57 protein-coding genes, 3 tRNA genes, 1 other RNA gene and 4 pseudogenes are annotated in these 56180 nt (G+C 68.3%); 33 read left to right on the forward strand and 32 right to left on the reverse strand.

Going from position 1 to position 56180, the window contains the following annotated elements; all coding sequences use genetic code 11:
- Positions 1-111: 111 nt before the first annotated feature.
- From dtd to NVV57_06445, 11 genes are all read right to left on the reverse strand, one after another.
- Positions 112-537, reverse strand: coding sequence for a D-aminoacyl-tRNA deacylase (gene dtd / locus NVV57_06395; GenBank protein ID MCR6712336.1), 426 nt, complete (start codon positions 535-537; stop codon positions 112-114).
- A gap of 13 nt (positions 538-550) precedes the next feature.
- Positions 551-886, reverse strand: coding sequence for a DUF2516 family protein (locus NVV57_06400; GenBank protein MCR6712337.1), 336 nt, complete (start codon positions 884-886; stop codon positions 551-553).
- 17 nt (positions 887-903) lie between these two features.
- The gene (locus NVV57_06405) at positions 904-1335 is read right to left on the reverse strand and encodes a type II toxin-antitoxin system VapC family toxin (protein ID MCR6712338.1); all 432 of its coding nucleotides are present in this window, start codon (positions 1333-1335) and stop codon (positions 904-906) included.
- A 2-nt stretch (positions 1336-1337) separates the two neighbouring features.
- Positions 1338-1598, reverse strand: a complete 261-nt coding sequence (locus NVV57_06410; GenBank protein MCR6712339.1) for a type II toxin-antitoxin system prevent-host-death family antitoxin — start codon at positions 1596-1598, stop codon at positions 1338-1340.
- Between the two features lie 40 nt (positions 1599-1638).
- Positions 1639-2769 (reverse strand): folate-binding protein, encoded by a 1131-nt coding sequence (locus NVV57_06415; GenBank protein MCR6712340.1) that lies wholly within the window; start codon positions 2767-2769, stop codon positions 1639-1641.
- A gap of 33 nt (positions 2770-2802) precedes the next feature.
- On the reverse strand, positions 2803-3336 hold the full coding sequence (locus NVV57_06420; GenBank protein ID MCR6712341.1) for an FABP family protein: 534 nt from the start codon (positions 3334-3336) through the stop codon (positions 2803-2805).
- Between the two features lie 145 nt (positions 3337-3481).
- A complete protein-coding gene (locus NVV57_06425) occupies positions 3482-3838 on the reverse strand; it encodes a DsrE family protein (protein MCR6712342.1) in 357 nt (118 codons plus the stop codon).
- Positions 3839-3846: 8 nt separating this feature from the next.
- Entirely contained in the window at positions 3847-4308 is a 462-nt protein-coding gene (locus NVV57_06430; protein ID MCR6712343.1) for a DUF4395 domain-containing protein, read from the reverse strand.
- Positions 4309-4328: 20 nt separating this feature from the next.
- Positions 4329-4760: a thioredoxin family protein gene (locus tag NVV57_06435; protein MCR6712344.1), complete on the reverse strand. Its 432-nt coding sequence runs from the start codon at positions 4758-4760 to the stop codon at positions 4329-4331.
- 10 nt (positions 4761-4770) lie between these two features.
- A complete protein-coding gene (locus NVV57_06440) occupies positions 4771-5175 on the reverse strand; it encodes a hypothetical protein (GenBank protein ID MCR6712345.1) in 405 nt (134 codons plus the stop codon).
- A complete protein-coding gene (locus NVV57_06445; GenBank protein ID MCR6712346.1) occupies positions 5115-5507 on the reverse strand; it encodes a hypothetical protein in 393 nt (130 codons plus the stop codon). Before NVV57_06445 ends, NVV57_06440 begins: the two co-directional genes overlap by 61 nt.
- A 56-nt stretch (positions 5508-5563) precedes the next feature.
- Here NVV57_06445 and NVV57_06450 point away from each other — a divergent pair, with 56 nt between their 5' ends.
- Positions 5564-6271 (forward strand): response regulator transcription factor, encoded by a 708-nt coding sequence (locus tag NVV57_06450; protein MCR6712347.1) that lies wholly within the window; start codon positions 5564-5566, stop codon positions 6269-6271.
- A gap of 28 nt (positions 6272-6299) precedes the next feature.
- Positions 6300-7508 carry a Na+/H+ antiporter NhaA gene (gene nhaA, locus NVV57_06455; protein ID MCR6712348.1) on the forward strand — a complete coding sequence of 403 codons (1209 nt, stop codon included), beginning with the start codon at positions 6300-6302 and terminating at the stop codon, positions 7506-7508.
- A gap of 78 nt (positions 7509-7586) precedes the next feature.
- Here nhaA and nth read toward each other — a convergent pair whose 3' ends face one another.
- A complete protein-coding gene (nth, locus tag NVV57_06460) occupies positions 7587-8261 on the reverse strand; it encodes an endonuclease III (protein MCR6712349.1) in 675 nt (224 codons plus the stop codon).
- Between the two features lie 79 nt (positions 8262-8340).
- On the opposite strand from nth, the gene NVV57_06465 reads away from it, so the two are divergent.
- Both NVV57_06465 and NVV57_06470 read left to right on the forward strand, forming a co-directional pair.
- Positions 8341-8724 (forward strand): hypothetical protein, encoded by a 384-nt coding sequence (locus NVV57_06465; GenBank protein MCR6712350.1) that lies wholly within the window; start codon positions 8341-8343, stop codon positions 8722-8724.
- A 13-nt stretch (positions 8725-8737) separates the two neighbouring features.
- A complete protein-coding gene (locus NVV57_06470) occupies positions 8738-9454 on the forward strand; it encodes a Crp/Fnr family transcriptional regulator (GenBank protein ID MCR6712351.1) in 717 nt (238 codons plus the stop codon).
- A gap of 9 nt (positions 9455-9463) precedes the next feature.
- On the opposite strand, the gene NVV57_06475 is transcribed toward NVV57_06470, so the two are convergent.
- Both NVV57_06475 and NVV57_06480 read right to left on the reverse strand, forming a co-directional pair.
- The gene (locus NVV57_06475; protein MCR6712352.1) at positions 9464-9934 is read right to left on the reverse strand and encodes a RidA family protein; all 471 of its coding nucleotides are present in this window, start codon (positions 9932-9934) and stop codon (positions 9464-9466) included.
- Positions 9931-10092 (reverse strand): DUF4177 domain-containing protein, encoded by a 162-nt coding sequence (locus NVV57_06480; GenBank protein MCR6712353.1) that lies wholly within the window; start codon positions 10090-10092, stop codon positions 9931-9933. Before NVV57_06480 ends, NVV57_06475 begins: the two co-directional genes overlap by 4 nt.
- A gap of 92 nt (positions 10093-10184) precedes the next feature.
- Between NVV57_06480 and NVV57_06485 the strand changes: the two genes are divergently transcribed.
- The 3 genes and pseudogenes from NVV57_06485 to NVV57_06495 all read left to right on the forward strand — a co-directional run bounded on the left by NVV57_06485 (position 10185) and on the right by NVV57_06495 (position 13775).
- Entirely contained in the window at positions 10185-12776 is a 2592-nt protein-coding gene (locus tag NVV57_06485) for a transglycosylase domain-containing protein (protein MCR6712354.1), read from the forward strand.
- Positions 12776-13650, forward strand: a pseudogene (locus NVV57_06490) (metallophosphoesterase). Before NVV57_06485 ends, NVV57_06490 begins: the two are co-directional and overlap by 1 nt.
- A gap of 51 nt (positions 13651-13701) precedes the next feature.
- Positions 13702-13775 (forward strand) — tRNA-Pro (locus NVV57_06495).
- 303 nt (positions 13776-14078) lie between these two features.
- Here the strand turns inward: NVV57_06495 and NVV57_06500 are convergent.
- The 5 genes from NVV57_06500 to NVV57_06520 form a co-directional block, all read right to left on the reverse strand.
- Positions 14079-15398 carry an ABC transporter permease gene (locus NVV57_06500; protein ID MCR6712355.1) on the reverse strand — a complete coding sequence of 440 codons (1320 nt, stop codon included), beginning with the start codon at positions 15396-15398 and terminating at the stop codon, positions 14079-14081.
- On the reverse strand, positions 15395-16144 hold the full coding sequence (locus NVV57_06505; GenBank protein ID MCR6712356.1) for an ATP-binding cassette domain-containing protein: 750 nt from the start codon (positions 16142-16144) through the stop codon (positions 15395-15397). The genes NVV57_06500 and NVV57_06505 overlap by 4 nt, the downstream gene beginning before the upstream one ends.
- 102 nt (positions 16145-16246) lie before the next feature.
- Positions 16247-17341 carry a substrate-binding domain-containing protein gene (locus tag NVV57_06510; protein MCR6712357.1) on the reverse strand — a complete coding sequence of 365 codons (1095 nt, stop codon included), beginning with the start codon at positions 17339-17341 and terminating at the stop codon, positions 16247-16249.
- Positions 17342-17621: 280 nt separating this feature from the next.
- Entirely contained in the window at positions 17622-18644 is a 1023-nt protein-coding gene (locus tag NVV57_06515) for an aspartate-semialdehyde dehydrogenase (protein MCR6712358.1), read from the reverse strand.
- Complete coding sequence (locus NVV57_06520) at positions 18641-19912, reverse strand: aspartate kinase (protein ID MCR6712359.1); 1272 nt, start codon at positions 19910-19912, stop codon at positions 18641-18643. The genes NVV57_06515 and NVV57_06520 overlap by 4 nt, the downstream gene beginning before the upstream one ends.
- A 107-nt stretch (positions 19913-20019) precedes the next feature.
- Between NVV57_06520 and NVV57_06525 the strand changes: the two genes are divergently transcribed.
- The gene (locus NVV57_06525) at positions 20020-21591 is read left to right on the forward strand and encodes a carboxylesterase family protein (protein ID MCR6712360.1); all 1572 of its coding nucleotides are present in this window, start codon (positions 20020-20022) and stop codon (positions 21589-21591) included.
- Here the strand turns inward: NVV57_06525 and NVV57_06530 are convergent.
- Entirely contained in the window at positions 21476-22051 is a 576-nt protein-coding gene (locus NVV57_06530; GenBank protein MCR6712361.1) for a TetR/AcrR family transcriptional regulator, read from the reverse strand. The genes NVV57_06525 and NVV57_06530 overlap by 116 nt on opposite strands.
- Before the next feature lie 131 nt (positions 22052-22182).
- Here NVV57_06530 and NVV57_06535 point away from each other — a divergent pair, with 131 nt between their 5' ends.
- From NVV57_06535 to NVV57_06550, 4 genes are read left to right on the forward strand one after another with little or no spacing between them, the layout of a single operon-like run.
- A complete protein-coding gene (locus NVV57_06535) occupies positions 22183-23112 on the forward strand; it encodes an ABC transporter ATP-binding protein (GenBank protein MCR6712362.1) in 930 nt (309 codons plus the stop codon).
- Complete coding sequence (locus tag NVV57_06540) at positions 23109-24281, forward strand: ABC transporter permease (protein MCR6712363.1); 1173 nt, start codon at positions 23109-23111, stop codon at positions 24279-24281. Before NVV57_06535 ends, NVV57_06540 begins: the two co-directional genes overlap by 4 nt.
- 38 nt (positions 24282-24319) lie before the next feature.
- Positions 24320-25261, forward strand: coding sequence for an ABC transporter ATP-binding protein (locus tag NVV57_06545; GenBank protein ID MCR6712364.1), 942 nt, complete (start codon positions 24320-24322; stop codon positions 25259-25261).
- A complete protein-coding gene (locus NVV57_06550) occupies positions 25258-26409 on the forward strand; it encodes an ABC transporter permease (protein ID MCR6712365.1) in 1152 nt (383 codons plus the stop codon). Before NVV57_06545 ends, NVV57_06550 begins: the two co-directional genes overlap by 4 nt.
- Before the next feature lie 6 nt (positions 26410-26415).
- Here NVV57_06550 and recR read toward each other — a convergent pair whose 3' ends face one another.
- The 4 genes and pseudogenes from recR to NVV57_06570 all read right to left on the reverse strand — a co-directional run bounded on the left by recR (position 26416) and on the right by NVV57_06570 (position 29058).
- The gene (gene recR / locus NVV57_06555; protein ID MCR6712366.1) at positions 26416-27012 is read right to left on the reverse strand and encodes a recombination mediator RecR; all 597 of its coding nucleotides are present in this window, start codon (positions 27010-27012) and stop codon (positions 26416-26418) included.
- A gap of 304 nt (positions 27013-27316) precedes the next feature.
- Positions 27317-28804, reverse strand: a pseudogene (locus tag NVV57_06560) (DNA polymerase III subunit gamma and tau).
- A 57-nt stretch (positions 28805-28861) separates the two neighbouring features.
- An RNA gene (gene ffs / locus NVV57_06565) (signal recognition particle sRNA small type) lies at positions 28862-28958 on the reverse strand.
- Between the two features lie 12 nt (positions 28959-28970).
- Positions 28971-29058, reverse strand: a tRNA-Ser gene (locus NVV57_06570).
- Positions 29059-29189: 131 nt separating this feature from the next.
- On the opposite strand from NVV57_06570, the gene NVV57_06575 reads away from it, so the two are divergent.
- The gene (locus tag NVV57_06575) at positions 29190-29903 is read left to right on the forward strand and encodes a LytR C-terminal domain-containing protein (GenBank protein ID MCR6712367.1); all 714 of its coding nucleotides are present in this window, start codon (positions 29190-29192) and stop codon (positions 29901-29903) included.
- On the opposite strand, the gene NVV57_06580 is transcribed toward NVV57_06575, so the two are convergent.
- The 3 genes from NVV57_06580 to NVV57_06590 form a co-directional block, all read right to left on the reverse strand.
- Positions 29889-31028, reverse strand: a complete 1140-nt coding sequence (locus tag NVV57_06580; GenBank protein ID MCR6712368.1) for a peptidoglycan-binding protein — start codon at positions 31026-31028, stop codon at positions 29889-29891. The genes NVV57_06575 and NVV57_06580 overlap by 15 nt on opposite strands.
- 50 nt (positions 31029-31078) lie before the next feature.
- Positions 31079-31684 carry an FMN-binding negative transcriptional regulator gene (locus NVV57_06585; protein ID MCR6712369.1) on the reverse strand — a complete coding sequence of 202 codons (606 nt, stop codon included), beginning with the start codon at positions 31682-31684 and terminating at the stop codon, positions 31079-31081.
- A gap of 61 nt (positions 31685-31745) precedes the next feature.
- The gene (locus NVV57_06590; protein MCR6712370.1) at positions 31746-32558 is read right to left on the reverse strand and encodes a DeoR/GlpR family DNA-binding transcription regulator; all 813 of its coding nucleotides are present in this window, start codon (positions 32556-32558) and stop codon (positions 31746-31748) included.
- A gap of 111 nt (positions 32559-32669) precedes the next feature.
- Here NVV57_06590 and melA point away from each other — a divergent pair.
- Together melA and NVV57_06600 are read left to right on the forward strand one after the other, a co-directional pair.
- Positions 32670-33987, forward strand: a pseudogene (gene melA, locus NVV57_06595) (alpha-galactosidase).
- Complete coding sequence (locus NVV57_06600) at positions 33984-34841, forward strand: class II fructose-bisphosphate aldolase (GenBank protein ID MCR6712371.1); 858 nt, start codon at positions 33984-33986, stop codon at positions 34839-34841. The pseudogene melA and the gene NVV57_06600 overlap by 4 nt, the downstream one beginning before the upstream one ends.
- Here NVV57_06600 and NVV57_06605 read toward each other — a convergent pair.
- Complete coding sequence (locus NVV57_06605; protein ID MCR6712372.1) at positions 34838-35905, reverse strand: amidohydrolase; 1068 nt, start codon at positions 35903-35905, stop codon at positions 34838-34840. The two genes, NVV57_06600 and NVV57_06605, sit on opposite strands and share 4 nt — an antisense overlap.
- Before the next feature lie 140 nt (positions 35906-36045).
- Here NVV57_06605 and NVV57_06610 point away from each other — a divergent pair, with 140 nt between their 5' ends.
- The 8 genes from NVV57_06610 to NVV57_06645 all read left to right on the forward strand — a co-directional run bounded on the left by NVV57_06610 (position 36046) and on the right by NVV57_06645 (position 42639).
- Complete coding sequence (locus NVV57_06610) at positions 36046-36927, forward strand: SIS domain-containing protein (GenBank protein ID MCR6712373.1); 882 nt, start codon at positions 36046-36048, stop codon at positions 36925-36927.
- Positions 36928-36993: 66 nt separating this feature from the next.
- Positions 36994-38295, forward strand: coding sequence for an ABC transporter substrate-binding protein (locus NVV57_06615; GenBank protein ID MCR6712374.1), 1302 nt, complete (start codon positions 36994-36996; stop codon positions 38293-38295).
- Between the two features lie 65 nt (positions 38296-38360).
- Positions 38361-39266 (forward strand): sugar ABC transporter permease, encoded by a 906-nt coding sequence (locus NVV57_06620; protein MCR6712375.1) that lies wholly within the window; start codon positions 38361-38363, stop codon positions 39264-39266.
- 628 nt (positions 39267-39894) lie between these two features.
- The gene (locus NVV57_06625) at positions 39895-40167 is read left to right on the forward strand and encodes a hypothetical protein (GenBank protein MCR6712376.1); all 273 of its coding nucleotides are present in this window, start codon (positions 39895-39897) and stop codon (positions 40165-40167) included.
- The gene (locus NVV57_06630) at positions 40164-41108 is read left to right on the forward strand and encodes a sugar kinase (GenBank protein MCR6712377.1); all 945 of its coding nucleotides are present in this window, start codon (positions 40164-40166) and stop codon (positions 41106-41108) included. Before NVV57_06625 ends, NVV57_06630 begins: the two co-directional genes overlap by 4 nt.
- The gene (locus NVV57_06635; protein MCR6712378.1) at positions 41105-41779 is read left to right on the forward strand and encodes a PfkB family carbohydrate kinase; all 675 of its coding nucleotides are present in this window, start codon (positions 41105-41107) and stop codon (positions 41777-41779) included. The genes NVV57_06630 and NVV57_06635 overlap by 4 nt, the downstream gene beginning before the upstream one ends.
- Positions 41776-41994 (forward strand): PfkB family carbohydrate kinase, encoded by a 219-nt coding sequence (locus NVV57_06640; protein ID MCR6712379.1) that lies wholly within the window; start codon positions 41776-41778, stop codon positions 41992-41994. The genes NVV57_06635 and NVV57_06640 overlap by 4 nt, the downstream gene beginning before the upstream one ends.
- A gap of 42 nt (positions 41995-42036) precedes the next feature.
- Entirely contained in the window at positions 42037-42639 is a 603-nt protein-coding gene (locus NVV57_06645) for a YdeI/OmpD-associated family protein (GenBank protein ID MCR6712380.1), read from the forward strand.
- 257 nt (positions 42640-42896) lie between these two features.
- On the opposite strand, the gene NVV57_06650 is transcribed toward NVV57_06645, so the two are convergent.
- Positions 42897-42986: transfer RNA gene (locus tag NVV57_06650), tRNA-Ser, on the reverse strand.
- Between the two features lie 251 nt (positions 42987-43237).
- Here NVV57_06650 and NVV57_06655 point away from each other — a divergent pair.
- The 4 genes and pseudogenes from NVV57_06655 to NVV57_06670 all read left to right on the forward strand — a co-directional run bounded on the left by NVV57_06655 (position 43238) and on the right by NVV57_06670 (position 46557).
- Positions 43238-44964 (forward strand): annotated as a pseudogene (locus NVV57_06655) (glycoside hydrolase family 3 C-terminal domain-containing protein).
- 174 nt (positions 44965-45138) lie between these two features.
- The gene (locus NVV57_06660) at positions 45139-45384 is read left to right on the forward strand and encodes a fibronectin type III-like domain-contianing protein (GenBank protein ID MCR6712381.1); all 246 of its coding nucleotides are present in this window, start codon (positions 45139-45141) and stop codon (positions 45382-45384) included.
- Positions 45385-45478: 94 nt separating this feature from the next.
- Positions 45479-45733 (forward strand): hypothetical protein, encoded by a 255-nt coding sequence (locus NVV57_06665; protein ID MCR6712382.1) that lies wholly within the window; start codon positions 45479-45481, stop codon positions 45731-45733.
- Between the two features lie 119 nt (positions 45734-45852).
- Positions 45853-46557 carry a DUF433 domain-containing protein gene (locus NVV57_06670; protein ID MCR6712383.1) on the forward strand — a complete coding sequence of 235 codons (705 nt, stop codon included), beginning with the start codon at positions 45853-45855 and terminating at the stop codon, positions 46555-46557.
- Here the strand turns inward: NVV57_06670 and NVV57_06675 are convergent.
- From NVV57_06675 to tadA, 3 genes are all read right to left on the reverse strand, one after another.
- Entirely contained in the window at positions 46529-46900 is a 372-nt protein-coding gene (locus NVV57_06675) for a hypothetical protein (GenBank protein ID MCR6712384.1), read from the reverse strand. The two genes, NVV57_06670 and NVV57_06675, sit on opposite strands and share 29 nt — an antisense overlap.
- Before the next feature lie 69 nt (positions 46901-46969).
- Positions 46970-48046, reverse strand: a complete 1077-nt coding sequence (locus NVV57_06680; GenBank protein MCR6712385.1) for an FUSC family protein — start codon at positions 48044-48046, stop codon at positions 46970-46972.
- The gene (gene tadA, locus NVV57_06685) at positions 48047-48481 is read right to left on the reverse strand and encodes a tRNA adenosine(34) deaminase TadA (protein MCR6712386.1); all 435 of its coding nucleotides are present in this window, start codon (positions 48479-48481) and stop codon (positions 48047-48049) included.
- A 64-nt stretch (positions 48482-48545) separates the two neighbouring features.
- Here tadA and upp point away from each other — a divergent pair, with 64 nt between their 5' ends.
- The 6 genes from upp to NVV57_06715 all read left to right on the forward strand — a co-directional run bounded on the left by upp (position 48546) and on the right by NVV57_06715 (position 55707).
- A complete protein-coding gene (gene upp / locus NVV57_06690) occupies positions 48546-49181 on the forward strand; it encodes a uracil phosphoribosyltransferase (protein MCR6712387.1) in 636 nt (211 codons plus the stop codon).
- 40 nt (positions 49182-49221) lie between these two features.
- Complete coding sequence (locus NVV57_06695) at positions 49222-50247, forward strand: LacI family transcriptional regulator (GenBank protein ID MCR6712388.1); 1026 nt, start codon at positions 49222-49224, stop codon at positions 50245-50247.
- Between the two features lie 393 nt (positions 50248-50640).
- Positions 50641-52257 carry a glycoside hydrolase family 13 protein gene (locus tag NVV57_06700; protein MCR6712389.1) on the forward strand — a complete coding sequence of 539 codons (1617 nt, stop codon included), beginning with the start codon at positions 50641-50643 and terminating at the stop codon, positions 52255-52257.
- Positions 52258-52285: 28 nt separating this feature from the next.
- Positions 52286-53677 (forward strand): extracellular solute-binding protein, encoded by a 1392-nt coding sequence (locus tag NVV57_06705; protein MCR6712390.1) that lies wholly within the window; start codon positions 52286-52288, stop codon positions 53675-53677.
- A 66-nt stretch (positions 53678-53743) separates the two neighbouring features.
- The gene (locus tag NVV57_06710) at positions 53744-54691 is read left to right on the forward strand and encodes a sugar ABC transporter permease (protein MCR6712391.1); all 948 of its coding nucleotides are present in this window, start codon (positions 53744-53746) and stop codon (positions 54689-54691) included.
- Positions 54688-55707: a carbohydrate ABC transporter permease gene (locus NVV57_06715; GenBank protein MCR6712392.1), complete on the forward strand. Its 1020-nt coding sequence runs from the start codon at positions 54688-54690 to the stop codon at positions 55705-55707. The genes NVV57_06710 and NVV57_06715 overlap by 4 nt, the downstream gene beginning before the upstream one ends.
- Positions 55708-56180: the final 473 nt, after the last annotated feature.

The raw sequence follows: 56180 nt of genomic DNA on the forward strand, positions 1-56180 counted from the left end.
ATCGGCAGTTGGATAAGTGCGCCGCAGCCCGCTGCTGGTGGATGCTGCTCAGTTTTGCCGCGCAAAGTGAGCAGCATCCACCATTTGGGGACTGGGTGCGGCGGTCCGCGCCTACGCCTCCAGCACGATCGTCACCGGCCCGTCGTTCACGAGCTCGACCTCCATGTGTGCCCCAAACATCCCGGTCCCGACCTCGAGGCCCCGAGCCCGCAGCGACGACACCACCGCATCTACCAGCGGAGACGCGACCGGGCCCGGAGCGGCCGCGTTCCACGTGGGCCGCCGTCCCTTACGAGTGTCCGCATAGAGCGTGAACTGGGAGGCCACGATCACGGGTGCCCCCACATCAAGCACGGACTGCTCATCAGACAGGATCCGCAAGTCAGCGATCTTGCGCGCGATCAGCTCCGCCTCCGCGACCCCGTCGGAATGAGTCACCCCCACCAGCGCCACCAGCCCTTGGCGCGAGAACGACGCCACCACCTCGCCGTCCACTGTCACGGAAGCACGCGAGGCGCGCTGCAGCACCGCTCTCATGCGGAACCAGCTCCTACCAGCCGCCGCGGTTGTTGTCCCGCGACCGGGACTGGCCGGGTCGATGCACCTCGCGCAGTCGCGGCAGCACGTCGACGAAGAAGATGAGCGTGGCGGCCGCGGCCGCGGTCTCGAGCAGGAAGAACACGTTGAACCCGCTGGCCGGCGGCAGGCACAGGAACGCGAACAGCGTGGCCACGCCAGTGATCGCCAACCAGAACGTCCGGGTGCGCTTGCCCGCGGCGACATACGCGTCAGCAGGGAATCTGAACGCCTGGATGAGCGCCCACGCCGCGGCGACGAAGACGACGATGGCGATGATCACCACGATGGTGAGTTGCAACCCGAACATGGCGCTACCTTACGGAATCACGCCAGCGCGGGGGGCAGCACGGTGAGCCCCTCCGCGCGCCCGGCGGCAGTCAGCCTGCGGTCCCAGGCGCAGAACATCGGGCTCGCGCCCTTCAGCAGCAGGGCCGACGCCAGGTGCAGGGCGTCTCCGGCCCGCAAGGGGCGGCGGTCAGCGAGTTCGGCGGCGTGCACGGCGAGCGCCTCCGTCACCTCTACCTTCGCGAGGCCGGGCCAGAGTTCCTTCCACCGGTCGCGCGCGGCGGCGGCGGGTGCGGCGTCGATGCGGCCGATGCGCTCGGCGGCGGCCAGAACCGACTTCACCTCAACGTCGGCGATGCGGGAGGTGACCACAGCGTCGGCCCTCTCCCAGAGGGCGACGGCGAGGGGAGAGCCGGTCTCCAGGACCAGCAGCTTCACCAGCGCCGACGTGTCGAAATAGACGATCGCCATCGCTACCTGCGCAGCCGGCCGAGCAGGCTGGACAGGGCATCCTTCGCGGCCTCGGCTTGGGGCAGGCGCGGCACGGCGCGGTCCTCGGCCGGCGGGGTGATGAGGCCGTCCTCGATGAGCGAGGAGATGAGGTCGTTGCCGTCCACGGACGTCAACCGGGCAACGGGCGCGCCCTTGTGGGTGATGATCACGTCCTCACCGTCCTTCACGGCGTTGACGTGCGCCATGAGCGACGACTTGAACTCAGCGAAGGTGACTTCCATGGGGCCACGCTACCCCGCGCGCCCGGCGAAGCGTCAGGGTTCAGTCGGGAATGTCTCCGCCGTCCGCGGCGCACCCCTTGCCCATGAGCAGGCCCTTCATGGTGGGCCCGACGGGCGGAGGGCGGTCAACGGAGAATCCGCTGGGGTCAACGATGGGTTCCTGGGTGGCGGAGATCGGCCCGGCGTCCGACGCCGCCAACAGCGTCGCCGACGGGTCCACCGAGCGCTTGATGAGGGCGAGCGCGATCGGCCCGTCCTCACGGTCGCGCGCCACCGAGGTGATGCGGCCGGCCGGGGCGTCCGAGCCGGAAACGGTCAGCACCGCACCCGCCTCCGGCAGCACGTGAGACGAGCCGTCGAGGTACAGGAACGTCAACCGGCGCGGCGGCCGGCCCACGTTGTGCACCTTCGCGACCGTCTCCTGCCCGCGATAGCAGCCCTTGTGCAGGTGCACGGCGGTGCGCAGCCAGTCGTATTCGTGGGGGAGCGAGTGGTCGTCGACCTCGGTGGCCGCGCGCGGGCGATGCGCCTCCACGCGCTCTGCCTCCGCGGCCCACGTTCCCGCGAGCGTCCAGCCGGCGGCGAGCCGCGAGTCGGCCTCCGCATCCAAGGAGGCACGCGGCACCAGCACCAGCCGCCACGGCCGGGTCCTGGCGACAGCGCCGACGCTGTACGACGTTCCCCCGTCCGTCACGCCTGGCCACGGGTCCACCCAGGTCACCGGCTCGCCCTCGGCGGCACGGCGAGACACCGCCTCTCCGATCGCCGCCCATTCCGCGGAGACATCCGCGACCTCTACTCGCAGCATGAAGCGCATGCGGTCGAGGAACGCCGCCAAACCGGCGGCCGTCTCGGTGATGAGCCACGCCGTCTCGCCGTCGTCGACCAAAGAGGCGACGTGCTCGATGCGCCCTTGGGGCGACAGGATCATGAACTCGGAGCTCTCGCCGGGAGCCAGCGAGCCGACCTCCTGCGTGCACAGCGAGTTGAGCCAAGACAGCCGGTCCGGTCCCGTGACCGTCACCACGCCAAGGTGCGACTGGTCAACGAACGCGCGCCCCTCCGCCAAAGCCCGCTGCTCGCCAACGGGATCCCCGTAGTGCCAGGCGACGCCAGCGTCGGGCCCCGAGGCCTCGACTGCGCCGTGGCGCGAAAGGAGCGGGGAGGTCATGGCTAGAGAACCGTCGTCAGTCACGGAAGATTCCTACGCGTCAACACGAGACAGCCGCCCTGACGCATACGACTGCAGTTCGTGGCCGAAGGCCGCGAGGTCCTGGGCCCACATCAGCTCGCCGTTGACGAGGCCGTACAGGCGCGTGGCGCCGGCGACCGCGGGGGCGGAGGCGGTGCGCGCCATGAGGTCCGTGGCCAGGTCGATGCGCCCGTTGCCGATCGCGCCCACATACACGGAGACGAATCCGGCGGCGTCGGTGAGCACCACCTCGAGCGGGTGCTGGTTCTCGGTGAGCGTCACGCCATCGGGAACCGACGGCGAAACCCGCCAGAAGCCCGACTCGACGGCCCAGACCTGCCCAGGCTCGCCGTCGGGCCCCATGAGGGTGATCGCGGAGCGGTACTCGAGGTACGGGCCGCCGTCGTGGGAGAAGTCGATGGTCTGGCGGAAGTCCGCGGTGGGGATGTCCGGGTAGTCGATGACGCCGTGGCCCTCCCACGCGCCAACCAGCCACGCGAGGGGGTAGACCTCGGGGGCGAGGTCCTCCGGGATGACGAACGTCACCGCTTGGAGGTCCTCACGAGGCGCCACACCACCAGGCCGCACACCCAGGCCGTGGCGAGGAACGCGACGATCGCGAGGATGGTGAAGGTCGTTTCAACGGCGGTCATGATGCCTCGATTGTAGGCGCCATTGTTGGCAAACCCCGTCAGTAGACGAGTGCGGTGGCGCTCGGGTTGAGCGACTCTTCGACGAAGGCGGCGGCGCCGGCGATGCGCGCGCCAGTTATGAGATCGGATTCGACGATGCCGCGCCGGGCCGCGCACTGCGCGCACACGGTGATACGGCCCGACGCTGTGACGGCTTCGCGCAGCACAGACAGGTTGGGAGAGTGGTCAAGGGTGGCGTCAGGGGTCGCGGACACGGCGTGCCAGACGGCATCCCCGGTGAGCCACAGGCTCACGTCGTTGCCCGCGCTCGCGGCGGTCGCGGCAACGGTGAACGCCTGGAAAAGCGTCTCGGGGCGCTCGAGACCCCACGTGCACTTGACGACGAGTGCGGCCACCGGCTGCCTCAGGCTGCGCGCGTGGTGGCGCGCTTCAGCAGCAGATAGATCTCGCAGCCCAGGCAGAAGCCGAACACCGAGTTGAGGAACGAGGCGAACACCACGAAGCCGGTGAAGATGAAGAAGCCGGGGGCGCTGCCGAGCACGCCGAAGAGAACGGCGAGCACGGAGAAGCCCAGGCCCATCTGCTGCGCGAAGCGCGGCGGTCGGAAGGACTCGGTCTCCTTTGGCGCGCCGATGCGCGGGCGGATGAAGCGCTTGAAGATCCGCGACTGCAGCGTGGCCTGCGGGCCCACGGTGGCGCCGGGCAGGAACAGCAGCGCGAGGATCGCCATCGTCACCCAACCCGCGGTGTTGGCGCCGAGGATGAGCGCGACGATCGAGATCACCAGGGTCACGGACGCGCCAAAGCGGTAGCCGCGCGGGTCGATCTGGATGTCCTTGGCGGTCGGCGCCGCGTCCGTAGTCATATCTCCTCCATAGGAATTCACTAGATAGCGTACTCCGGGGGGAGCGGCGCCGCTTCCAGCGCCTCCCGTGCCTGCGCCTCGGTTGGCGCCCCGTCCATGCGGGCGACCACGAGGCCCTCGGAGTCCAGTACCAGCGTGGTGGGCGTGCGCATGATGTGGAGCTCGCGCGCCAGGTCCAGCCGCTCGGCCGCGTCGATCTCGATCCACGCCACGTGCGGCTGCTCGGCGGCAACGCGCTTGAGCAGCACCGCGGTGCCGGGGCATTTGGCGCACATGGGAGTGGAGAACTGGACGAAGGTGGCCCGCGCGCCCCTCGGTGACCCAAGGATCGCGGGGGTCAGGGCGCCCGGCCGCTCCACCCGTCGGACCGTGCCCTGGCGACCTTGCCACCACCGGTAGAACAGCGTGGCCGCGCCCAGCAGCACCACCAGGGCGAGGATGCGGAGAAGCATGAAAGTCCGATCAGCCGACGAGCAGGCGCCCGGCGATGTACACGAGCGCTCCGGCCACAAGAACGGGTGCGATGCCCGCCGCTATTCCCGGCCACCAGCCGCGCGGGCGGGGCTCGCGCCGGTAGAGCTCCTGAATGAGCACGGCGGCCACGGCGCACACGAGACCGATCAGGAGGCCCGCGTACCAGGGCAGGGACGGGAAGAACGCGCCCATCACGCCGCCGGTGAGGGTGCCAAGCAGGAGCGCTCCGATGGTGTTGACGGTGGGGTGCGAGGTGAGCACCGACGCGATCGCGGCCACGGCCAGCGCCGCGCCGCCGCACACCACCAGGTCCTCGGCGCCGTTGGTGCGGTTCACGGCCACCCACGCCGCCCCTGAGGCGACGATCGCGCCGCCCGACGCCGTGGCGGCCACGTAGGTGACGGCCCGCCCTGGTCCCGGCGGGGGAAGAAGACCACGGCCGCGAGGGCGGCGACGGTCACCGCGGCAACGGCGACGGTCATGTAGCGCAGGTACGGCGCCGTGCGGCCCAGCACCACCGCGACGAGCGCGAGCCCGCCGCCGCCGATGATGATGGCCGTGGTCACGCGCGGGCGCGTCACGCGCATGAGGTGCGGATAGCCGATAGCCGCCGCGACGATGCACGCGAGCACGCCGGCGGCGAGATAGCGAGTGCCCAGATAGCCGGTGACGGCGATCACCGCGGCGGCGACGGCGGTGATCGTCGCGCGGGTGGACGGAATCATGGGGGTTAGTCTCCCACGGGTCTCGCCGCTAGAGTGTTGGCCAACCGGAGGTGCCTGTGGCTGACCTGCTCGTGCTTACCCCCGCTCATGCTGGGGCCGCTGACGTGTTGCCCGCGCTCGCCCTCCTCTCTCACCGCACGCGCGTGGTGGCGCCCGTGCCGTCGGCCATGCTGGACGCGATGGATGCCGACGTGCTCATCGTGGACGCCCGCACCGATCTCGCGGAGGCGCGCAACAACTGCCGGCTGGTGCAGGTCACGGGCGTCACGGTGCCGCTGCTGCTGGTGCTTCGCGATGGCGGCATGTCGATCGTGAACGCGGACTGGGGCTCCGACGACGTGGTCATGGCCGACGCTTCGCCCGCCGAGGTGGAGGCGCGCATCCGCCTGCTGATCGCGAAGGCGCGCGCCGAGGATCCCCTGGACAAGATGGCCGAGTTCTCCTCCGGTGACCTCACCGTTGATGTTGGCGGCTATACCGCCCGCCTCAAGGGAGTGCCGCTCGACCTCACCTACAAGGAGTTCGAGCTCCTCAAGTACCTCATGCAGCACCCCGGCCGCGTCTACACGCGCGACCAGCTGCTCCAGGAGGTCTGGGGTTTCGACTACTACGGCGGCACGCGCACCGTGGACGTCCACGTGCGGCGCCTTCGCGCGAAACTAGGTGCCGAGTACGAACAGCTCATCGGCACCGTGCGCAACGTCGGCTACCGCTTTGACCCGCCAACGCAGCGCGTGGCGGCGCCTCAGGCCGTAGACGCCTAAGCAGGGGCCCGACGCTGTGGCTGGGCGGGTGCTCTTCGGGTCACCGAGTGACTCAACAGAACGCACCATCGCCGACCTGCTGCGCACCGAGCGGGCCGGCGGGGTCATGCTGCTGCTTGGCGCGGTCGTGGCGCTGGTGTGGGCGAACTCGCGGTGGGCGTCTGCGTACGAGTCTGTGTCGGCGTTCTCGTTTGGCCCCTCGGTTTTGCACTTGCATCTCTCTGTTGAGACTTGGGCCGCGGACGGGCTGCTCGCGATCTTCTTCTTCGTTATCGGCCTCGAACTCAAGCGAGAGCTCAGGGTGGGGGAGCTGAGCAACCCGGCCACGGCCGTCGTCCCTGCTGTTGCCGCCGTTGGCGGCATGGTGGTCCCCGCACTGATCTACGTGGGGGTGAACCTCTCGCGGGGCGGCTCGCTCTCCGGATGGGCCGTGCCGACGGCCACGGACATCGCGTTCGCGATGGCCGTGCTGGCGATTGTTGGCCGCGGGCTGCCCACGGCGCTGCGGGCTTTCCTGCTGACGCTCGCCGTGGTGGACGACCTGCTCGCGATCTTGGTGATCGCTATCTTCTTCACCGCCGACGTGTCCCTGCCGTGGCTCGCGGCCTCTGCGGTGTGCGTGTTCGTCTTTGGGATGCTTGCGCGGCGCGGGTTCACGCGCTGGTGGGCGCTGGGGCCGCTCGCCGTGGTGGCGTGGGCGACCATGCACGCGTCGGGCGTGCACGCGACGATCGCGGGTGTGGCGCTTGGCCTCGTGGTGCCGGCGGTCGCGGTGCGCGGGCAGAAGGAGCCGCTGACGGAGAAGTGGGAGCACGCGTGGCGGCCCATCTCGTCGGGAATCGCGGTGCCGATCTTCGCGCTCTTCGCGGCCGGAATCCCCATCACTGCGGCGGCCTTCAACGCGGCGGTCAATGATCCGGTGGCGCAGGGGGTGGCGATTGGTTTGGTGGTCGGCAAGCCGCTGGGCATCGTGCTCGCGACGTTCCTGGTTGCGACGTTCACGAAGGCCGCGTTGGATCCGGGGCTGTCGTGGTGGGACATCATCTCGGTGGGCGCGCTCGCGGGCATCGGCTTCACGGTGTCCCTGCTCATCGCCGAGTTGGCGTTCAGCGACGCCGAGACGGACGTGGTGACGATGGCGATCCTCATCGCCTCGGTGACTGCCGCGGTCATCGGCGGCGCGCTCCTGTCGTGGCGCGCGCGTGCCTATCGGCGCGCCGCCGCCTCTTCCGTCTGAACCACTCAGCGTCGAATACCGTCCGGAACGCACCCAAAATCTGCGCTCAGTGGTTCAGACGTACTGAGCGTGCGCGCGTCAGCTGACCCCAATCCGCGGACACAGCGCCGCGATCTCGCAGTTCGCGCAGTCGGGCTTGCGCGCCGTGCAGCGCCGCCGCCCGTGGAAGATCACGCGGTGCGACCACAGCGTCCACTCGCGCCGCTCGATGAGCGCCATCAGGTCCCGCTCCACCATCACGGGGTCCTCGTTTACCGTCAGCCCCAGCCGCCGGGACAGCCGCCCCATGTGCGTGTCCACGGTGATTCCCGGCACCCCGAACGCATTGCCGAGCACCACATTCGCGGTCTTGCGACCCACGCCACGCAGCTTTACGAGGTCCTCGAGCCTCCCAGGCACCTCGCCGCCGTGCTTCTCCACCAGGTCCGCGCTCAACTCGAGAATCGAGCGCGCCTTGGCCCGGAAGAAGCCCGTTGACCGGATGACCTCCTCCAAAGCCGGCGGCTCCGCGCCCGACATGGCCACAGCGTCGGGCCATAGGGCAAACAGGCCGGGCGTCACCTGATTGACGCGCACGTCCGTGCACTGCGCGCTCAGCACCGTCGCCACGAGCAGCTGGTACGGGGTCTCGAAGTCGAGTTCGCAGTGGGCGTCCGGATATACCTCCGCGAGGCGGCGGTTGATGGCCCTCGCCCTGCGCACCAGCCCGACGCTGGGGGCAGTTCCCAGGCTGGCAACAGTGAGCGGCGGCATAGGTCGAGGCTACAGAACCGCGGGCCGCGGGCCGATACATCCTGTAGCGGTAAGGGCCGCGGTACCAGAAGGAGAGCGAGTGAACGCGACGGCAGCGGCGGACGAGGTTGCAGACCTCCGCCACCAGCGTCGTGACCTACGGCGCGAGCTTGCGCGCGTGAAGTGGTGGCGCAGGCTGCTCGTGGCACGGCGCGACCTGACCCTCGCGTCGCTCACCGCGCCCGACACCGTGGCGCAGGACGCGAGCGAGGCCGCGTGGCTCGCGCTGGCCTCGGATGCGCCGACCGCGCTCGAACTCACGGGCGCCGTGTGGCCCGATGTGCACGAGGTGACGGTGGCGGATCTCGACGCGCTCGACGCGCTGGATGCGCGCCTTGACCGGTATGAGGGGCGCCTTAGTGCCACTCTTGATAGCGTGACCGCTCAGATGGTGGATGCCATGGGCAAGGTTCATCGAGGGTGATGAGGGAGGCGAGATGGCTGACTTGACCCGTGAGGCGACGCGCGACACCACGCGCGAAGAGCAGTTGCTGCGCTCCGCACCCCTCTTTGGCGGCATGGATGTGGGCAGCGCGCGCTCCCTCATGGAGAAGATGACGCGCTACGACGTGGCCAAGGGCGACACCATCTTCAACGAGGGCGACGACGGCCAGGCGCTGTACATCATCGTCCGCGGCAAGGTGAAGCTGGCCCGCACGGCCCGCGACGGCCGCGAGAACCTGCTGGGCCTCCTTGGGGTCGGCGACATGCTGGGCGAGCTGTCGGTCTTTGACCCCGGCCCGCGCCTCGCAAGGGCGCACGCGGTCGAGGATTCCACCGTCTACGAGTTGCCCAAGGCCGTGCTCGACGAGTGGCTCGACACCCACCTCGAGATGTCGCGGCCCATCATGCGCGCGCTCGCGCAGCGGATCCGCCGCACATCGAACACCATGGCGGACCTGGTGTTCTCCGACGTGCCGGGCCGCGTGGCGAAGGCCATCCTCGACCTCGGCCACCGCTTTGGCCGGATGGAGCGGGGGCACATCGTGGTGAGGCACGGCCTCACTCAGGAGGAGCTGGCGCAGCTCGTTGGGGCTTCGCGAGAGACCGTGAACAAGGCGCTCGCGGACTTCGCGTCACGCGGGTGGATCGACGTGCACATCGGGTCCGTCGAGGTCTACGAACCCGACCGCCTGCGCGCCCGCTCCCGCTGACGCCGCACGTCAGTTGCGGACTATCGCCACAATCTCGATCTCGACCGGCGCGCCCAAGGGCAGGCTCGCCACGCCAACTGCGGAGCGCGCGTGGCGCCCCTGCTCGCCGAACACGTCCGCGATCAGCCCGCTCGCCCCGTTCACCACGGCAGGCTGGGCCGTGAAGCCCGGCGCCGACGCGACGTAGCCCGTGACGCGCAGCACGCCCTCGATGTTCTCGAGGCCACCGGCTGCCTGCGCCGCTGCGGCAAGCGCGTTGAGCGCCGCCACTCGCGCGCACTCGAGCGCCCGCTCGGGCGACACGTCGCCCTCTCGCTGCCCGACGCTGCCTTGCGCAAGAAGGGCGCCGTCAGTGAGCGGCAGCTGGCCCGAGGTATAGACCAGGTCGCCGTGGCGCTTGGCAGGCACGTATGTGCCCACAGGGCTGGCAACCTCAGGCAGCTCAAGCCCGAGCGCCGCGAGGCGCTCGCTCGCGGTCATGAGGCGTCCTTAGGCCGCTTCAGGTACGCCACCAGCCCTCCCGTCGGGCCCACTACTACCTGAACCAGTTCCCAACCGTCATCGCCCCACTGGTCCAAAATCTGCTTGGTAACATGGTCGATGAGCGGCACGGTCGCGTATTCCCACGTGATTCTCATAAGCAGAGCGTATCTCCCGTGCCGGGCAACGTTCCTAGGGCGTCATACGTTGACACTCCCGACGCCCCCAACTGGCAGTGAGGATCAGGCAGATGGCACGAGAACCGAGGCCGCGCGTACGCGTGACCCTGGTCCAGTTCGCGACCGCGCTGCTCATGTTCGCCGTGCTGTCCGTTCTCGGCGGGGTGCTAGTCGCCGGCATGTTCCTTCCGGCGGCGTCCGTCGCCTCCGGCGCGGCCGAGGAGTCCTCGAAGCTGTTCGAGGAGCTGCCCACCGACCTCGCGCCCACAGAGCTGGCGCAGAAGTCCAACATCTACGACAGCTCCGGCAAGCACCTGCTCGCGACCTTCTACACGCAGAACCGCGTGGTGGTCCCGCTCGAGCAGATCTCGCCGTGGATTCAGAAGGCGACCGTCGCGGTCGAGGACAAGCGCTTCTGGCAGCACAACGGTGTTGACGGCCAGGGCATCGTTCGCGCGATGTACATCAACCTCACGTCGTCACACAGCCCCGGCGGCTCCACGCTGACGCAGCAGCTCATCAAGAACGTGCTCCTGCAGAAGGCGATCTCCTCGGACAAGTCTGAGGAGGAGAAGGCCGCAGACATCAAGTCCGCGACCGAAGTCTCCATGACGCGCAAGATCCGCGAATGGCGCCTCGCGCTGGGCTACGAGGAAGAGCTCGACCGGATTTACGGCGACACGTGCACCGACGACCCCAAGGTGGACTGCGGCAAGGAGTACGTGCTCGAGCAGTACCTCAACATCGCCCAGTTCGGCACCAACACGTACGGCGTCGAGGCCGCCGCCGAGGTGTACTTCGGCAAGCACGCCTCTCAGTTGAACGCCATCGAGGCGGCGACCATCGCGGGCATCACGCAGAACCCGTCCAAGTGGGATCCGCTGCATCACCCCAAGGCTGCGCAGCAGCGCCGCAACGTGGTGCTCTTCACCATGTTCGAGCAGGGGATGATCACCAAGGCCGAGTATCACCAGTGGCGCGCAATGCCCATCGAGAACACCCTGGACCCGCACCAGCCCAAGCACTCGTGTGCGGCCGCTGCCGAGGCCCCGTTCTTCTGCGACTACGTGACCCGAATCATCGCGAAGGACCCCGTCTTCAACCAGGACGGGCTCAACGGCCAGAAGCTGCTTGAGCAGGGTGGCCTGACCATCATCACCACGCTCGACTACACCAAGCAGAAGATCGCGAACCAAGAGCTCAACAAGTCGATGAAGTCGACGGACAAGAGCGGCTGGGCCATGGCGCTTGTTGCGCTCGAGCCGACTACGGGTGAAATTCTCGCGATGGCGCAGAACCGCACCTATGACCCGAGCGGCAAGGAAAAGGGCTCCACGACCATCAACTACTCGGTGGATCGCGACATGGGCGGCTCACGCGGATTCTCACCGGGATCGACGTTCAAGCCCGTGGTGCTCGCCGCGTGGCTGAAGTCCGGGCGCTCCCTGATGCAGGTGATCAACGCCAACCAGAAGGAGTACAAGCCGGACTCGTGGACAGCGTCGTGCCTAGGCTCCAACCCCTTCCGCGGGAGCGCCTCGTGGAAGCCGGGCAACTCCGAAGGTGAGGCCGGCGGTCAGATGACCGTCCTCAGCGCCACGGCGCACTCGATCAACACGGGCTTTGTGGCTATGGCGCACGAGATTGACCTGTGCGACATCGAGACCACTGCGGAGGACATGGGCTTCCACCGTGCCGACGGCGTTGACTACGAGGTCATTCCATCCACGGCTCTTGGCACCCAGAACGCGTCGCCGCTGACGATGTCGTCGATCGCGCAGACCCTCGCCAACAACGGCAAGTACTGCCCGCCAACGGCCATCGTCTCGGTGACGGGCGCGGACGGCCACGAGTACGACGTTCCTCAGTCGAAGTGCACCAGGGCGCTCACCGCAGACATCGCCGCTGGCGTCACCTACGCCCTTGAGGACGTGATGACAGAGGGGACCGGCAAGGACATTCAGCTCGCCAGCGGGCGGCCCTCCGCGGGCAAGACCGGCACGGCACAGATGAGCACGCACCTGTGGTTCATGGGGTACACGCCGCAGCTCGTTGCCACGGTGTGGATGGGCAATCCCACACACGACGTGATCGGTGAGAACATCCGCATCAACGGCACCAGGTATCCGATCCTGTTCGGCGCAACCATCAGCGGCCCCACGTGGAAACACTTCATGGACCGCGCGCTCAAGGGCGAGAAGATCAAGAGCTTCCCCAAGGTCTCGAACGACATCCTCTACGGCGTGCCGCGCGACATCCCCGATGTGGTGGGCATGACCGAGGCGGAAGCGCAGAAGGCGATCAACGAGGCTGGGTTCCGCTTCGCCAAGGGTGAGTACTGGGTGTACGCCCCCAACTACGTCAAGGGCACCATCGCCGCGCAGAACCCTGCTGGCGGCAAGGCCCTGCCGGGTGCCGTGATCACGTACTACATCGCCGCAAGCTCGCTCCCCGACTGGTGGTACAACTGGCCACCCAACTGGGACCCCAACAAGGCGCCCTCGAACTACTGGGGCACCGTGTGGCCGCCGCCCGAGTTCGCAACGAACCCCCCGAACGGCTGGCCGGGCGTCGACCAGCCCCATGGTGATGGAGATGGCGACGGACACGACGACGGCGGATTCGGCGGCAACGGCGGCGGATTCGGCGGCGGCAACCACTGATGCTGCGCCGCGCCGTCGGAGCGCTCGCGGTGGCGGGCGCCGCCACGCTCGCGTGGTCACTCGTGGAGGCGCACGCGTTCACGTTGCGTCGGGTCACGGTTCCGGTTCTCCCGCCGGGGAGTGAGCCGCTTCGAATTCTTCACCTGAGCGACCTGCACCTGACCCCAGGGCAGCGTGACAAGATCGCGTGGGTGCGCGCGCTTGCGGGCGAGCCCATCGACCTCGTGGTCACCACTGGTGACAACCTCGCGCACGAGCTGGCGGTGCCCCCGCTGCTCGGCGCCTACGAGCCGCTGATGAGTCGCCCCGGCATCTTCGTGTTCGGGTCCAACGACTACTTTGGCCCGCGCGCCAAGAACCCGCTCGCGTACTTCGGCGGCCCGTCGCTGCTCCGCGCGGGGGCGGAAAAGCTGCCGGTCGAGGACCTGCGGGAGGGTCTCGTGGCCGGCGGCTGGATCGACGCCAACAACGCGCGCGCGTCCCTGACGGTCAACGGCCTGAAGATCCGCATTGTGGGCCTCGACGATCCTCACATCGAGCGCGACGAGTTGCCTGGCGGTCGACGCCCGCGGGCCGACCTGGTCCTTGGCGTGGTCCACGCGCCCTACCGTCGTGCGCTGCAGGCGCTCGCCGACGACGGCGCCCAGCTGATCCTCGCGGGCCACACCCACGGCGGCCAGGTGTGCGTTCCAGGCTTTGGCGCCCTGGTCACCAATTGCGATCTCGACACCTCCCGCGCCAAGGGCCTCAGCACCTGGCCCGACGCTGGGGGGACATGGCTTCACGTGTCCGCCGGCCTTGGCACCAGTCCGTTTGCGCCGGTGCGCTTGGCGTGCGGCCGGAGGCGACTGTGCTCACTCTCGTCGAGGCGTGAGGCGATTTCTTTCGCGGGGGTCTGAGCGGGTATTCTGAGCAGGCTCAATTACGGGGTGTGGCGCAGTTTGGTAGCGCGCGTCGTTCGGGACGACGAGGTCGCAGGTTCAAATCCTGTCACCCCGACGTGGTGAGTGAGGGAGCAAAGCCGGAGGCTTTGGCTCCCGAGCGAACGGAGGAGGGGTTGAGGAGCGCCGCGAAGCGGCGCGACGATCACCCCGACGTAGAACATGAGTGTCAAGAGGGGCTCGCGAACGCGGGCCCCTCTTCACATTGCGGGAGTCCCTATAGGGCGCTCATGTTCGAGTTCCGGGGGCGTGGAGCTCCCAAAGGGCGCTGAGGTTCGGGGACAGCGCGGAGCCCGGAGCATGCAGAAGGCCCCCTCCCGCGAACGGGAGGGGGCCTCTGAGGTGCTGCAGCGTCGGGCGGCTAGCCCACCACGCCGGCGCGGCGACGCGATAGGGCGTCCACCGTGGCGGCGATGATGAGGACCGCGCCGCTCGCCGCGAGCGTGGCGCCCGCGGGAAGGTGAATCAGCAGCAGGCCGTTGTTGATGACGGCGATCACGAACGCACCGACCACCGCGTGAACCAGGCGGCCGCGGCCGCCGAAGAGGCTCACGCCACCGACCACGGCGGCTGCGACACCGCTGAGCACGATGTCACGACCGAGCGTTGCATCGGCGAGACCGGAGCGCGACACCGTGAAGACGCCAGCGATGACGGCGAGCACGGAACACGTGCAGAACGCGGCCCACTTCACGAGCGTCACGTTGACACCCGAGCGGCGAGCCGCCTCGGCGTTGCCGCCGATGGCGTACAAGTACCGGCCGTACCTGGTGCGGTCAAGCACGAACGTGCCCACCAAGAAGATGAGCAGGATGAACGGGACCACGATCGGCACGCCCTGGAGCGACTTCAGCTTGGTTCCGCGGTCCGCGTTGAGCACGATGACCATGACGGCGCCGATGATCGCGATGCCGGCCAGCTTGAGGTACGTGACAACCATCGGCGGGTTCGGGGCGCCGGACGCCGCGCGCCGAGCCCGATCCCACATAGCGACACCGAACAGCAGCAGCAGCACGATGGCCAGCAGCGCCCAGCCGGCCCACACGGGCAGGTTGCTGTTCTGGATGGCCAGGATCTGCGGCGGGATGACGCGGTAGGAGCCACCCGCCCCGATGATGATCAGGATCACGCCTTGGAGGCCAAGGAACAATCCCAGTGTCACCACGAACGATGGAACGCCGATCTTGGCCACGAAGAACCCGATGGTGAAGCCGATCGCGAAGCCGATCGCGAGCGCGATGAGCAGCGCCACCGGCCACGAGAAGCCGTCCGGCTGAGTGAGCCGCACGAACACCGACATCGCGACGCCGAACGTGACGCCAGCGGAAAGGTCGATCTCGCCGAGCAGCAGCACGAACACGAGCGCCATGCCCAGGGTCACGAGCTCCGCCGCCTGCGTGAGCAGGTTGGCGATGTTGCGCTCCGTGAGGAAGTGGCTGTCGGCGAACGAGAAGATCACCATCAGCACCACAAGGCCGGCGACGGCGGGCAGGGCGCCCATCTCGCCGCCACGCAGGCGCTGGATGTACGCCTGGAAGTGCTCGCCGACCGAGGTCGACATTCCCTTCCCCAGAAGGTTGGGCGTGTCGGGGTCGGGGACGACGCCAACCGGAGCGTCCACGATCGCGGCCGCCTGGGCGGGGCTCAGCTTGGAGGCCGGAGGATTGGTCTCTTTGCTCATGAGGCCATCTCCATCTTCTTGGTGCCGGTGATGTAGCCGACCACGTCGTTCGGGGTGGTGTCCTTGGTTGCGAGCGTCGCGGTCATGGTTCCGAGGTACAGAACCCAGATGTCGTCCGCGACCTCGAAGACGTCCTGAAGGTTGTGGGAAATGATGATGACGGCGACCCCGCTGTCGGCGAGGCGGCGCACCAGGTTGAGCACCTGCTCCGTCTGGGCAACGCCGAGTGCCGCGGTGGGCTCGTCGAGGATCACGACCTTTGCCTGCTTCACCACGGAGCGGGCGATGGCCACGGTCTGACGCTGGCCACCAGAGAGGCTCGAGACCTTCTGTCGCAGCGACTTCACCGTCTTGACGGACAGCGACATCAGCGCGCGAGCGGCCTCAACCTCCATCTGTCCCTCGTTGAAGGTTCCCGTGCCCGTCTCCTCACGACCGAGGAACATGTTCTGCACGATGTCGAGGTTGTCGCACAGCGCGAGGTCTTGGTACACCACCTCAATGCCGTGGCGGGCGGCCTCGCGTGGGTGGTGAAGATCCACGGCCTTGCCGTTGAACAGCACCTCGCCGCCGTCGTATTGCTGGACCCCGGCAAGGCCCTTGATGAGCGTCGACTTGCCTGCGCCGTTGTCACCGACGAGAGCGGTGACCTTCCCGGCGTGGGCCTTGAAGTCCACGCCGCGCAGCACGCTGACCGGGCCGAAGCTCTTGGTCACCTGCCGCAGTTCAATGATGGGTGTGTCCATCTACGTCTCCTTCTGGCTTATGCCTTGCCTGCATCTTCGCGCACGCGGGAGGGGTTCCGCATCGTTTCCGATGCGGAACCCCTCGTTGCGTTGCGTTGTGACTTACGCGGCGGGCTTCAGGCCAGCTGCGTCACAGGCGGCCTTCACGTCGCCGGTGCAGACCTCGTCGTACGAGGCGCCGCCACCGTCGAAGACCTGCTGGACACCGTCGGCGCGAACGTCGATCGGGGTCACCGCGACGAACGGCGTGCCGTCGTCGAGCTTCTTGTCAACGGTGGGCTGCTCGCCGTTGAGGAGCGCGATGGCGAGGTCGGAAGCGGCCTTCGCCTCGAGCTGGTACGGCTTGTAGACGGTGCCCGTCTGGTAGCCGAGCAGCACGTTCTGCAGACCGGCAACCGAGGCGTCCTGACCGGAGACCGGAACCTTACCGGCGAGACCGTTCTTCTGCAGGATCGTGATGACACCGGCAGCGTTGGTGTCGTTGGCGGCCCACACGCCGTCAACGTGACCGTCGAGCGAGGTCAGCGCCTGCTCGAAGTTCGCTGCGGACTTCTCGCCGTCCCACACACCGGCGGGCTCGGCTGCGGGCTTGATGCCAGCGGCCTCCATGACGGACACAGCGCCGTCGTGGAACATCTTGGCGTTGCCGTCAGTGGGGTCACCACCGATGTACACAACGACCGCAGAGGCGGGGTCGACGTTGTTGGCCTTGAGGCCGTCGACGACCATCTGTCCCTGCATCTCGCCAACCTGCGTGTTGTCGAACGACACGTAGTAGTCGGCGCCGGCGATCGGACGGTCATAGGCGATGACGGGGATGCCCGCGTCCTTGGCCTTCTGGGCCACCGTGACACCAGCACCCTGGTAGTCGACGAGGAGCATGACGTCGCAGCCCTTGGTCAGCATCTGGTCGGCGATCGTCGCGTACTTGGCGGTGTCGCCCTGTGCGTTGTCGATCTGGATGTCGAATCCAGCCGCCGTGATGGCGTCGTTGAGGGCGGGGCGGTCACCGTTCTCCCAGCGAGGCGAGGACGCCGCGTCGGGGAGGATCACACACGCCGTGCCAGACGCGCCGGCGGGGGCGCTGGTCGTCGGACCTGCGGTGTTGGTGTTGTCCGTGTCGGACGAACATCCAGCCATGACCAGTGCGGAGGCCGACGCGAGCGCGGCAAGCCCCACAATGTTGATTTTCTTCACTACGTTTCCCTTCCGTTGGGAGGGGCGCCCTTGATGGGTCCCCGCGCGAGGTCTCCGGTGACCAACGCGCCCTTCAGACTAGGCACGCGAAAGGTTTCGGTAACTAGCGATAATCGCGGCTTTCGAGGGGATTCGGTCACGATTGAGTAACGCGGCGGTGGAGCACGCATAACGATTCGCGGGGCACGATTCGACAGCGCGTCGCTGTGACCGTGCACAGGTCATGCGCGCGGCGCACGTTCCCTGCTTGGAGAGGAAAGCTGCCCGACGCTGGGGCGGCTCAGGAGACCAAGAGTTCCGCGATCTGCACGGCGTTGAGCGCGGCCCCCTTGCGGAGGTTGTCTCCCACCACGAAGAGCGCGAGCCCGCGGCCGCCGTCGACGGACTGGTCCTGACGTATGCGGCCAACATACGTGGGGTCCGTGCCCGCCGCCTTGAGCGGTGACGGCACCTCGTCGACGACCACGCCGTCGGTCTCCCGGAGGATCTCGTAGGCGCGCTCCGGCGTGATGGGGCGCTCAAACTCGGCATTGATCGACAGCGAGTGTCCGGAGAACACGGGAACGCGCACGCAGGTGCCGCTGACGCGGAGTTCGGGGAGTCCCAAGATCTTGCGGGACTCGTCGATGAGCTTGCGCTCCTCGACGGTCTCGTTCGAGTCGTCATCGACGAGCGAGCCCGCGAGGGGGATCACGTTGAACGCGATGTCCTGCACGTAGATCTCAGGCTCGGGGAGCGTGACCGCGGCGCCGTCGTAGGCGAGGGCCTCGGCGTCGGCCACTCCCGCGCGCAGCTGGGTCGCGAGCTCGCGAACACCCGCGAGCCCCGAACCGGAAACCGCCTGGTACGTGGACACGACGATCCGCACCAGACCCGCTTCCGCGTGCAGCGCCTTCAAGGTGGGCATCGCGGCCATCGTGGTGCAGTTGGGGTTGGCGATGATGCCCTTGACCGCGTTGGCCGTCTCGCCAGGGTTCACCTCGGAGACGATGAGCGGGACCTCGGGATCCATGCGCCACGCGGACGAGTTGTCGACAACCACGGCGCCAGCCGCCGCGAAGCGGGGAGCGAACTCGCGAGACGCGCCCGCACCCGCGCTGAACAGCGCAACGTCGATTCCGGCGAAGTCCGCGGTCGCCACGTCCTCAACCGGAACGTCGGCGCCCAGGTGAGGCAGCGTCGTGCCGGCCGAGCGAGCGGAGGCGAAGAAGCGCACTGTGGCGGAGGGGAAGCGCGCCGCGACGAGCTCGCGCATGACGGCGCCCACCTGGCCGGTGGCGCCAACGACGGCAATGGTGGTCATCGGCCCGAACCTCCATACACAACGGCCTCGCCCTCGGCGGTGTCGAGGTCGAAGGCGGTGTGAACCGCGCGCACGGCCTTGTCGACGAGCTCCGCGCGGGTCACGACGGAGATGCGGATATCGGACGTCGAGATCATCTCGATGTTGACGCCCGCGTCGCGCAGCGCGGCGAAGAATGTCGCGGAGACGCCCGCATTCGACCGCATCCCGGCGCCGATGAGCGAGACCTTGCCGATCTGTTCATCGGTGACGACGTCCTGGTAGCCGATCCCTGCGGCGTCGGCCTTGATGGCGGCAAGGGCGTCGCCCAGGCGCGTAGAGGGGAGCGTGAATGAGATGTCGGTGAGCCCCGTCTGAACCGCGGAGACGTTCTGCACGATCATGTCGATGTTGACGTCCGCGCGGGCGACCGCCTCGAACAGGCGCGCGGCCGTGCCGGGCACGTCCGGGAGACCAATGACCGTGATCTTGGCCTCGGAGCGGTCGTGGGCAACGCCAGCGATGATCGGCTCTTCCATGGTGTCTCCTTGGTCAGTGTCGTCCCTCACCCACGTGCCTTCAAGGCCCGAGAACGACGAACGCACGTGAATGGGAACGCTGTAGCGGCGCGCGTACTCGACGCAGCGCGGCATGAGGACCTTGGCGCCGGACGCCGCGAGGTCGAGCATCTCGTCGTAGGTGATGCGGTTGAGCTTGCGGGCCGTCGGCACGATGCGCGGGTCCGCCGTGAAGACGCCGTCGACGTCCGTGTAGATCTCGCACACGTCCGCCTTGAGCGCGGCCGCGAGCGCCACCGCGGTGGTGTCGGAGCCGCCGCGGCCAAGAGTGGTCACGTCGTCCGCGAGCGGGTTGATGCCCTGGAACCCGGCGACGATCGCCACCTTGCCGTCCTCGAGCGCCCTCTGCAGGCGGGCGGGAGCAACGTCGATGATGCGCGCGCGACCGTGGTGCTCGGAGGTGATGACCCCCGCCTGGGCCCCCGTGAACGCCTGCGCGGGGATGCCCTCGGCGTGAATCGCCATCGCGAGCAGCGACATCGAGATCCGCTCGCCGGCGGTGAGAAGCAGGTCCATCTCGCGCGGATCCGGAGTCCCGTTCACCGCGTGCGCGAGGTCGATCAGCTCGTCCGTGGTGTCGCCCATAGCGGACACCGTGACAACCACCTGGTTGCCTGCGCGTGCCGTCGCGGCCACCCGGCGAGCCACGCGCTTGAGCGCGTCGGCATCGACGACGGACGAGCCGCCGTACTTCTGGACCACGAGTGACATGGGAGTGGTAGCTGCCTCACGGTGAGAATTGGGGATCGCGCGCGCGTGCGCACGGAGAGTCATTCTAGGGGCACGGGCTCGAGCACTTTGCCCAGTATCGTCGAACCATGGCGAGGCAAGCGCCCGTGGTTCGCACGGCGTCGGGCGATGTTGAGGGCGTGTGGCGCGCCCACACGTGGCCCGACGGCACGGTCACCGAGTTCTCGACCTTCCGCGGGATTCCCTACGCCGCCGCTCCCGTTGGCGACGCGCGCTTCGACGCTCCCCGCCCGGCGGAGCCTTGGGATGGGGTGCGGGCGGCACACGCCTTCGGTCCCACGCCGCAGCTGTACTCGCCGTATGAGCCGGCGCGGATCCCAGAGCCGTCGATCCCCGGCGTGGACACGCTCAGCGTCAACGTCACGACCCCAGATCCCTCCGCGGACGCCAAGCTGCCGGTGCTGATGTGGATCCACGGCGGCGGGTTCATCGCCGGTTCCGCCGCGAGCCCTTGGTACGTGGGCGAGGCCTTCGCGCGCGACGGCGTGGTGACCGTGACCGCGTCCTACCGCCTGGGCTTCGAGGGCTTTGGGTGGGTGGACGGCGCCGTCAACAACCGCGCGGTGCTCGACTGGATCGCGGCGCTCACCTGGGTGCGGGACAACATCTCGGCGTTCGGCGGGGACCCGGACCGCGTGACGATCGCGGGCCAGAGCGCCGGGGGTGCCGCCGTGATGCGGCTCCTCACGCTGCCGGACGCGCAGCCCCTGTTCCGGGCGGCGATGGCGATCTCGCCTGGTGAGCCATCCCTCTCGCTCGCGAGGGCGTGGCGAGCCGCGGGAAGGGTCGCGGCCGCGGTCGGCGCCGCGCCGTACCTCGAGGCCATGCGCGACGTGGACCCGCTCGCTCTCTTCAACGCTCGCGACCACTTCCGGCCCGCGCCCGCGGACCTCCTGACGCGGCTGGCGATTCGCGCGTATCGCCCGATGCTCCCCGGGCCCGTCGTCGACGGCGACGTGGTGCCGCAGAGCGTAGACGCCGCGCTCATCGCGGGCGTGGGGGGTGACAAGACCCTCTATATGGGCTCCACGGCCCACGAGTTCAACGAGCAGGCACTCCCCTTCGCACCACTGTTCATCGGCCAGGCCCAGGCTCCACTGCTGGAGCGCGCCGGCCTGTCCAAGGACCTCGCTACCCGTCTCGTCGGCAGTGCTGGAGGGCCCCAAGGCTGGGCCGTCGGGCAGCTCATCACCGACGCGACCTTTCGCTGCCACGTCGCGAACTGGGGGTTCTGCGAGCGGGTGCCGCCGCCCCCACGTGGGTCTACGACTTCCGCTGGGAGTCGCGTGCACCAGGAGTGCACGGGGCTGCGCATTGCGTCGACGTGCCGTTCGGCTTTGACGCCCTTGGGGCCGACGGGGTGGCCGAGGCCGCGGGCGAGTCGCCACCGCAGGAGCTCGCCGACGCGGTTCACGGCGATTGGCTGGGAGTGGTGCGCGGCGAGGCGATCGCTGCGGATCACCGCAACCGCTTCTCGGCGATCGTCTACGGCGACGACGCGTCCCGGCGCGAGGAGATCGGCGCCTACGCGCTGGAGCGCGAGTTGGCGACCCACCTCGACAAGTGAGCGGCCTCGCGCTCTAGCGGGGTGGGGTCGGCCAGCGCATGTGCGAGCTGTCCTGCGCCCTCGATTCCGGTGACCAGGTGAAGTGCCCGTGCCTGCGCGGCCTGGGGTGCGTGACCGAGCTCCTCGAACTGGCTCGCGACCCAGTCGATCGTTCCGCGGACCAGCGCGGCAGCGGCATCCGCGGCCTCGGGCGAGCTTGACCGCAAGAGTGACGCGAGGCTCGCGGCATTGCCGTTGGCGATGACCGCCGTTGCGCTCTCCGACGCCGCATCGAGGTATGCGCCGAGCCTCGCCTGGGGTTCCTCGGCCGCGGACCAGTCGGCGATCGCGGCTTCCTGTGCGGCGGCGAAGGAGTCAACCGCCGCTTGCGCGATCGCGTCCTTCGAGGGCAGGTAGTAGAACACTGAGCCCGCAGGGACCTTGGCGCGCTGGGCGATCGCCGCGATGGTCGCGCCCTCGAGTCCACGGGTCGCCACGAGTTCAGCGGCGGCGGCGGAGAGGCGCTCGCGCTTGTCGGATGCGGGTCTGGGCATGGGAGTCTCCCTGATAGTCAGTAATCTGACTATACGGCCCTACTAGGGGTCTTCCCTGAACTTTCGCCGCGAGTCCCTGAACTTGGCAGGATTCCCTTCCCGGGCGTCGGGCCGCCGCATATGTTCGGCGCATGACAACAGCAACGCTCGCTCCGCCGGCCATCGTGGCCCAAGGCGTCACGCGCAGCTTTGGCGACGTCAAGGCCGTGGTGGACGCCACGCTCACGGTGCCGCAAGGCTCCGTCACCGCCTTGATCGGACCCAACGGCTGCGGCAAGACCACCCTCATGCTCATGCTCGCCGGGCTACTGCGGCCAGACGGGGGAGCCATCTCCGTCGACGGTTGCGATCCGCGAACGGACGCCGCCGCGGTGCGCAACGCGATCGGCTGGATGCCGGACCAGTTGGGCTCGTGGGACAACCTCACCTGCCTGCAGACGCTCACGCTCATGGGGAGGTCCTACCGAGAGAAGAAGGAGTATGCCCGCCAGCGTGGGCTTGGGCTGCTGCACCTGGTTCACCTGAGCGAATTCGCGGACAGGCCAACTCGCGTGCTGTCGAGGGGCCAGAAGCAGCGACTCTCGCTCGCGAGGGCGCTGATCCATGACCCACAAGTGCTGCTGCTCGACGAGCCGGCGAATGGACTGGACCCGCGCTCGAGAGTGGAGCTGCGGCAGCTGGTGCGGGATCTCGCGGCCGGAGGGAAGACCATCCTGGTCTCGAGCCACGTCCTCAGCGAGCTTGACGAGATGGTGGACGGCGCGGTGTTCATGTCAAAGGGCTCCACGCTAGGCGCGGAGGCGGAGACGATGGTCGCGGAGGCGCGCACGCGCTACCGCGTGGAGTCGCTGGATTCCGTGGCTCTCGCGGCCGCACTCAACGGGCTCGGCGTAGCGCAGGAGATGCGAGACGGCGCTGCCATCGTCAGGGTGCAGGACGAGCTGCAGGCGGCGCAGCTGCTGGGCGCGCTCGTACGCGAGGGCGTACCCGTGCACCGCTTTGGGCCGGCGGGCTCGGCCCTTGAACAGACCTACATGCAGATGAACGAGGAGCGGCGATGACCACCACGGAAACCGTCGCGCCTGCGGCGACCACAGCGTCGGGCAGCAGTGGCGTCAAAGGCAACCCCTGGCACCCAACCCTTCATGGCGTTGCCCTCTCCACCTGGATAGAGCTGCTCCGCAGGCGACCAAGCACAAAGGGCTACATCGTCTACGGGCTCACGATCCTGGCGATCCTTGGCCTAGGGATCCTCGTAGCAGTCAGCTCCACGACCAAGCTTGACGCGGCCCCGCTGGAACTGGTGCTGGTGCTGGTCCTTGGCGCGGGAATGCTGATCGGCCCATCGCTCTCGGCAACGTCCATCAACGGGGACTCCTCCGAGGGCGTGCTGGCGCCGCTGCAGATGACGCGGCTCAGCGCCGCCGACCTCGCTCTCGGCAAGCTCCTCGCGTCGTGGGCGGTATGTGTCGCGGCGCTCGTCACGATCACGCCCTTCCTCATGTACGCCTACGCGAAGTCCGGCTGGCACCTGGGGGAGCTTGCGTCGATGCTTGGAGTGATCCTCTTGGTGGTGCTCGCCTTCACGGCGATGGGCCTTGCGTGGTCGTCGATCGCGGCCCGCGCCGTGGCCTCGGTCTCGCTCACGCACCTCACCACGGGCATGTTCGCGCTGGGAACGGTGCTGATCTTCGCGTTCACCGCGCCGCTAGTCAGCGAGACCGTCACGATCACGGACCACGACCTTGACTACAGCCAGGTGACGGACCAGCAGGCTGACGATCCCGACTTCGACTACAGCACGTTGCCGTGCATAGCGATTGAGGAGGAGGTCCCCTATACCCACCTGGACAAGACGGCGTGGCTGCTGTTGCTCAACCCCGGCGTGCTGATCGTCGAGTCCGCACCCGTCATCAACCCAGAGACCTTCGACGTCGACGGGCGAGCGGCGCCCGGATTCTTCTCGTGGGTGCACCAGGGAGTGAGCGAGGCACGACTTCCCGCAGAGCCGCCGCAGGGCTACGACGCTTGCACCGAGAACGGGCAGGCCACGATGGACGCGCAAGTGGCAGCGCAGCAGAAGCGGTCCATGGAGACCGCGCTCATGACGCCCATTCCGTGGCCGGGGCTGGCCGTGAGCGTGGCGCTGCTGGTGGGTTCGATGTGGATCGTGATCCGGCGACTGCGAGTGCCGTACCGGAAGCTGCGGGCGGGGACGCGCGTCGCATAAGCGGCGCGCAACCCAGCGCATCCCCTAGTGTCAGCGTTATGACTGACATGGGGGAATCAGCTCCGGCGCTCGAGGCAAGCGGGGTTCGCCGCGCCTTCGGATCGGTGCAGGCCGTCATCAACGCATCGCTCACCGTTGAGCCGGGCGTCGTCACGGCGCTCATCGGGCCCAACGGGTGCGGCAAGACCACTCTCATGCTCATGCTCGCCGGCCTCCTCAGGCCCGACGCGGGCAGCATCCGTGTTGCGGGCAAGGACCCGCTGACCGACGGCCCGGCCGCCCGCTCGCACGTGGGGTGGATGCCCGACGTGCTGGGCACCTGGGACTCGCTGACCTGCGTCGAGACCCTCACGACCTTTGGGCGCGCCTACGGCGTGCCGCAGGCGGAGGCTCGCGATCGCGCGTTCGGGCTCCTCGAGCGGGTGCACCTGGCCGACCTCGCGGCTCAGCCCGCGCGGGTCCTGAGCCGCGGCCAGAAGCAGCGGCTGTCTCTCGCCAGGGCCCTTGTGCACCAGCCGAGCGTCCTCATCCTCGACGAGCCAGCGTCGGGCCTTGACCCGCGGTCGCGGGTGGAGCTGCGAGAACTGGTGCGGGAACTTGCCGCCGAGGGAACGGCGGTGCTGATCTCCTCACACGTGCTGAGCGAGCTCGACGAGATGGTCGACGACGCCGTCTTCATGTCCAAGGGGGTGACGCTCGGCGACAGCGCCGACGCCCTGGTGGCCGCCGCGCGGCAGCGGTGGCGGGTGGTCGGCAGGCCGGGCACGGACCTGCATGCCGCGCTCTCCGAGTCGGCGCGGGACTGGTCGCCTGCGGTTCAGGGCGATGTGACGCAGGCGCTCGTGCAGGTCACGGACGAGGACGACGCCGCGGACCTGCTCGCCGCGCTGGTTGGATCCGGCGCTCGCGTGAGCGCATTCGGCCCTGTGGGCAGTGCGCTCGAACAGGTGTATCTCACGATGGAGGAGGAGCGACGATGACGGACACCCTCGCCCCTCTGGCCGAGCCCAAGGCCGGGCGCGGCACGTGGCGGCTTTCGTGGCACGGAGTGCGCCTCATCACGGGCCTCGAACTCAAGCAGCGCGTCCGCTCCACCAAGTGGAAGTGGGCGCTCGCCGCGTTCGTGGCCCTCGTCGGTGTGGTGACGCTGCTGCTGAGCGGCGCCATGAACATGCTCTTTGGGGTGGGCAGCGACGGCGGCGGCGCGGATGACTACGACGTGCTGTTTGGCGTGGTCGTGTTCTTTGTGCTCGGCCTAGGACTGCTGGTGTCGCCAACCCTGAGCGCCACCGCCATCAACGGGGACAGCAAGGAGGGCACGCTTGCCCCGCTGCAGGCGACCGCGTTGAGCTCGATCGACATCGTCATCGGCAAGCTCATCGGCGCGTGGGTCGCTTCGCTCGCGTTCCTGGTGGTTTCGCTGCCGTTCATCATCTTCTCGTTCGTGCTCTCGGCTGCGCCGCCGCTCGCCGTGCTGACCACCGTGATCGTGCTCGCGATCGAGTTGCTCGTCGTGTGCGCGATAGGGCTTGGCTGGTCCGCAGTCACAGCGCGGACGCCCGCCTCGGCGGTGCTCACGTACGTGACCGTTGCCTTCCTCACGGTCATCTCGCTGATCCTCTTTGGGCTCACCTATCCCCTCGTGAGCCAGCCGACAACGATCCGCGTATACGACGCAGTCACCTACGACGACGTCACCGGCTATGCGACCGAGTGCGAGTTCCGGGAGGAGACGTGGGACCAGGCGCACACCGAGCGCACCTGGTGGCTCCTCGCGATGAACCCCTTCGTCATCGTCGCCGACGCCGCGCCGAGCAACGACGACCTCGCGGAGCCCGACTACGGCTATAGCGGCGTGAACAGCCAGACCATGCTCGGGAGCATCAAGTACGCGGTGCGGGAGGCTCGGCTCGGACCCCGGACGGTTGAGAACTGGTGCTACGTGGGCGACAACAGCGCGCTTCTGCCGGACGAAGTCAAGCGACTCAACGAACTCGAGGCGCTCGGCCCCCTGTGGCCATTCGGTCTTGCGTTCCACGGGCTGCTCGCGGCTGGCGCCGTGTGGCTCGCCGTGAGGCGGGTCGACGTGCCCCACGGCAAACTCGCCACGGGAACTCGGGTCGCGTAGCGTCGGCTAGCTGACCGTCCTGCGCCCCTCGAAGGCGCGGCCGAGCGTCACTTCGTCTGCGTACTCGAGGTCGCCGCCAACGGGCAGGCCGGACGCGAGCCGCGACACGGTGACCCCAATCGGAATGAGCATGCGGGTGAGGTAGGTGGCCGTGGCCTCGCCCTCGATGTTGGGGTCGGTGGCGATGATGACCTCTTGGACCTCGCCGTCGCCGAGCCGAGTCAGCAGCTGGCGGATCCGCAGCTCCTCCGGTCCCACCCCGTTCATGGGATCGATCGCGCCGCCGAGCACGTGATAGCGCCCGCGGAACTCGCGCGTGCGCTCGATCGCGACCACGTCCTTGGGCTCCTCGACCACGCACAGCACGGTCTGGTCGCGGCGAGGATCGGCGCAGATGCGGCACTGCTCGGACTCCGCGACGTTGCCGCACGTGTCGCAGAAGCGCACCTTCTCCTTGACGGTGGTGATGGCGTCGGCGAGGCGCTGCACGTCTGCGCCGTCCGTCCCGAGCAGATGGAACGCGATGCGCTGCGCGCTCTTGGGCCCCACCCCTGGCAGTCGCCCCAACTCGTCGATGAGGTCCTGCACCGCGCCGTCATACATGGGTCACAGCCTAAGTGCCGCCGCGTCTGTTCTCGGCGAGTCAGGACTCGACAACCGTGCCGCCCAGCAGTTTGGCCACGGCCTCTGCACCCGTGAGCTGTCCCTGGGCATCGGTCGCGTCGTCATCGCTGATCTCGTCGTAGGGCTCCGGCTCCTCTGGCGGCGGCGGTTCTGCGGCCGGCCGCGTACGGCCCGACGCTGCGGCGGGCTTAGCGGCTGCCGTCACCACGGGTGTCATGCCGGTGGCCGTGGCGACGCCAGCTGAGACCGTGTGTGCGGGCTCCGCTGCGGCCGGGCCAGTGGCGGCTTCGACGCGGACGTGGAGTCCCAGCGTCTCCCGCACCGCGAGCGCGACGTTCTCCGAGTGGTCGCCCGCGGCGAAGCGACCGGCGAGTGGCGCATTGTCGAAGGTGAGCCGCAGCACACCGCCGTCGACGCTCGTCACGATCGCGCTCTGGCTCACCATGGCCCACGTGACCCGGTGACGCTCGAGGGTGCCGAGCACCTCTTGCCAGCGGCGACGGATCAGCTCCGCATCCTCGGACCCGCTCGCGACGGCGCCGGTTGGGGCGGGTGCCGGCGGCACCGGTGCCTCTGCCACGGGGACCGCCTCCGTGACGGGTGCCCGCTCCGGCGCGGGAGGTACTGCGACCTTCGGCGCAGGATGACCCGACGCGGGCGCTGGATGACCGACGTCGGCGGCTATGAGGCGCGCACACAGCAGCTCGAGGTGGAGCCGGGGCGCCGCAGCCCCAACCATCGACGTGAGGGCGTCGTTGACGAGGTCCGCCGCTCGGGACGCACGCGCGAGCCCCAGCACCCGTGCCTGCTCCCTCATGCGGGCCAGCTGGTCCTCGGGGAGCGCGCCGAGCGCCTTGGCGCCGGATTCGCCCGACGCGGCAAGCACGAGGAGGTCGCGCAGCCGCTCGAGGAGGTCCTCGACGAATCGCCGCGGCTCGTGGCCCGTGGCGATGACGCGCGACACCACGCCGAACAGTGAGGCCCCATCGGCGGCCGCGATCGCGTCGATAGCGTCGTCCAGCATGGTGGCGTCCGTGAAGCCGAGAAGCGCGATCGCGCCCTCGTACGTGACACCGTCCTTGCCCGATCCGGCCATGAGCTGGTCGAGAACGGAGAGGGAGTCGCGGACCGAGCCGCCTCCCGCCCGCACGACGAGTGGCAGCACTCCGCTCGCGACCTTGACGCCTTCGGCGTCGCACAGCTTCTGCAGGTACTCGGTGAGAACCGGCGGAGGCACCAGGCGGAATGGGTAGTGGTGCGTGCGGGACCTGATGGTGCCGATGACCTTCTCAGGCTCCGTGGTGGCGAAGATGAAGCGCACGTGCGGCGGTGGTTCCTCGACGAGCTTGAGCAGCGCGTTGAAGCCCTGGGTGGTGACCATGTGGGCCTCGTCGAGGATGAAGATCTTGAAGCGATCGCGAGCGGGGGCGAAGGCCGCCCGCTCCCGAAGTTCGCGGGCGTCGTCTACGCCGTTGTGCGAGGCCGCGTCGATCTCGACCACGTCAACAGAGCCGGTCCCGCCGCGCGACAGCTCGAGGCACGAGTCGCACTCGCCGCAAGGGGTGTCGGTGGGCCCCTGCGCGCAGTTGAGGCAGCGCGCGAGGATGCGCGCCGAGGTCGTCTTGCCGCACCCGCGCGGGCCGGAGAAGAGGTAGGCGTGATTGACCTTGTCCGCGCGAAGCGCCTGCATGAGGGGCACCGTCACGTGCTCCTGGCCCACGACGTCGGCGAACGTGTCCGGCCGGTAGCGGCGGTAGAGGGCAGTGGTCACGAGGTGAGCCTAGTCGGGAGGTGAGACAGGCCGCCCGCCCGTCCACAGCGTCGGGCATGAAAGGACCCTCCACGCACCCGTCAGAGCCCGCTTACCCTTGCTTCATTCCTGACCTGGGGGAGTTGGGCGAGATAACGCCACGTGGAGGGTCGGCATCAAGTCTAGCTGGCGGTGACGGTGGGATTCGAACCCACGGTTGCTTGCACAACACACGCTTTCCAAGCGTGCCTCTTCGGCCACTTGAGTACGTCACCTTGTTCGCGAGCGAACCCATCTATGTTACCGGAGGCGGCACGGCGCGCGAGACCCGCAGGAGGCCCACGGGCGGCCGGGTTAGACTACACAACGATTTCCGGCAAGGACGACGCTCCGAGAGGGGGTGCACGTGACCGCAGCAGGCACGCCGCAGGGCACCCGACGCAAGGCCGTGCGCCGCCACCGCCGCGAGCGCCAGGTGCTCGTGTTCGGCATCATTCTGATCGCGATGGCCGCCGTCGTCTTCATCTCCATGGGCGTCTACAAGGGCACCATCAAGGGCCCCTTCAACGAGAGCTTCGTGACCCCTGAGGCGGGGTACTCCTCGACCGTGAACCTCGTCTGCCCGCCACCCGGGTCCATGCCCCTTGAGCCGAATCAGGTCGCCGTTCGCGTGTTCAACGGGACCGACACGCCTGGGCTCGCGGGCAACACCCTTGAGGACCTCGAGGGCCGCGGCTTCGTCGGCCTCGGCGCCACCAACTGGTCGCGCACCTATGACAAGGTGGCGCGCATCATGTTCGGCGAGACGGGCGTGCAGAAGGCGTACACGCTCGCACTGCAGTTCACCGAGGCCGAGCTGGTGCTCGACACGCGCACCAACGCCACCGTTGATGTGGTCTTGGGTGACCAGTTCAAGGGAACGGTCAGCCCGCTGGACCCGCAACTGAACCCGGACACCCCGCTCACGGCGAACGCCCCTTGCGTGCCCGTGAGCCAGGTGGAGCCCGAGCCGCCCCGCACAACTACCCCAAGGACCCGCTCGCTCCCAAGACGACGCCGACGCCCACGCCGTCGCCCTCGCCTAGCGACTGACTCAGGGCAGCCGTCAGGCCGACGCTGAGGCCGACGGCTCTGCGCTCGGCTCGTCCGTCGGCTCTGGCTCTGGCTGCAGCGACGCCTTCGCGTCCTCGACGGCCTTCCGGAACGCGGAGATGGTCGCCGAGTCCACCTCGCCGGTGGGGTCTACGCCGAGGTCCTTCTGGAACTCCTTCAGGGCCGCAGTGAGCTCCTCTGTCCAGATGCCGTCAACGGGCTCGTCCCAGTAGCCGAGGATCGCCAACAGCTGCTGGAGCACGGCGGTCGACGCGATCTCGTCGGTCGCGCTGCTCAGGTCGTGCTTGATCATCTCGTCGCGCAGTGCCTGAGCAGTCGCCATGTTCATGGCACCCGTCTGCTCGAGCCCGGCGTCCTTCTGCAGGTCGCTCACGGCCTGGGTGGTCTGGGGGCCGTAGATGCCGTCGATGTCGCCCTTGTAGTACTCGAGCGCCTTGAGGTCCTTCTGCAGGGCCTTCGTGTACTCGGTGACCGCGGCGTTCGCGTTCTTGACCTGCTCGTCTGTGGCGCAGCCCGTGTCGATGAACAGCCTCATCCACGACAGCTCGAGCGCCACCGCCGCGCTGTGGAACGGCTCCCGTGCCTCGCGCAACGGGGTGTCGTCGGTGATGCCCTCCTGGGCGTCGGCGAACTCCTGTTCGGCCTGCTTGACGCGGTCAACGCTCGCCTCGGGCGCTAGTGGGCCCGGGTTTGCGACCGTGCTCGCCGTGATGCTCGGGGTGCCAGAGGGGCCCGCCTCTGCCGCGGCCAAGGCGACCTCGGCGTCGGCCAGTTCCTGCCGCGCGGTCACCAGGTCACCCTGGGCCTTCGCGGCCTTCTGCGCGGCCTCGATGGTCTCGTCCTTGGGCGCCGCAAGGTCGCTGCCGGCATTGCGCACGTCGCCGACGGTTGGGGCCGTGTCGGTGAGGACGTCGCCGTAGGCGTCGAGGGCGGTGATGTAGTCGGCGCTCGCGGCGCAGAAGGCCTTGGAGGCGTCATCGAAGGCCGTCTGGGCCTCGTCGACCGCGCTCTGCTTCGCCGTGACCTGCGCCTGCGCGCGCTCAACGTCCGTGAGGTTGTCGCTGCATGCGGTGAGGGCGAGGGCGGCGATGGCGGTGGCGGCCAATGCGGTCATGCGGCGGCGTGTGCTCATGCGGTCATCATGGCCCGCGCGCCCTCGTTTGTCGCGCGATTGGGAGCGGGTCAGTCCCGCACCCGCTCCATCTCCTCTGCCAAGGCGGGATTCGTGGTGGCGAGGTGGGAGGTGATGGTGTCCACAACGTCGGGCTGCTTGTTCTGACTCAACTTGGCGCGCGCGTCAAACCGCTCCACGCGCATGCGCAGGCCCACGGTCCCCTTCGCCACGCGGCGCGTGCCCTCCTCGTCTTCGGAGAGCGAGCGGCCGCCGGGGTAGTGCTGCTCAAAGTGGTCCGTGAGCAGGCTCAGCATCGCGTAGTTCTCCTCGTCGCTGAGGAGCTCCGGCGTGCCGTAGAGGTGCGCGGTGACGTGGTTCCACGTGGGGATGATGTCGCCCGGCCGGTACCAGCTGGGGGAGATGTAGTCGTGCGGGCCCTGCATGATGACGAGGATCTCGTGCTGACCGAGCTCATGCGCCACCTCGTCCGGGCGGCCGAAGTGGCTGATGATCGTGATCTCGCCCTGCGGTGCGGTCTCGTCGAGGATCACGGGGTAGTGGGAGGCGACGAGGCCGGTCGTTGCCGGCGACACGAACGTGGCCCAGGCGTTGCGGCGGATGAGTCGCTTGACCTCTTCCGGGTCTTCCATGAGGTAGCGGGGCGTGTGGCGCATACAGACATTGTGACGGCCCGACGCCTTGGTTGGGTCCTGCTGCCGGCGCGCCGTTCGCTCCCTAGGCGTCGACGACGACGACCTCGACGCCCGCCGCGCGCAGCCGGTCCAGCTCTGCTTGGTCGGCGGTGCTGTCTGTGATCAGCATCGCCACCTGGTTGATCTCTGCCATCTGGGCAAGGGCGACCGCGCCGATCTTGGAGCCGTCCGCGACCACGACCGTGCGCTGGGCTTTCGCGACCATCGCGCGGTTGGTGCGCGCCTCGGTCTCGTCGTGGGTGGTGACGCCGGTAGCCGCGCTGATGCCGTCGGCCCCGAGGATCGCGGTGCCCACGTTGACGCTGTTGAACGTGTTCTCGGCGAGCGCGCCAACGAGTTCTAGTGACTTGGGACGGAGGAAGCCTCCCGTCATCACCACCCGCACTCCGGCGTAGCTGGAGACCAGATTGGCGATGGTCAGCGAGTTTGTGACGACCGCGATGTCGCGGTGATTCGCGAGCTCGCGTGCGACGCTCGCGGTGGTGGTGCCGCCGCTCAGGGCGATCACGTGCTTCTCCGACGGGAGCCGCTGCACCATCGCCTTGGCGATCGCTCGCTTCGCCTCCTTGAATCGGGTGTCGCGCAGCGCAACCGGGATCTCGTGACCTCGCTCGAGCGCGGAGACGCCGCCATGAGTCCTGAGAATCAGGTTCTGGGCGGCGAGGTCGGAGAGGTCGCGCCTGGCCGTGGCGGCGGAGATGCCGAGCGTGTTCGACAGCTCTGCGAGGCCGATGGACCCGCGATCGGCGACGAGGTCGAGGATCGCGACCATGCGCTGGGCGCGCTTCCCGGACGTCACCCTGGCAATCGCGGAGTGGGCTGCGGGGGTGTCCATGAAGGCTCCTCTCGGCGGGTTCGGCACGAAACACTCACTTGGAGTGAGCAGTTTATCTGCGAATCAATCATTTCGTTGCGCGGAGTAGACAGGCTATCGCACTATGTCTCCATGCCCCAGATCGTCTTCCTCGGCGCGGGGAGCGTCGTGTTCACGCGCCAGCTGCTCGCCGACCTCTTCCGCTTCGACGACCTGCCCCCGCTGCGGATCGTGCTGCATGACATCGACGCGGAGCGGCTCGAGGTTGCCCGCGGCACCGCGGAGCAGGTGGCGGCGCGGTTCGACCGCCCCGCGGAGATCGTCGCGACCCTGGACCGGCGCGAGGCGCTCGCGGGCGCGGACTTCGTTATCAACATGATCCAGGTTGGGGGCATCGATGCCACCCGCGTCGACCTCGAGGTCCCGGCGGCCGCCGGTCTCCTCCAGACGATCGGCGACACCACCGGCGTCGGCGGGGTGTTCCGCGGCCTGCGCACGTTCCCCGTGCTGTCCGGCATCGCCGCGGACATGCTCGACCTGTGCCCTGACGCGTGGTTCCTGAACTACACCAACCCCATGGCCATGAACGTGTGGTGGATGTCGGTCGTGGCGCCCGGGATCAAGACGGTTGGGCTGTGCCACAGCGTGTACTGGACCGTGCACGATCTCTGCGAGCTGATCGGCGTGCCGATGGAGGGCACGCATTACCGAGCGGCCGGCGTCAATCACCAGGCGTGGCTCGTCGAGTGGTCCCGTGACGGCGAGGACCTGTACCCCCGCCTACGTGAAGCCATCGAGAAGGACCCTGAGCTGCGTCGGCGCGTGCGAGTGGAGATCTTCACGCGCATCGGCTTCTATCCCACGGAGACCAGCGAGCACTCCTCCGAGTACCTCTCGTGGTTCCTCCGCTCCCCCCGAGCAGATCGAGAAGTTCCGCTTGCGGCCGCTCGAGTACCTCGGCATCTCCGAGGAGAACGTCGCCGAGTTCGAGCATGCCAAAGCGGCGCTTGCCGCGGGAGAGCAGCTCGAACTCGAGGACGGGGCGGCGGAGTACGCTCCGCAGGTGATCCACTCGATCCTCACCGGCACGGAGCGCGTCATTCACGCCAACGTCGTCAATCGCGGGCTCATCGTTAACCTCCCCGAGGGCGCGGTGGTCGAGGTGCCGAGCCGCGTGGACGCCACCGGGGTGCACCCGCTGCCCTTCGGCGCTATCCCCACGCAGGGCGCCGCGCTGAATCGCGCCTACCTCTCGGTGGCCGAGCTCACGATCGAGGCGGCGCGCACCGGCGACCCCGAGCTGGTGCGCCGCGCCGTGCTCGCCGATCCCAACGCGGCCTCATCGCTCACCCCGGAGCAGATCTGGGCGCTGTGCGACGAACTCACCGCACGCCACGCGCCCCTGCTTCCCGCCGCGCTCGGCGGCACCCTCGGGGCGTCGGCGTCATGACGCTCTCGACGGCGCGAGAGCTGATCAACCTGGCCACAGCGTCGGGCGGAGCCGTTGCCGCCTTCAACGTGATCTCCCTGGATCACGCGGAGGCTGTGGCCGAGGGAGCGGCTGCGGTCGGCTCCGCGGCCCTGCTGCAGGTCAGCGAGAACGCGATCACGTTCCGGGGCTCTCCCGAGCCGCTGCTAGCGGCCTGCCGCGAGATCGCGGCGGCATCCGCATCGCCACTCGGGATCCACCTCGATCACATCGAGGACCCGGAGCTCGTGAAGCTCGTGCTCGCGCGTTCGCAGGACTTCGGCATCGGATCCATCATGTTCGACGCGTCGCGCCTCGACTATGAGCAGAATGTGGCCGCTACCAGGGACGTTGTTTCGCGAGCGCACGACGTTGGCGTGTGGGTGGAGGCGGAGCTCGGCGAGATCGGCGGCAAGGACGGGGCGCATGCGCCCGGAGTTCGCACGGATCCGGTGCAGGCCGCCGCGTTCGTGGAGGCGACCGGGGTGGACGGCCTAGCGGTGGCCGTGGGCAGCTCGCACGCGATGGTTGACCGGTCCGCGCGCCTCGATCTCGAGCTCGTAGCCCGGCTCGCCGCCGCGGTGCCCGTTCCGCTCGTGCTGCATGGGTCCTCTGGGGTGCCTGACGAGGCGATTGCCGCGGCCGTGGCCGCGGGCATCCGCAAGGTCAACATCGGCACGGCCCTCAACGTCGCCTACACAGCGGCCCTGCGCGAATCTCTCACCGCACAGCCCGACGCTGTGGATCCGCGCCGCTACACGCGCGACTCCCGCGCGGCGATGGCCGCGATTGTCGGCCGCTTCTGCGGCGTCGTCAGCCCTGGCCGCGCGGGCTAGAGGCCCAGTATTCGGCGCGCGTTGTCGCGGTAGACGGGCTCGAGCTGGCTCGCGTCGAGGGCGAGCGCCGAGACGTCCCAGCGCCCCTGCCCTGGGATCTCGTTGCCCGGGTCGTAGCCGAATCCCTCGTCGTCGGTCTCGAAGAAGCGGAAGTGCAGGCGGTACTGCTCGGCCGTGGCCGGGTAGATGTCCGTGCCGAAGAGCACCCGGTCCGGGTGCCGCGCAACCAGCCGCGCGAAGCGGCGCGGCTGGCGGCCGAGCTCGGCCATGCGGCCGGCCGTGTCAACGGCGTAGTTCGGCGCGGCCACGAGCAGTCGCTCCACACGGTCCAGATCCTCGGCTGCACACCCAGCGTGCGCGCCGATGAAGGTCGTGGCGGGGCACGCGAGCACGAGCGCGGCGTGCGCGTCGAGGAGCCGGTCGAACGACGGGTAGATCTCGCGGTCGCCGAACCACCACTCTGGCATGGCGGCGAGCTCGTCCAAGCGCTCGTTGTGCCGGTCGAGCGGCTCGAAGAACGCCACCGGGTCGGCGGTGTGAATGAGAACGGGCAGCCCCAGTTCGCCCGCGTGACTCAAGACGTCGATGACCCGTGGGTCGTCGGGGAGGATCAGCGCGCCGTCCGCGTCGCGCACCCACAGGCCCAGGTCCTTCCAGACCTTGACGCCGCGGGCGCCGCGCACAACGGCATCCTCGAGCGAGGCCTTCAGCGCGACGACACCATCGGGTGCCGCGAGGCCGGCCCAGTCCACGTGGCAGAACGTCACGAAGCGGCCGGGGTAGGCGCGGTCGTAGCGCTCGACGTTCGCGGTGACCTCGTCTCCCCAGCGGCCGTCGAGGTTGACCACGGTCTCGACCCCGCACGCGTCCATCATCGTGACCAAGCGCGGCACGTCGTCGATCATCCACTCGCCGTCGGACAGCCAACGCCCCAGGTGATTGTGCACGTCCACCACGGGAACCGCCGGGCGATCGATCCCCGTCACCGGCGCGCGCAATTGGCTCCGCGGCGCCCAGTCGGCAAGGCGCAACTCGGAGGCAGAGGCCCGGTCGTCGCGGCTCATCTGAGACTCCTCTGTAACAAGCAATCAGCGAAAGTGAGCGATATGGACAGTTTCGTTGTCAAACGATCATCCTGCACCAATGATAGGTCCCAACGCGCAACGGAGTGCGGCGCGCACTCCCCGATCCCCAGGAGCAACGTGTGACAGTGACATCCCGCGAGATCGCGAGCCAGCCTGAGGTCTGGCGCCGCGCGCTCGAGACTCACGCGGACCGCGCCGCCGAGCTCCTGCGCCTCCCTGGTGAGCGCGTGCTGGTGCTCGGCTGCGGCACCTCCGCGTTCGCCGCCGAGTCGTTCGCGGCGCTGCGCGAACAGTCGGGGCTCGGCGTGACCGACGCCGCGTACGCCTCCGAGCCCTGGCCCTGGCGCGACTACGACTCGGTCATCGTGTTCAGCCGCTCCGGCACCACGACCGAAGTCATCGACGCGCTCGGCAGATTGCCCCAAGGCGTGCGCACGGTCGCCGTGACGGGCGTCGCGGACTCCGCGATCGCCGACGCCGTTAACGAGGTGCTGCTCCTCGACTTCGCGGACGAGGAGTCCGTGGTGCAGACGCGCTTTCCCACGACGCTCCTGGTGTTGGCGCGCGCGGCCCTTGGGGAGGACCTGAGCGCGCTGCCCAACCAGGCGCAGGAGGCGCTTTCGAGACCGCTCGATATCGACATCGAGGGACTCTCGCACTTCGTCTACCTCGGCAGCGGATGGACCTACGGGCTCGCGCAAGAGGCGGCGCTCAAGATTCGTGAGGCCGCGCAGGCATGGGCCGAGTCCTACCCGATGCTCGACTACCGTCACGGGCCGCTCGCCGTCGCCGACGCCCGGTCGTTGGTGTGGATCTTCGCAAACGCGGAGCCCTCGCTCGTCGCCGACATCGAGCGCACCGGCGCGACGGTCCGGGTCGGCACCGCGGACCCGCTCGTCGAACTCGTGCAAGCACAGCGCCTCGCCGTCGCGATCGCGGAGCGCAGCGGGCTCAACCCCGACGCCCCGCGCCACCTGACCCGTTCCATCGTCCTCGGCTGACCGCCGATCGCAATAGTCCAGAATCAGAATTCGAGAAAAGGAACCACGATGTCGAGTCCCCGCCGCATGAGCGCACTTCGCGCAGCTGGAGCCCTGGCGACATCCGCCACGCTCGTCGCCCTCGCTGGCTGCAGCGGGTCCCCTGAGGGCCCAACCACCGTCGACCCCGACGCCAAGGTCACGATCGAGGTGTGGTCGGGGCAGTCCGACGAGGCCGAGACCGTGATCGAGGGCCTCGCGGACGAGTTCGAGAAGGACCACCCCAACGTCACGATCAACATGTCGCCCGGCGCGTCGTCCACCGACGACCTGCTGCAGAAGCTTTCGGCCGGGTTCGCGGGCAACCAGTACCCCGACATGTCCTACGCGTACGGCTCGTGGGCCGGTCAACTCGAGGCATCGGGCCGGACGCTCGACATCAGCGACGAGGTCAAGAAGCCAGAGGTCAAGTGGGACGAGTTCACCGCTGCCGCGCGTGCGACTGCTCAGCCAACCGGCAACAAAGTGATCGGCTTCCCCGCCGTCGTCGACAACGTCGGCCTGCTGTACAACAAGACGCTCTTCGACGCCGCAGGCGTCGCATACCCCACCGACGACTGGACCTGGGATGACTTCCGGGCTGCAGCGAAGCAGTTGACCGATCCCGCGAACCACATCTACGGATACGGGTACTCCGTCACGGGCAGCGAGGAGACCACGTGGCAGTTCTGGCCGCACCTGTGGCAGAACGGTGGCTCGATCCTGAATGAGGACGGCACCAAGGCGGAGTTCAACTCCCAGGCCGGCGTCGACGCCCTCGAATTCCTGCGCGGTATGGCCGTAGACGACAAGAGCGTCTACCTGGATCAGACCGACGAGAAGTTCGCCCAGCTCTTCGTGAGCGACCGGATCGCCATGATCACCTCGGGCCCGTGGCAGCTCATCGACCTCAAGACCGGCGGCACCAGCTACGGCGTGGTTCAGCTGCCGGGCACCGACGGCGACCACCAGACGGTGTCCGGACCCGACATCTGGGCCCTGTTCGACCACAAGGACGCGAACCGGGCCTACTGGGCAACGCAGTTCGCCGAGTGGCTGACGTCGGCGGCTCAGGACGAGCGCTACAACGTCGCGATCGGGAACCTCCCGCTGCGCTCCTCGTCGGCGGCGTCTGTGTCCGTGGAGGAGCAGACGGCGCAGTTCCCGGGTTACGACGTGTTCGTCGCGAACGCGGCTAACGTCAAGCAGGCCCGGCCGACCACCGAGGGCTACGCGGCTCTGTCCGTGGCCATCGGCGACGCCATCGCCGCGGTGCTGCAGGGCCAAGGGGATCCGAAGACCGCCCTCGACGACGCCGCGAAGACCGCGGACGCGGCCCTCGCGAAGTAACCCCAAGAAGGCACAGGCTGATGGTCGACACGATTCTGAGTGAGGCAGAACATACGCCAGGGCCGATGACGCCCGACTCGGTCAGCCTGGGCAAGCGAGGGACGATCAAGGCGAGCCTCGCGGGTTGGGCGTTCATCGCGCCCGCCACCGCGATCATCCTTGGCCTGTCGATCTTTCCCGCGATGTGGGCGTTCGTGCTGTCGTTCCAGGACTGGGACGGGTTCAGCCAGGCCACCTGGGTTGGCGCGGAGAACTATGCGAATCTGATCAAGGACGCCGATTTCTGGGACGCGGTCAAGAACACGCTTGGCTACACGGTGATGTTCGTTCCCGCATCGGTGGCGATGGGCCTGCTCCTCGCGGTCGCGCTAAACCGCCGCATCCGCTGGATGGGCTTCTATCGCACGGCGATCTTCGTGCCGTTCGTCGTGTCCGCGGCGTCTACCGGAATCATCTCCACGTATCTGTTCAGCCCGCAGTTCGGTCTGGTCAACAACGTGCTCAGGATTCTGCACCTCCCCCAACAGGGCTGGCTCGACGACCCCAACCAGGCGATGGTCGTCATCGTCATCATGTCGCTGTGGGGTTCGGTGGCGTTCACCACCGTGATCTACCTCGCGGCCCTGCAGGATGTTCCTCCTGAGCTCCTCGAGGCCGCGCGCATGGACGGAGCGAGCGCCTGGCAGTCGTTCAGGGCCATCGTGTGGCCGCAGCTGGCGCCGGTGACGGTGTTCGTGGTGATCTGGCAGACGATCGAGGCGATCCAGCTCTTCGACCTCGTGTACACGACGACGCGCGGAGGCCCCTTGAACGCCACGACGACGATCGTCTACTTCCTCTACGACAAGGCGTTCCACTCGCTGCAGTTCGGGTACGGCTCGGCCGCGGCCTATGTGCTGTTCGCCGTGACGATGATCATCACGATCGGCGTGGTCATGTACTCGCGTCGCCGCGGCACGGAGGCGTTCTGACGATGACGGCACTTGATGGTCGCGTGGAGCCGACGGTGGCGCAAGACGAGCCCGGCGTGGAAGAACCGCACGTGGAGGCGAGGCACAAGCGGCGGCGCATGAGCCCGTGGCACTTTGTGCTGTTCCCGATCGCCGTGCTGTTCCTGGTTCCGTTCGCGCAGATGCTGCTCGCGTCCTTCTCCCCGGCGAAGGACCTCGTGACCTTCCCGCCTCCCTTCTTCCCGTCGCACTTCACGCTCGACGGCTACGCCAAGCTCTTCACCTCGACGGACATCTTCCTGTGGTTGCGCAACACGGTGATCGTGTCGGCGGCAGCGGTGATCTCGAACATCGTGCTGTGCTCGCTCGCCGGCTACGGCTTCGCGAGGCTCAGGTTCGCGGGCCGCAACTTCGGCTTCTTCCTTGTGCTCGCGACCATCATGATTCCCACGCAGCTGCTGATGATCCCCACGTACATCCTGTTCGCGAAGCTGGGTCTGCTCAACGGGCTTGGGGCGGCGATCGTGCCCTGGCTCGCAACCGCGTTCGGTGTCTTCCTCATGCGGCAGTTCTTCCTCTCGCTCCCGGTGGAGCTAGAGGAGGCGGCGCGATCGACGGCGCAAATCGCTGGCAGATCTTCTTCCGGATCGTGCTGCCCCTGGCGAAGCCGGCCATCGCCACCCTCGCGATCTTCACCCTCCTTGGCGCATGGAACGACCTGGTGTGGCCGCTCATCGCGATCAATAATGATCAGGCCTTCACGCTGCAGCTCGGCATCGCCAACTTCCAGGGGGCGCACCTGACGGACTGGAGTCTCGTCATGGCGGGCAACGTGGTCGCTACGCTTCCACTCATCGTGTTCTTCCTCTTCGCGCAGCGGCAGTTCATCGCCACCATGACCTTCTCGGGCCTCAAGGGATGAGCGATATCGACGTGCTCGTTGTCGGCGACGCGAATCCCGACCTCGTGCTCGCTGGTGACACCGTTCCGCGCTTTGGCCAGGCGGAGCAGCTGTTGGACAGCGCGGACCTGCTGCTCGGGGGAAGCGCCTCGATCGTGGCCTGCGGACTCGCGCGGCTCGGCGTGCGCACGGCCCTCGCCGCGGTGGTCGGCGACGATCGGTTCGGGGCCTTCGTGGTCGACCGCCTCCGCGAGGCCGAGGTGGATGTCTCCGCCGTCACCGTGGATCCCGAGCGGCCAACCGGCCTCTCCGTGATCCTCTCCCAGCCGGGCGATCGGGCCATCCTGACGCTGCCGGGGACCATCCCGGTTCTCACGGCGTCGGCCGTGCTCGAGGCGGCCGCGCGGTTCCGGCCGCGCCACATCCACATCGCTTCCTTCTTCTTGCAGCCGGAACTCGCGTCCGCCTTGCCGGAGCTCGCGGACCAGCTCGCGGCGAACGGCGCCACGCTCAGCCTGGACACCAACTGGGACCCAGCCGAACGCTGGGAGGGCCTCCGCGAGGTGCTGCCGCTCGTCGACGTCTTCCTCCCCAACGCCGAAGAGGCCCTGGCGATAGCGTCGGCCGTGCTTGGCCAGCCAGCCGCCAACCTGGACCACGCAGCGTCGGGCCTCTCTACGCTCGGCTGCCGTGTTGTGGTCAAGGCTGGGCCCGACGGTGGGGTCACCTTTGAGCGCGGCGCTCGCACAGCGTCGGGCCCGGGTTTGGTAGTTGACGTAGTGGACACCACCGGAGCCGGGGACAGCTTTGACGCGGGCTACCTCGCGGCGTTCCTTGGCGGCGTTGCCGAAGAGAGCGATCGTTTGCGGTGGGCCGCTGTCGCCGGTTCGCTCTCGGTCTGCGGGCGTGGCGGCACCGCCGCGCAGGCCACGCGCGACGAGCTGCTGCGGTCACTCGGATGACGCTCCACACACTCGGGCTCACGCCCGCCCTCGATGTGGTCTACGTGCTCGACGAGGTGCGGCTGGGCGCGATCCACCGCCCGCCGGTGATCATCAAGTCCGCGGGCGGCAAGTCTCTCAACGTGGCTCGCGCCCTTGCCCGGCTTGGGGCGCCCGCGCGCGCGATCGTCCCGCTTGGGGGGCACGTTGGCGATCTCGTCGCGGCGCTGCTCGCGGACAGCGGGGTCGAGCTCGATCGCATCCCGACCTCGATCGAGACGCGGATGTGCGTGACCGCATGCGACACGTCCGCCGGGGAGCTCACGGAGTTCTACGAGCCGGTGGTCGATCTTGACGTTCCGCTTGCCGAGATCGCGCGCCGGACGTCATCGGTGAAGCCGGGAGAGTGGCTGATCGTCTCGGGATCGGTGCCGGCGGGCATCGACTCGGCGGCGCTCGCGCGGCTCCTCGCCGCCGACGCCGCGCGCGGTGTGCTGCTCGCCGTCGATGTGCACGGCCCCGCGCTCGGCGCCATCGTCGAGACTGCGCACCCGCGGCTGGCCAAGGTGAACCGAGCGGAGGCGGCAGACCTCACCGGCGAGGCGGACCCGAAGGCAGCTGCGAGCCAGCTCGTGGCGCGGGGTGCCCACACGGCCGTGGTGACGGACGGCCGGGCGGCTCCTTCGCCGTGACCGCCGCCGGCGAGCACGCGTCATCCCCGCCCGTGGACTCGCCGGGACTGTTTCCCGTGGGCAGCGGAGACTGCTTTCTCGCGGGCCTGGTGAGTGCGCTGGAGCGGGGCCTCGAGTTGGGCGGGGCGCTCGCAGTCGCTGCTCGGGTGGGTGCGGCGAACGCGCAGGTGCCAGGCGCGGCGGTGTTCGACGTGCCCGAGCTTTCGCCGTCCTAGAGACCCCGTGGCCTGTCAGGGTCTCGTGACAGGGTTGGGGCCATGGCCCACCGCGCGCCGCTGCCGGCGACTTGGAAGTTCGACTACCCCGTGTTTCACGCCCAGACGCGTGGCGAGTGGCGGGAGTGGCTGCTTGAGAACCACGCGACGACGCGTGGCGTGTGGCTGTGCTCGTGGCGGACGGAGGCGCTCGGTCCGCGTTGCCCGTACCCGGACGCGGTCGAGGAGGCGATCTGCTTTGGGTGGATTGACTCCACCACCGTGGCGCTTGACGAGGAGCGCGGTCTGCAGATGTTCACTCCGCGCAAGGGCAAGAGCGCGTGGACGCGGCTCAACCGCCAACGCGCCGGGGACCTGGAGCAGCGCGGGCTCATGGCGGATGCGGGGCGAGCGGCGATCACGGCCGCACGCGCCACAGGGTGGTGGACCATCATGGACAGCGTCGAAGATCTCGTTGAGCCGCCCGAGCTCACTGCAGCTTTGGATGCCGAGCCCGCGGCCCGGCTCGCGTGGGATTCCTTCCCGCCGAGCGCTCGCAAGCAGATGTTGTTCTGGATCGTCACCGCGGTTCAGGACCAGACCCGCGCGCAACGGGTGGCCGAGGTCGTAACCGCGGCCGCCGAGGGACGCCGCGCTCGCGGGTGACGCTCAAGCGCCTCTGGCGCCCTGCGAGTACATAAGGTCCGGAATCAAGAAAGTGCGGCTTCCTGCGGACACATGAGGTCCGGTCTCAATCCTGGAGCCCCCACGCGTGCTCGCGAACGGCCCGGATCGCGTACGGCCCGGATCGCGCCCGCCCGGACCTGGAGGTACCCACAGGAGACCGGAATCGCCGAAAGCCGGACCTGATGCACTCACAGGACGCCCAACACGAAAGCCCCCGGCGAACCGGGGGCTTCCTGTGGCGGTGACGGTGGGATTTGAACCCACGGTGGACTTGCACCCACACACGCTTTCGAGGCGTGCTCCTTAGGCCGCTCGGACACGTCACCGCCTGCAAGGGTACCTGGTGCGAGTACGCGGCTCCAAACGGCGTCGGGCGTAGTTACCACTCGGTAGAAATCATTGGCGAACTATGCCACCATGGACGCATAAGGGGACGGGGACGCAAAGGAGCACCATGACCACCGAGCCGTACCGCGACGCTTCGCTCCCAACTGAAGAGCGCGTCGCCGATCTGTTGAGCCGCATGACCGTCGAGGAGAAGGCGGGACAGCTGACCCAGTACTTCCACTTCGGCTCGATGTTCGGCGAGATGCCAGACACAGGTGACAGCGAACCCAACCCCTTCTTCGCGCACATCCGCACGCCCGACGTGGTCGAGAACGAGGTCGCCGCCGGCCGCGCGGGCTCCGTTCTCTTTGTGCGCGACGCCGCCAACGCCAACCGCATTCAGCGCCGCGCCGTCGAGGAGAGCCGCCTCGGCATCCCACTCATCTTCGGCTTCGACGTCATCCACGGAATGCGCACCATCTTCCCCGCGCCCATCGGCCTCGCCGCCACGTGGGACCCCGAGACGATCGAGGCCGCGCAGGCGGTCGCCGCGCGCGAGGCCCGCGCCAACGGCATCCACTGGACGTTCGCCCCCATGGTCGACATTGCGCGCGACCCCGCTGGGGCCGCATGTTCGAGGGCGCGGGCGAGGACCCGTACCTCGGCGGCAAGGTGGCCGCGGCACAGGTGCGCGGCTTCCAAGGTGACCTAGGCGCGGAGAACGTCATCGCCGGCCCCAAGCACTTCGCGGGCTACGGCGCCGCCGTTGGCGGTCGCGACTACGAGGAGGCGGAGATCTCCGACTCCGAGCTGTGGAACGTCTACCTCCCACCGTTCAAGGCCGCGATCGACGCGGGCGCCGGCAACATCATGAGCGCCTACATGGAGCTCAACGGCGTGCCGGCCACGGGCAACAAGTGGCTCCTCACCGACGTGCTTCGCACGGCATGGGGCTTCGAGGGCTGGGTGGTGAGCGACGCCAACGCCGCGCACTCGCTCGAGGCGCAGCACTTCGCCAAGGACCAGTCCGACGCCGGCGTGCGCGCCCTCAACGCTGGCCTCGACATGGAGATGACCATGCTCGAGCCCGCGTACGGCTTCCTGCCCGACGCTGTGGCCGACGGGCGCGTCGACGTCGCCGTGCTCGACGCCTCGGTTTCCCGGGTGCTCGCGGCCAAGTTCCGGCTAGGCCTGTTCGAGAACCCCTACACCGACGAGGCGCTTGGCGCCGAGGTACTCGGCGCTCCAGAGCACGGCGAGACCGCTCGCCGCGCCGCCGAGCACTCGCTGGTGCTGCTCAAGAACGACGGCGTGCTGCCCCTGGACCGCACCGCCGTCACCAAGGTCGCCGTGATCGGCCAGCTCGCGGCGAGCAAGCGCGACACGCTCGGCTCGTGGTCGTTCGACCACGTGACCGAAGACACGGTGACGATCCTCGAGGCCCTTAACCAGGCCGTCGGGCCGGATGTTGAGGTGACGTTTGCGCCGGGCGCGAGCATCCCGGAGAAGCTCTTCAAGTCATTCTTCGACGACGCGACCCACCCCTCGGACGCGACACCGGACGACTACGACGACGAGGCAGAGACCGCGAAGGCCGTGGCGCTCGCGGCCCAATCCGAGGTGACCGTGGTGGTGGTTGGCGAGCGCCAGACCCAATCGGGCGAGCTCGCGTCACGCTCCACCCTGGAGCTGCCGCCCGCCCAGGTGGCGCAGCTGCAAAGGATTGCCGAGACGGGCACCAAGATCGTGCTCCTCGTCATGTCCGCGCGTCCGCTGGACCTGCGCTGGGCCAGCGAGAACGTGAGCGCGATCCTCGACATCTGGCACCCGGGCACGCGCGGAGGCGAGGCGGTGGCGTCGGCCCTGCTTGGCGAGTTCAGCCCCGCCGGGCGCCTGCCGTTCACGTGGCCCCAGCACGTGGGCCAGGTGCCGCTGTACTACGCGCACTCGACCACGTTCCAGCCGCAGGGCGCGAGTGCGCGGTACTGGGACGACGCCTCGGTGCCGCTGTTCCCGTTCGGCTTTGGGCTCAGCTATGCGACGTTCGACTACGCGAATCTGCGGGTCTCGCGCGACGCGATCGCCGTTGGCGAGTCCGTTGAGGTGAGCGTGGACGTCACCAACCGGTCCGGCATCGAGGCCGACGAGGTGGTGCAGCTCTACATCCACCAGCGGTATGGGTCCGCGGCCCGGCCTGTCCGCGAGCTCAAGGGCTTCCGCCGGGTGGAGTTCGCGCCCGGCGAGACGCAGACGGTGACGTTTGAGTTGGGGCCGGACGAGCTCACCTACTGGAGCGCGGCGACTCGCGGGTTTGTGCAGGAGGCCAGCGAGTTTGACGTGTGGGTCGGCGGGGACTCGACGGCGTCGCTGGCGGCCACGTTTAGCGTTACGAACTAGGCCAGGGGTTCACCTATCCACAGGCCCGACGCTGTTCAGAGGGTTTGTGGGTGCGCGGCGGTAGTCTGGGCCCACCACCCACAGGAGAATCTCCATGACCGCTTCAGTACCGGCGCAGGCTCCCCAGCCGACTCCCGGTGACGAGGCGCTCGGCGAGGTCTCCGCAGTGCTCCTCAACCTCGAGCACACCATCGCACGCGCCAAGAAGGGCCTGGTAAACGTGCGGAAGCAGGGTGGAAATGCGAATGTGGAGCTGGCTCTCGAGGCCGCGATCGCAGAGCTGACCAAGCAGCACAAGCGGCTGATGCAAGACACCTACTACGCGGGGAATGCCATCCGCCTTCTCTAGGCGGCGGCTTGACCTGGCAGCGGTCTCGACCCTTGTGTGGGCAGAACTCGGTTGTCGGTGCCTTGCCGGAGAATGGCTAGGTCGAGTGCCAGGATGTTGATATGGAAGGAGGCCCAACCATGATCCCCGATGTGATGTTGACGCCTCGTTACACATTGGCTGAAGCGGCGAAGATCATCGGCATCCCCACCGGGACAATCCGGTCCTGGGCGCGTGGCCGTGATTTCCCGACGAAGGCTGGAACGCTCGGTCACTCGCCGGCACTTGTCACCGACACTGGCGTGGCGCAGCCCGGCCACGCGACCTTGCCATTTATGGGCTTGGCCGAGGCGGCGTTTCTCGCGGCGGTGCGGAGTACCGGTGTGCCCATGCAGCGCATTCGGCCTGCGTTGGAACGTCTGCGAGACGAGCTGGGCCTAGAGCACGCGCTCGCTAGCAAGGAGCTGTTCAGCGACGGAGCCGAACTGCTCTATCGGGTCGGAGTGGAGTCCGGTGCCACCGATCGCGACATCGAGTACGTCGTTGTTCGCAACAACCAGGGTGTATTCGCACCCGTTGTGCACGACTACCTCCGGCACGTGAGGTTTGGACCGTCTGGCTACGTCGAGGCCATCCGCTTGCCAAAGTACGGCGAGGCGGATGTGATCGTCGATCCTCGGTTCGGTTTTGGACGACCTGTGCTTGAAAGCAACGGCGTACGTGTGGCGACAATCCTTGACCGGTTCGATGCCGGTGAGTCCGTGCCCGATCTGGCCACCGACTTCGGCGTCACGCCCGCGGTCGTGGAGCAACTGCTCAGAGCCAATCTCCATCTTGCCGCCTGACTTTTTCCTCGACCGCAATCTTGGAACCCGCACGGTCCCAGAGGCACTTCGCGCGGCGGGTTGGAATGTCACCACGCTTGCCGATGTGTTCGGCGAGCATCCGGGACAACGCGTTGCCGATGAACACTGGTTGCGCTACGTAGGTGAGCATGGTCTCGCCGTGCTCACCAAAGACGAGCGCATCCGGTATCGCGATGTTGAGCGCGCTGCGCTGGTGCGGCATGGCGTTGTCGTCTTCTGCCTCACGAACGCCCGCCTCACAGGAGCCCAGCAAGCCGAGCGCTTCATCAAGTTTCAGCAACGCATATTCAGCCTTGCGAGTGTCCCCGGCCCGGCGATCCACATGGTCAGCGCGACCTCCTTGCGGCGAGTCCCGGAAATCTGAACTTCCAGCCTGCGCTCTTGGCCACTGTCATCGGGCGACCGCTGCCCGCCGCACCACGTCCGGCCGGTGGATGAAGGCCGTGAGCACGCCGATCGTCGCGCCCACGAGCGTGTCGACGATGCGCTCGCGGGCAATCTCCACCGAGCCGAACTGACCGGACGCGACCGTGGCGAGCATGAGCGCGAGCGGAGTGAGCATGACCACGGCGAGGGCGTAGTTCCTGGTAATGACGATCTCGGCGCCGTACTGCAGGGCGAACATGAGGGCGACGATCGCCCAGTCGCCCGGGTGGATCGCCGCGAGGGCGAGGTAGGCCGCGGCGCCCGCGAACGTGCCAAGGGTGCGGTGCAGGCCGCGCTGCAGCGCCGGCCCGCGGCTGGGAACGAAGCCCACGACCACCACGCCGCTTGCGACCACCCAATACGCGCGCTCGGGGTCAACGGTGACCACCGCGGCGACCGTGCCCGCGATCGCGACCACGACGTTGCGCGCCACGAGCTCCACGCGCCCGCGATCCCACGGGTCGGGTGTGAGGAGTTCGCGAGTGCTGCGCGGCGTGACCTTCCAGTGCACCTTGCGAACGAGCGGTGCCACGCTGATCACGATCGCAAGAGCGCAACCGGCGGTGACGCACGCGACGAGCGTGGTGCCCACCACCCCGTGCGCCACGGCGTTCGCCGACAGCCCGTAGACGAGCACGGGGAACAGCGGCCCCGGTGGCCCTAGGCGAAACGCCTCCACGCCAATGCTCGCGACCACCGTCACGACCACCAGACCCAACGTGGCCCAGAAGCGGTGGGAGCCCAGCACCGCGCCGAGCGCCGCGGAACCGATGATGGCGAGCGCCGCAACTGGGCGCAGCCGGAGTCGCTCCAGCCGGGGCAGCGCGGCGAAGTACGGCACCGTGAACGCGCCGACGCTCGCGAGCATGCCAAGGTCGATCCGCCCCGCGGCGGTGCCGATCGCCAGCGGGATCGCGAGCGTGAGCGCCATCTGCAACGCGATGGGCCATCGCGGCTGCGTGGGTGGCACGAGCGTGCCCAGGCTCGAGACGGCGTTGGCCATCGCGGCCCGCCACTCGTCTCGCCTGCGCTCGTACGCCACTCAGGGCCTGCGTTCGGCAAAGAAGCTCTGCAGCAGCGCGGCGGACTCCTCCGCCCTGACCCCAGAGATCACCTCCACGCGGGACCCGATCCGCGCGTCGCGCACCACGTCCCATTGCGAGCCGGTGGCGCCCGCCTTCTCGTCCCACGCGCCAATCACGATTCGGGGGATGCGTGCGGCGAGGATCGCGCCCGCGCACATGAGGCACGGCTCAAGCGTCACCACCAGGGTGCAGTCGTCAAGCCTCCAGCTGCCCGACGCTGTGGCCGCCTCCCGTAGCGCCAGCACCTCGGCGTGGGCCGTGGGGTCGCTCGCGAGTTCGCGCTGGTTGTGGCCCTCGCCGATGATCTCGCCTTCGGCGTTCAGGACGACGGCGCCGACGGGCACGTCGCCTGCCCGCGCGGCCGCCAGGGCGAGGTCGAGCGCCTTACCCATGGCAGCGTCGTACCGGCTCACGCAACCAGGCTAGTGGGGTGGCCGAGCGCGGTACGTTTGTGCCATGGAGCTGCACGTCGCCGACCACCCGCTCGTCCGCCACAAGATCACCGTGCTGCGGGACAAGAACACGACTTCTCCGATCTTCCGCCAGCTCGTGGAGGAGCTCGTGGCGCTGCTCGCGTATGAGGCGACGCGGAACATTCGCGTCGAGGACCATCCGGTTGAGACGCCCCTCACCACGACTGTTGGCACGCGGCTCGCCGACCCGCGGCCGCTCATCGTGCCGATCCTGCGCGCGGGGCTCGGCATGCTCGAGGGACTGATGCGGGTGGTGCCTTCAGCGGAGGTGGGGTTCCTTGGCCTCAAGCGAGACGAGGAGACGCTCGAGGCGATCACCTACGCCAACCGGCTGCCCGAGCACCTCGACGGCCGCCAGGTGTTCATCCTCGATCCGATGCTCGCCACCGGCGGGTCGCTTGTGGCCGCGATCAACTACGTGCTGCAGCGCGGCGCCACCGACGTCACGTGCGTGTGCCTGCTCGCGGCGCCGGAGGGGATCGAGCACGTGCGGTCCCAGGTGGGAGATCGCGCGGAGGTGTCGGTTGTTGTCGCGTGCGTTGACGAGCGGCTCAACGAGCAGGGGTACATCGTGCCGGGGCTTGGCGACGCGGGGGACAGGCTCTACGGCCTCGTCTAGTCATCCTGCTACGCAATGACTTGCGCAATTGCGCAAGAGTTTGCGTAGAATTGCCGTCATGTCGAAGCGTCTTGCAGAGGTTGCGCAGAAGGTTGGCGTCTCCGAGGCCACTGTCAGCCGCGTCCTGAACGGCAAGCCCGGCGTGTCCGAGGCCACGCGGCAGGCGGTCCTCACCGCGCTCGACGTGATGGGCTACGAGCGGCCGTCCAAGTTGCGCGGGGGTCGCGCCCGGCTGGTCGCGCTCGTGCTTCCGGAGCTCCAGAACCCCATCTTCCCCGCGCTCGCCGAGATCGTGAGCGGCGGCCTCACGCAGAACGGGTACACGCCCCTCCTGTGCACCCAGAACTCCGGCGGCATCACCGAGTCCGACTACGTGGACCTCATGCTCGCGCAGCAGGTGAGCGGCGTGATCTTCGTTGGCGGCAACTACACGGAAACCGACGCGCCACACGAGCACTACGACAGGCTGCGCAAGGTCAACTTGCCAACAGTCCTGGTAAGCGCGCCGATTCCGGAGATGGACTTCGCGACCGTGTCGACCGACGACGCGTCCGCGGCCGAACAGGCCGTGAGCCACCTGCACCAGCTGGGGCATCGGCGGATAGGGCTGCTGCTCGGGCCGGTTGGCCACCAGCCCTCGCGCCGCAAGCGCGAGGGGGCAGAGCGGACGCTCGCCCGGCTCGGCTCGCCGCTTGACCCGGAACTCGTGGTGAACGGGCTGTACTCGATCGAATCCGGGCAGGCCGGAGCGTCGCGACTGTTCGCGGCCGGGTGCACCGGCGTCGTATGCGCCTCCGACCCGTTGGCGCTCGGCGCCGTGCGCGCGGCCAAGCGCGCGGGGCTCGATGTGCCGGGCGACGTGTCGATCGTCGGCTACGACGACTCGGTGCTGATGAGCTTCACCGAGCCGCCGCTCACGACCGTGCGCCAGCCCATCGACGCCATGGGACGGACCGTCATCGATATCCTCCTAGGCCTGATAGCAGGCACGATGACTGCCGGCGACGAGCTCCTCTTCGAGCCCGAGCTGGTGCTGCGCGGCTCCACGGGCCCCGCACGCGCGTAACTCGCGCCGCGCGCGGGCGGTCAACGAAAGACAAGGGTCGCTGGGACACGTGTGACCTAAGTGACTGTTCGTGGGGCTGCCGGAGTCACTTCCGCCACTCAAGTCCCAGCGACCCTTGTTTGTCTCACGGCCTTCGAAACGTTACTAACCGGGCCGTTACCAAATCGCAATCTTTCTCACGCGTAGCAAAAACTTGCGCGCAAACTGTCAGCAAGTTACGGTGTCTCCAGATCGAGTCACCGAAGGAGCGATGTGGACAGCGAAGTCCTCACCCAGCACGACGCCGGGGCGAGCCAAGCGACGGGCCGCGCCATAGCGTCGGGCAAGGAGGCGGCAGCCACGGACGCCGCGCCCACAGAGGCGCCGGGCCACGAGTGGTGGCGCTCCGCCGTCATCTACCAGGTCTACGTCCGCTCGTTCGCGGACGCCGACGGCGACGGCACCGGCGACCTCGCGGGAGTCCGCAGCCGCCTCCCGTACCTGCGGGACCTCGGCGTCGACGCCATCTGGTTCAACCCTTGGTACGCGAGCCCCCTCGCCGACGGAGGCTACGACGTCAGCGACTACCGCGCCATCCACCCGATGTTCGGCACGCTCGGCGAGGCGGAAGCGCTCATCAGCGAAGCCGCGCAGCTCGGCATCCGCACCATCGTGGACATCGTCCCCAACCACGTTTCAGACCAGCACCCCTGGTTCCAGGCGGCCCTCGCGGCCGGGCCCGGCAGCCCGGAGCGCGAGCGCTTCTGGTTCCGCGAGGGCGCCGGCGAGAACGGCGACCAGATGCCAACGGCATGGGTGAGCAGCTTCCAGGGCGAGACGTGGAGCCGGACCACCAACCCGGACGGCACACCCGGCGAGTGGTACCTGCACCTGTTCACGGCGGAGCAGCCGGACCTCAACTGGAACCACCCCGACGTGCGCAAGGAGCACGAGGACATCCTGCGGTTCTGGTTCGACCGCGGTGTGGCCGGGGTGCGCATCGACAGCGCCGCGATGATCATCAAGGACCCCGAGCTCGGCCCGCTGCCCGATCACACGGAGCACGCCACACCTGGCGTCCACCCGCACATCGACCGCGACGAGATCCACGACGTCTATCGCGGCTGGCGCGCGGTCGCGGACGGCTACGAGCCCAAGCGCATCCTCGTTGGCGAGGTGTGGCTCGAGGATGCGGCCCGATTCGCGCGCTACCTCCGCAGCGACGAGATGCACACCGCGTTCAACTTCGACTTCATGACCCAGCCCTGGGACGCCGCGACCATGCGCGCGAGCATCGACCGCACGCTCGCCGAGCACGCCCCGGTCGGCGCACCCGCGACGTGGGTGCTGAGCAACCACGACATCACGCGCCCGGCCACCCGCTACGGGCGCGAGGACACGTCGTTCGCGTTCGACCGCAAGCGGTTCGGCACCCCCACAGACCTCGAGCTCGGCACCCGCAGGGCTCGCGCCGCCGCGCTGCTCACTGCCGCGCTCCCCGGCTGCCTCTACATCTACCAGGGAGACGAGCTCGGGCTCCCGGAGGCGGACATCCCCGCGGAGCTCATCGAGGATCCCATGCACTTCCGCTCCGGCGGCGTTGACCCTGGCCGCGACGGCTGCCGCGTCCCGCTGCCCTGGACGCGCGAGGGAGTCTCGCTTGGCTTCGGCCCCGACGCCGGCTCCGCGCCCTGGCTCCCGCAGCCAGCCGCGTGGGGGCGCCTCAGCGTGGAGGCGCAAGCCACCTCCCCGCACTCCACGCTCACCCTCTACCGCACCGCCCTCGCCACTCGCCGCGCCAGCGAGGATCTCCTCTCCGGCGGCTTCGCGTGGCTTGATATGCCCGACGCTGTGCTCGCCTTCCGGCGCGGCGCGGGCACCGTTTCCCTCACCAACTTCGGCAGCTCTCCAGTTCCGCTGCCGGACCACATCGGCGTCCTTGCCGCGAGTGCCGAGCTCGTGGCCGGGGCGCTCCCACCAGACTGCACCGTATGGCTCGAGGTTGCGCCGAGCGGTGTCGAAAGCGCCTGACGGCGCCCCCAACAAAAGGAGAATGACAATGATGTCGATCGGTCGCAAGACCGCGATCGCGGGCGTATCACTCGCCGCTGGGGCGCTGCTCCTGACGGCCTGCTCGCCCGACGATAGCGACAGTGCAAGCCCCGGCGCGGGCAATGACGGCAAGAAGATCGAGCTTCGCGTCGCCACCTTCCCGCCCGGCGCGGACAAGGCGGCGTATGACGCATTCGCCGTCCAGGAGAAGCAGTTCGAGGACCTCAACCCCGACATCGACGTGATCGGCGTCGAGTACGAATGGACCGGACCCACGTTCGCTGTTCAGCTCGCGGGCGGAAGCCTCCCCGACGTCTTCACGGTGCCGTTCACGGACACGAAGACGCTGCTCGAGAACGGCCAGCTCAACGACGTCACCGACGAGATGACCGCCCTTGGCTACGTGGACAAGTTCAACCCGATCATCCTTGACGGCGTCACCGGAACGGACGGCCACTACTACGGCTTCCCGCGCCAGGCCTACGCCATGGGCCTGCACTACAACCGGGACCTGTTCACGCAGGCCGGCCTCGACCCCAACTCACCCCCCACCACGTGGGACGAGGTCAGGGCCGACGCAAAGATCATCGCGGAGAAGACCGGCAAGGCCGGCTACGCCCAGATGGCGATCAACAACACCGGAGGCTGGCAGCTCACGGCGGCGACGATCGCCCGCGGCGGACGCACCCAGGTGGACAACGGCGACGGCACGTACACGTCGACGATCAACAACCCTGGCACCAAGGCCGCGCTGCAGTTCCTGCACGACCTGAAGTGGGAGGACAACTCCTTCGGGTCCAAGGTGGACCTCGACTGGGGAACGATCAACCAGGAGTTCGCTGCAGGCAACATCGGCATGTACACCTCTGGCTCCGACGTGTACACGGCCCTCGTCCGTGACTTCGGTATGAAGCCAGAGCAGTACGGCCTCACGGTGGTTCCGCTTGATGGCGCCGACGCCGGAACCCTCGGCGGTGGCGACGTGGCCGTCGTAAGCCCCACGATCGACTCCGCGACCAAGGCGGCGGCGGTCAAGTGGATCGACTGGTACTACATGCAGAAGCTCATGAACGAGGACGCCGCCGTGGCTGACGCCAAGGCGCTGTCCGACGCCGGCCAGGCCGTTGGCACCCCGGTGCTGCCGGTTCTGAGCAAGGAGCTCTACGAGCAGTCGCTCACCTGGATCGAGCCGTACATCAACGTGCCTCGCGACCAGATGAAGCCCTTCACGGAGAACATCTGGAACCAGACGCCCGTTGGCGAGCCGAAGGGCCAGACGCAGGCGATCTACGCGCTGCTCGACCCCGTGGTGCAGGCTGTCCTCACGGACAAGAACGCTGACATCGATGCCCTCCTCACCAAGGCGGACACCGACGCTCAGGCCCTGCTGGACCAGTAGTACTCAAAAGTGGCCGGCGCGGGGGAACCCGCGCCGCCACACCCCCAATGGCGGTAAGGAAAACCAATGGCAACCACACCCGAGGTGAGGCGCAGTCCCAAGGTGGGTGAGCGTCGGGCAGGAAACCCCGTGACGTGGGTGCGTGGGGGAGGCCTCACGACCCTCCTGTTCGCGCTGCCGTTGATCTTCGTGTTCTCGATCTTCAGCTGGCTGCCGATCATCCGCTCGGTGATCATGAGTTTTCAGAAGACGAATCTGGTCACCCCGGCCACGTGGGTTGGCCTCGACAACTTCGCCGCCGTGCTGCGGGACCCGCTGCTGGGCACGGCGATCCTCAACACCGGGTATTTCGCGCTGCTGGCGCTCATCCTCGGCTTCCCCGTGCCGATCATCATGGCCGTGCTGATGAGCGAGGTGCGCAGAGGCAAGGGGATCTACTCCGCGCTCGCGTACCTGCCGGTCATCATCCCGCCCGTGGTCGCGGTGCTGCTGTGGCGCGTGTTCTACGACGCGTCGCCGCAGGGAGTGTTCAACACGATGCTCGGCTGGGTCGGGATACCGCCGCAGCCGTTCCTGCAGAGCCAGACGCAGGCCATGCCCGCCCTCGTGATCGAGGCGACGTGGGCGGCCGCTGGCGGGTCGATCATCATCTACCTGGCCGCGCTGCTCATCGTGCCGCCGGAGCTATACGACGCCGCGGAGGTCGACGGCGCGAACATCTGGCGCAAGATCTGGCACGTCACGCTGCCGCAGATGCGAGGCGTGATCTTCGTGATGCTCATCCTGCAGATCCTCGCGACCGCGCAGGTCTTTCTGGAGCCGTACCTGTTCACCGGCGGCGGCCCCGTTCACGCGACCACCACGATCCTGCTGCTCATCTATGACTATGCATTCACCAACTCGCTCGGCGGCAAGTACGGCATGGCCACGGCGCTGTCGGTGATGCTCGCGATCTTCCTTGGCCTGCTCAGCTGGGTCTACTTCCGCCTCACGAACCGCTGGAGCACCTCATGACGCAGACCGGTTTCTCTCGCGCCGCGGAGGCCGTGCTCGCGCCCGAGGTCGAGCACGACGGCGAGCCGCTGCTTGACGGGCGCAGCCGCCTGATCTCGTGGCGCGGCCGCAGGCGCGCGGACTCGCTGCTCGCGAGCGACCGCAGCATCATCTCGTCCGCGGAGCGGCGGCAGCCTGGGGTGCGGCGCACGCTCAGGGGCGTGCATGTGTTCCTCACCGTGTCTCTCGTGGTGGTGGGCCTCGGGCCGATCCTGTGGCTCGCGAAGTCCGCGGTGACGCCGACGCAGGACACGCTGCAGCAGCCTTTCCGGCTGTGGCCCAACGGCATCGACTGGGCAAACCTGTCGACCGCCTGGAACGACATCCACATCGACCAGTACTTCTTCAACACGGTGGTCATCGCGGCGGGGGCGTGGGTGTTCCAGCTGCTGATCGCGACCACGGGCGCCTACACCCTGTCGATCCTGCGGCCGCGCTATGCGGGGCTGCTGAACTCGCTCGTGCTCGCCACTCTGTTCATCCCGGGCGTGGTGCTGCTGGTTCCCCTCTACCTGACGATCGTGGACCCGCCGCTGCTCGGCCGCGACTACTCGCTGCTCAACAACTACCTTGCCGTGTGGCTGCCGATGGCGGCGAACGCCTTCAACATCCTGCTGGTCAAGCGCTTCTTCGACAACCTGCCCCGGGACGTCATCGAGGCCGCGCGCACCGACGGGGCCGGCCCGTTCCGCCTGTTCTGGTCCATCGTGATCCCGATGTCCAAGCCCATCCTCGGCGTCGTGTCCGTGTTCGCCATCATCGCCGCGTGGAAGGACTTCCTGTGGCCCATGTTGGTGCTGCCGGATCCGGCCCGCCAGCCGCTGTCCGTCCGCCTGCCCGCAGTGCAGTCGCAGACAGAGCTCGACGTGTTCCTCGCGGCCCTCGCGATAGCGACGATCATCCCGGTGGTCATGTTCCTCATGTTCCAGCGCGTGTTCCTGCGGTCCGCGGGGCTTGGGGGAGCGGTCAAGGGCTAGGCGACCTCGGCGCTTGCCGGGCTCCAGCGTCGGCCGCCGCCGTTCTTGAATGCTCCGCACGGCACGCGTGGCCCATGTGACTCAGGCCTTGCCGCTCTTAGGGATCACGCGTCACTCACGTCACTTTGGTCACAGTTGCCGTGCGGAGCAACGAGGCCCGACGCTGGCTCCCCTTGGCATGTCACACCCCAGTGAGACCCTTGTTGGGTGGGGATGAAGAGCCGGTCGCAGAGTGTTCAACAGGTAGCGGCTCGACGTGTGGAAGACACGCCGAGCAGTCCACAACTCTATACACAGGTTTTCAACAGAACCACAACATCTAGGGGCGAATCCCGAAACTCACCCCTATATCTAGTTGCACACCGTTGTAATTCGTACTAAGTTCGGGGCTACGCCTCGAGTTGACGACGTAGTGGCCCGGAGGAGGGCTCAGCCGCCGCATCGGAGCCGCATACGCCGTCCATATTCGCGGC

Origin of the sequence: Demequina sp., from assembly GCA_024707205.1 — a bacterium.
GTDB lineage: Bacteria > Actinomycetota > Actinomycetes > Actinomycetales > Demequinaceae > Demequina.

Bases quoted from the DNA above. Each gene is read 5' to 3' on its own strand.
- dtd (MCR6712336.1), bottom strand. From the start codon at position 537: ATGAGAGCGGTGCTGCAGCGCGCCTCGCGTGCTTCCGTGACAGTGGAC.
- NVV57_06400 (MCR6712337.1), bottom strand. From the start codon at position 886: ATGTTCGGGTTGCAACTCACCATCGTGGTGATCATCGCCATCGTCGTC.
- NVV57_06405 (MCR6712338.1), bottom strand. From the start codon at position 1,335: ATGGCGATCGTCTATTTCGACACGTCGGCGCTGGTGAAGCTGCTGGTC.
- NVV57_06410 (MCR6712339.1), bottom strand. From the start codon at position 1,598: ATGGAAGTCACCTTCGCTGAGTTCAAGTCGTCGCTCATGGCGCACGTC.
- NVV57_06415 (MCR6712340.1), bottom strand. From the start codon at position 2,769: ATGACCTCCCCGCTCCTTTCGCGCCACGGCGCAGTCGAGGCCTCGGGG.
- NVV57_06430 (MCR6712343.1), bottom strand. From the start codon at position 4,308: ATGACTACGGACGCGGCGCCGACCGCCAAGGACATCCAGATCGACCCG.
- NVV57_06435 (MCR6712344.1), bottom strand. From the start codon at position 4,760: ATGCTTCTCCGCATCCTCGCCCTGGTGGTGCTGCTGGGCGCGGCCACG.
- NVV57_06445 (MCR6712346.1), bottom strand. From the start codon at position 5,507: ATGATTCCGTCCACCCGCGCGACGATCACCGCCGTCGCCGCCGCGGTG.
- nth (MCR6712349.1), bottom strand. From the start codon at position 8,261: ATGCCGCCGCTCACTGTTGCCAGCCTGGGAACTGCCCCCAGCGTCGGG.
- NVV57_06470 (MCR6712351.1), top strand. From the start codon at position 8,738: ATGGCTGACTTGACCCGTGAGGCGACGCGCGACACCACGCGCGAAGAG.
- NVV57_06475 (MCR6712352.1), bottom strand. From the start codon at position 9,934: ATGACCGCGAGCGAGCGCCTCGCGGCGCTCGGGCTTGAGCTGCCTGAG.
- NVV57_06480 (MCR6712353.1), bottom strand. From the start codon at position 10,092: ATGAGAATCACGTGGGAATACGCGACCGTGCCGCTCATCGACCATGTT.
- NVV57_06485 (MCR6712354.1), top strand. From the start codon at position 10,185: ATGGCACGAGAACCGAGGCCGCGCGTACGCGTGACCCTGGTCCAGTTC.
- NVV57_06500 (MCR6712355.1), bottom strand. From the start codon at position 15,398: ATGAGCAAAGAGACCAATCCTCCGGCCTCCAAGCTGAGCCCCGCCCAG.
- NVV57_06505 (MCR6712356.1), bottom strand. From the start codon at position 16,144: ATGGACACACCCATCATTGAACTGCGGCAGGTGACCAAGAGCTTCGGC.
- NVV57_06515 (MCR6712358.1), bottom strand. From the start codon at position 18,644: ATGACCACCATTGCCGTCGTTGGCGCCACCGGCCAGGTGGGCGCCGTC.
- NVV57_06520 (MCR6712359.1), bottom strand. From the start codon at position 19,912: ATGTCACTCGTGGTCCAGAAGTACGGCGGCTCGTCCGTCGTCGATGCC.
- NVV57_06525 (MCR6712360.1), top strand. From the start codon at position 20,020: ATGGCGAGGCAAGCGCCCGTGGTTCGCACGGCGTCGGGCGATGTTGAG.
- NVV57_06530 (MCR6712361.1), bottom strand. From the start codon at position 22,051: ATGCCCAGACCCGCATCCGACAAGCGCGAGCGCCTCTCCGCCGCCGCC.
- NVV57_06535 (MCR6712362.1), top strand. From the start codon at position 22,183: ATGACAACAGCAACGCTCGCTCCGCCGGCCATCGTGGCCCAAGGCGTC.
- NVV57_06540 (MCR6712363.1), top strand. From the start codon at position 23,109: ATGACCACCACGGAAACCGTCGCGCCTGCGGCGACCACAGCGTCGGGC.
- NVV57_06545 (MCR6712364.1), top strand. From the start codon at position 24,320: ATGACTGACATGGGGGAATCAGCTCCGGCGCTCGAGGCAAGCGGGGTT.
- NVV57_06550 (MCR6712365.1), top strand. From the start codon at position 25,258: ATGACGGACACCCTCGCCCCTCTGGCCGAGCCCAAGGCCGGGCGCGGC.
- recR (MCR6712366.1), bottom strand. From the start codon at position 27,012: ATGTATGACGGCGCGGTGCAGGACCTCATCGACGAGTTGGGGCGACTG.
- NVV57_06580 (MCR6712368.1), bottom strand. From the start codon at position 31,028: ATGAGCACACGCCGCCGCATGACCGCATTGGCCGCCACCGCCATCGCC.
- NVV57_06585 (MCR6712369.1), bottom strand. From the start codon at position 31,684: ATGCGCCACACGCCCCGCTACCTCATGGAAGACCCGGAAGAGGTCAAG.
- NVV57_06590 (MCR6712370.1), bottom strand. From the start codon at position 32,558: ATGGACACCCCCGCAGCCCACTCCGCGATTGCCAGGGTGACGTCCGGG.
- NVV57_06600 (MCR6712371.1), top strand. From the start codon at position 33,984: ATGACGCTCTCGACGGCGCGAGAGCTGATCAACCTGGCCACAGCGTCG.
- NVV57_06605 (MCR6712372.1), bottom strand. From the start codon at position 35,905: ATGAGCCGCGACGACCGGGCCTCTGCCTCCGAGTTGCGCCTTGCCGAC.
- NVV57_06615 (MCR6712374.1), top strand. From the start codon at position 36,994: ATGAGCGCACTTCGCGCAGCTGGAGCCCTGGCGACATCCGCCACGCTC.
- NVV57_06620 (MCR6712375.1), top strand. From the start codon at position 38,361: ATGACGCCCGACTCGGTCAGCCTGGGCAAGCGAGGGACGATCAAGGCG.
- NVV57_06630 (MCR6712377.1), top strand. From the start codon at position 40,164: ATGAGCGATATCGACGTGCTCGTTGTCGGCGACGCGAATCCCGACCTC.
- NVV57_06635 (MCR6712378.1), top strand. From the start codon at position 41,105: ATGACGCTCCACACACTCGGGCTCACGCCCGCCCTCGATGTGGTCTAC.
- NVV57_06645 (MCR6712380.1), top strand. From the start codon at position 42,037: ATGGCCCACCGCGCGCCGCTGCCGGCGACTTGGAAGTTCGACTACCCC.
- NVV57_06665 (MCR6712382.1), top strand. From the start codon at position 45,479: ATGACCGCTTCAGTACCGGCGCAGGCTCCCCAGCCGACTCCCGGTGAC.
- NVV57_06670 (MCR6712383.1), top strand. From the start codon at position 45,853: ATGATCCCCGATGTGATGTTGACGCCTCGTTACACATTGGCTGAAGCG.
- tadA (MCR6712386.1), bottom strand. From the start codon at position 48,481: ATGGGTAAGGCGCTCGACCTCGCCCTGGCGGCCGCGCGGGCAGGCGAC.
- upp (MCR6712387.1), top strand. From the start codon at position 48,546: ATGGAGCTGCACGTCGCCGACCACCCGCTCGTCCGCCACAAGATCACC.
- NVV57_06705 (MCR6712390.1), top strand. From the start codon at position 52,286: ATGATGTCGATCGGTCGCAAGACCGCGATCGCGGGCGTATCACTCGCC.
- NVV57_06710 (MCR6712391.1), top strand. From the start codon at position 53,744: ATGGCAACCACACCCGAGGTGAGGCGCAGTCCCAAGGTGGGTGAGCGT.
- NVV57_06715 (MCR6712392.1), top strand. From the start codon at position 54,688: ATGACGCAGACCGGTTTCTCTCGCGCCGCGGAGGCCGTGCTCGCGCCC.